Source organism: Parabacteroides gordonii MS-1 = DSM 23371, from assembly GCF_000969825.1.
GTDB lineage: Bacteria > Bacteroidota > Bacteroidia > Bacteroidales > Tannerellaceae > Parabacteroides > Parabacteroides gordonii.
This window is the reverse complement of the sequence record NZ_KQ033922.1, coordinates 1-57,671: the sequence shown is the minus strand read 5'-3', so window position 1 is coordinate 57,671 and position 57,671 is coordinate 1. Positions and strand designations below refer to the sequence as shown.

58 protein-coding genes, 2 tRNA genes and 1 pseudogene (1 of these 61 running past the window's edge) are annotated in these 57,671 nt (G+C 42.4%); 44 read left to right on the top strand and 17 right to left on the bottom strand.

Annotation, left to right across the window (positions count from 1 at the left end; all coding sequences use genetic code 11):
- From HMPREF1536_RS25735 to HMPREF1536_RS25685, 12 genes are all read left to right on the top strand, one after another.
- Positions 1-1,701: the 3' portion of a hypothetical protein gene (locus HMPREF1536_RS25735; RefSeq protein WP_028727431.1), read on the top strand. 159 nt of this gene lie to the left of the window's left edge; the window shows 1,701 of its 1,860 coding nt (coding positions 160-1,860); its start codon lies off the left edge, out of view; it ends in the stop codon at positions 1,699-1,701.
- Between the two features lie 649 nt (positions 1,702-2,350).
- Entirely contained in the window at positions 2,351-2,806 is a 456-nt protein-coding gene (locus HMPREF1536_RS25730; RefSeq protein WP_028727430.1) for a JAB domain-containing protein, read from the top strand.
- Between the two features lie 273 nt (positions 2,807-3,079).
- Positions 3,080-3,667: a tyrosine-type recombinase/integrase gene (locus HMPREF1536_RS25725; RefSeq protein ID WP_028727429.1), complete on the top strand. Its 588-nt coding sequence runs from the start codon at positions 3,080-3,082 to the stop codon at positions 3,665-3,667.
- Positions 3,668-4,043: 376 nt separating this feature from the next.
- On the top strand, positions 4,044-4,388 hold the full coding sequence (locus HMPREF1536_RS28030) for a hypothetical protein (protein WP_010802518.1): 345 nt from the start codon (positions 4,044-4,046) through the stop codon (positions 4,386-4,388).
- A gap of 12 nt (positions 4,389-4,400) precedes the next feature.
- Positions 4,401-5,315, top strand: coding sequence for a hypothetical protein (locus tag HMPREF1536_RS25715; protein ID WP_028727427.1), 915 nt, complete (start codon positions 4,401-4,403; stop codon positions 5,313-5,315).
- Between the two features lie 198 nt (positions 5,316-5,513).
- Positions 5,514-5,619, top strand: a tRNA-Gly gene (locus HMPREF1536_RS27780).
- 254 nt (positions 5,620-5,873) lie between these two features.
- Positions 5,874-7,304 carry a sodium:proton antiporter NhaD gene (gene nhaD / locus HMPREF1536_RS25710; protein ID WP_028727426.1) on the top strand — a complete coding sequence of 477 codons (1,431 nt, stop codon included), beginning with the start codon at positions 5,874-5,876 and terminating at the stop codon, positions 7,302-7,304.
- Positions 7,305-7,323: 19 nt separating this feature from the next.
- A complete protein-coding gene (locus HMPREF1536_RS25705) occupies positions 7,324-7,986 on the top strand; it encodes an MgtC/SapB family protein (protein WP_028727425.1) in 663 nt (220 codons plus the stop codon).
- A 64-nt stretch (positions 7,987-8,050) separates the two neighbouring features.
- Positions 8,051-8,686 (top strand): hypothetical protein, encoded by a 636-nt coding sequence (locus HMPREF1536_RS25700; RefSeq protein ID WP_028727424.1) that lies wholly within the window; start codon positions 8,051-8,053, stop codon positions 8,684-8,686.
- 12 nt (positions 8,687-8,698) lie between these two features.
- Positions 8,699-9,061 (top strand): arsenate reductase family protein, encoded by a 363-nt coding sequence (locus HMPREF1536_RS25695; RefSeq protein ID WP_028727423.1) that lies wholly within the window; start codon positions 8,699-8,701, stop codon positions 9,059-9,061.
- A 24-nt stretch (positions 9,062-9,085) separates the two neighbouring features.
- Positions 9,086-9,436 (top strand): DUF3795 domain-containing protein, encoded by a 351-nt coding sequence (locus HMPREF1536_RS25690; protein WP_044191978.1) that lies wholly within the window; start codon positions 9,086-9,088, stop codon positions 9,434-9,436.
- A 14-nt stretch (positions 9,437-9,450) separates the two neighbouring features.
- Positions 9,451-10,026, top strand: coding sequence for a uracil-DNA glycosylase family protein (locus HMPREF1536_RS25685; RefSeq protein WP_028727421.1), 576 nt, complete (start codon positions 9,451-9,453; stop codon positions 10,024-10,026).
- 37 nt (positions 10,027-10,063) lie between these two features.
- Here the strand turns inward: HMPREF1536_RS25685 and HMPREF1536_RS26835 are convergent, their stop codons facing one another.
- The 8 genes from HMPREF1536_RS26835 to HMPREF1536_RS25645 all read right to left on the bottom strand — a co-directional run bounded on the left by HMPREF1536_RS26835 (position 10,064) and on the right by HMPREF1536_RS25645 (position 23,016).
- Positions 10,064-11,653, bottom strand: a complete 1,590-nt coding sequence (locus HMPREF1536_RS26835) for an alpha-L-arabinofuranosidase C-terminal domain-containing protein (RefSeq protein ID WP_081693300.1) — start codon at positions 11,651-11,653, stop codon at positions 10,064-10,066.
- 15 nt (positions 11,654-11,668) lie between these two features.
- Entirely contained in the window at positions 11,669-12,952 is a 1,284-nt protein-coding gene (locus tag HMPREF1536_RS25675; RefSeq protein ID WP_028727419.1) for an MFS transporter, read from the bottom strand.
- A 9-nt stretch (positions 12,953-12,961) separates the two neighbouring features.
- The gene (locus HMPREF1536_RS25670) at positions 12,962-14,440 is read right to left on the bottom strand and encodes an FAD-dependent oxidoreductase (RefSeq protein WP_046148680.1); all 1,479 of its coding nucleotides are present in this window, start codon (positions 14,438-14,440) and stop codon (positions 12,962-12,964) included.
- Between the two features lie 93 nt (positions 14,441-14,533).
- Positions 14,534-16,192 (bottom strand): RagB/SusD family nutrient uptake outer membrane protein, encoded by a 1,659-nt coding sequence (locus HMPREF1536_RS25665; RefSeq protein WP_052349817.1) that lies wholly within the window; start codon positions 16,190-16,192, stop codon positions 14,534-14,536.
- A 20-nt stretch (positions 16,193-16,212) separates the two neighbouring features.
- Positions 16,213-19,521, bottom strand: a complete 3,309-nt coding sequence (locus HMPREF1536_RS25660) for a TonB-dependent receptor (protein ID WP_052349816.1) — start codon at positions 19,519-19,521, stop codon at positions 16,213-16,215.
- 214 nt (positions 19,522-19,735) lie between these two features.
- Entirely contained in the window at positions 19,736-20,719 is a 984-nt protein-coding gene (locus HMPREF1536_RS25655; RefSeq protein ID WP_081693298.1) for a FecR family protein, read from the bottom strand.
- Between the two features lie 103 nt (positions 20,720-20,822).
- Positions 20,823-21,419: an RNA polymerase sigma-70 factor gene (locus HMPREF1536_RS25650; RefSeq protein WP_028727416.1), complete on the bottom strand. Its 597-nt coding sequence runs from the start codon at positions 21,417-21,419 to the stop codon at positions 20,823-20,825.
- 94 nt (positions 21,420-21,513) lie between these two features.
- Positions 21,514-23,016: a glutamine synthetase family protein gene (locus HMPREF1536_RS25645; RefSeq protein ID WP_028727415.1), complete on the bottom strand. Its 1,503-nt coding sequence runs from the start codon at positions 23,014-23,016 to the stop codon at positions 21,514-21,516.
- Positions 23,017-23,196: 180 nt separating this feature from the next.
- Here HMPREF1536_RS25645 and HMPREF1536_RS25640 point away from each other — a divergent pair.
- Both HMPREF1536_RS25640 and HMPREF1536_RS25635 read left to right on the top strand, forming a co-directional pair.
- Positions 23,197-23,269, top strand: a tRNA-Trp gene (locus HMPREF1536_RS25640).
- 349 nt (positions 23,270-23,618) lie between these two features.
- The gene (locus HMPREF1536_RS25635; protein ID WP_052349815.1) at positions 23,619-23,945 is read left to right on the top strand and encodes a hypothetical protein; all 327 of its coding nucleotides are present in this window, start codon (positions 23,619-23,621) and stop codon (positions 23,943-23,945) included.
- A 141-nt stretch (positions 23,946-24,086) separates the two neighbouring features.
- On the opposite strand, the gene map is transcribed toward HMPREF1536_RS25635, so the two are convergent.
- The 5 genes from map to HMPREF1536_RS25610 form a co-directional block, all read right to left on the bottom strand.
- Positions 24,087-24,938, bottom strand: coding sequence for a type I methionyl aminopeptidase (gene map / locus HMPREF1536_RS25630; RefSeq protein ID WP_028727414.1), 852 nt, complete (start codon positions 24,936-24,938; stop codon positions 24,087-24,089).
- 80 nt (positions 24,939-25,018) lie between these two features.
- On the bottom strand, positions 25,019-25,549 hold the full coding sequence (locus HMPREF1536_RS25625) for a hypothetical protein (RefSeq protein WP_028727413.1): 531 nt from the start codon (positions 25,547-25,549) through the stop codon (positions 25,019-25,021).
- The gene (locus HMPREF1536_RS25620; protein WP_028727412.1) at positions 25,546-26,274 is read right to left on the bottom strand and encodes a T9SS type B sorting domain-containing protein; all 729 of its coding nucleotides are present in this window, start codon (positions 26,272-26,274) and stop codon (positions 25,546-25,548) included. Before HMPREF1536_RS25620 ends, HMPREF1536_RS25625 begins: the two co-directional genes overlap by 4 nt.
- Complete coding sequence (locus HMPREF1536_RS25615; RefSeq protein ID WP_028727411.1) at positions 26,267-26,893, bottom strand: TetR/AcrR family transcriptional regulator; 627 nt, start codon at positions 26,891-26,893, stop codon at positions 26,267-26,269. Before HMPREF1536_RS25615 ends, HMPREF1536_RS25620 begins: the two co-directional genes overlap by 8 nt.
- Positions 26,894-27,029: 136 nt before the next feature.
- On the bottom strand, positions 27,030-28,046 hold the full coding sequence (locus HMPREF1536_RS25610) for an AI-2E family transporter (RefSeq protein ID WP_028727410.1): 1,017 nt from the start codon (positions 28,044-28,046) through the stop codon (positions 27,030-27,032).
- A 255-nt stretch (positions 28,047-28,301) separates the two neighbouring features.
- On the opposite strand from HMPREF1536_RS25610, the gene HMPREF1536_RS25605 reads away from it, so the two are divergent.
- The gene (locus HMPREF1536_RS25605; protein WP_028727409.1) at positions 28,302-28,826 is read left to right on the top strand and encodes an HdeD family acid-resistance protein; all 525 of its coding nucleotides are present in this window, start codon (positions 28,302-28,304) and stop codon (positions 28,824-28,826) included.
- A 2-nt stretch (positions 28,827-28,828) separates the two neighbouring features.
- Here the strand turns inward: HMPREF1536_RS25605 and HMPREF1536_RS25600 are convergent, their stop codons facing one another.
- Positions 28,829-29,731, bottom strand: coding sequence for a helix-turn-helix domain-containing protein (locus HMPREF1536_RS25600; RefSeq protein ID WP_028727408.1), 903 nt, complete (start codon positions 29,729-29,731; stop codon positions 28,829-28,831).
- Between the two features lie 235 nt (positions 29,732-29,966).
- Between HMPREF1536_RS25600 and HMPREF1536_RS25595 the strand changes: the two genes are divergently transcribed.
- The 9 genes from HMPREF1536_RS25595 (at position 29,967) to HMPREF1536_RS28320 (ending at position 39,046) form a co-directional block, all read left to right on the top strand.
- Positions 29,967-30,572: a TetR/AcrR family transcriptional regulator gene (locus tag HMPREF1536_RS25595; protein WP_028727407.1), complete on the top strand. Its 606-nt coding sequence runs from the start codon at positions 29,967-29,969 to the stop codon at positions 30,570-30,572.
- Positions 30,573-30,617: 45 nt separating this feature from the next.
- Complete coding sequence (locus tag HMPREF1536_RS25590; RefSeq protein ID WP_028727406.1) at positions 30,618-32,000, top strand: TolC family protein; 1,383 nt, start codon at positions 30,618-30,620, stop codon at positions 31,998-32,000.
- A 44-nt stretch (positions 32,001-32,044) separates the two neighbouring features.
- Complete coding sequence (locus HMPREF1536_RS25585) at positions 32,045-33,067, top strand: efflux RND transporter periplasmic adaptor subunit (RefSeq protein WP_028727405.1); 1,023 nt, start codon at positions 32,045-32,047, stop codon at positions 33,065-33,067.
- A 13-nt stretch (positions 33,068-33,080) separates the two neighbouring features.
- On the top strand, positions 33,081-36,203 hold the full coding sequence (locus tag HMPREF1536_RS25580; RefSeq protein ID WP_028727404.1) for an efflux RND transporter permease subunit: 3,123 nt from the start codon (positions 33,081-33,083) through the stop codon (positions 36,201-36,203).
- 12 nt (positions 36,204-36,215) lie between these two features.
- Complete coding sequence (locus tag HMPREF1536_RS25575) at positions 36,216-36,509, top strand: PG0541 family transporter-associated protein (RefSeq protein WP_028727403.1); 294 nt, start codon at positions 36,216-36,218, stop codon at positions 36,507-36,509.
- Between the two features lie 6 nt (positions 36,510-36,515).
- Positions 36,516-37,073 carry an STM3941 family protein gene (locus HMPREF1536_RS25570; protein WP_028727402.1) on the top strand — a complete coding sequence of 186 codons (558 nt, stop codon included), beginning with the start codon at positions 36,516-36,518 and terminating at the stop codon, positions 37,071-37,073.
- Between the two features lie 15 nt (positions 37,074-37,088).
- A complete protein-coding gene (locus HMPREF1536_RS25565) occupies positions 37,089-37,781 on the top strand; it encodes a response regulator transcription factor (RefSeq protein WP_028727401.1) in 693 nt (230 codons plus the stop codon).
- A 2-nt stretch (positions 37,782-37,783) separates the two neighbouring features.
- A complete protein-coding gene (locus HMPREF1536_RS25560) occupies positions 37,784-38,545 on the top strand; it encodes a DUF1295 domain-containing protein (protein ID WP_028727400.1) in 762 nt (253 codons plus the stop codon).
- 69 nt (positions 38,546-38,614) lie between these two features.
- Positions 38,615-39,046 carry an HU family DNA-binding protein gene (locus tag HMPREF1536_RS28320; protein ID WP_225608119.1) on the top strand — a complete coding sequence of 144 codons (432 nt, stop codon included), beginning with the start codon at positions 38,615-38,617 and terminating at the stop codon, positions 39,044-39,046.
- Between the two features lie 35 nt (positions 39,047-39,081).
- On the opposite strand, the gene HMPREF1536_RS25550 is transcribed toward HMPREF1536_RS28320, so the two are convergent.
- From HMPREF1536_RS25550 to HMPREF1536_RS25540, 3 genes are all read right to left on the bottom strand, one after another.
- Positions 39,082-40,731: a Gfo/Idh/MocA family oxidoreductase gene (locus HMPREF1536_RS25550; protein WP_028727399.1), complete on the bottom strand. Its 1,650-nt coding sequence runs from the start codon at positions 40,729-40,731 to the stop codon at positions 39,082-39,084.
- 4 nt (positions 40,732-40,735) lie between these two features.
- On the bottom strand, positions 40,736-41,242 hold the full coding sequence (locus tag HMPREF1536_RS25545; protein WP_028727398.1) for a DoxX family membrane protein: 507 nt from the start codon (positions 41,240-41,242) through the stop codon (positions 40,736-40,738).
- 75 nt (positions 41,243-41,317) lie between these two features.
- On the bottom strand, positions 41,318-42,505 hold the full coding sequence (locus HMPREF1536_RS25540) for a THUMP-like domain-containing protein (protein ID WP_028727397.1): 1,188 nt from the start codon (positions 42,503-42,505) through the stop codon (positions 41,318-41,320).
- A 306-nt stretch (positions 42,506-42,811) separates the two neighbouring features.
- Between HMPREF1536_RS25540 and trpB the strand changes: the two genes are divergently transcribed.
- The 20 genes and pseudogenes from trpB to HMPREF1536_RS25440 all read left to right on the top strand — a co-directional run.
- The gene (gene trpB, locus HMPREF1536_RS25535) at positions 42,812-43,999 is read left to right on the top strand and encodes a tryptophan synthase subunit beta (RefSeq protein WP_028727396.1); all 1,188 of its coding nucleotides are present in this window, start codon (positions 42,812-42,814) and stop codon (positions 43,997-43,999) included.
- A gap of 3 nt (positions 44,000-44,002) precedes the next feature.
- On the top strand, positions 44,003-45,409 hold the full coding sequence (locus HMPREF1536_RS25530) for an anthranilate synthase component I family protein (protein WP_028727395.1): 1,407 nt from the start codon (positions 44,003-44,005) through the stop codon (positions 45,407-45,409).
- 4 nt (positions 45,410-45,413) lie between these two features.
- The gene (locus tag HMPREF1536_RS25525; RefSeq protein WP_028727394.1) at positions 45,414-45,983 is read left to right on the top strand and encodes an anthranilate synthase component II; all 570 of its coding nucleotides are present in this window, start codon (positions 45,414-45,416) and stop codon (positions 45,981-45,983) included.
- Positions 45,984-45,987: 4 nt separating this feature from the next.
- Positions 45,988-46,983, top strand: a complete 996-nt coding sequence (gene trpD, locus HMPREF1536_RS25520) for an anthranilate phosphoribosyltransferase (RefSeq protein WP_028727393.1) — start codon at positions 45,988-45,990, stop codon at positions 46,981-46,983.
- 2 nt (positions 46,984-46,985) lie between these two features.
- Entirely contained in the window at positions 46,986-47,798 is an 813-nt protein-coding gene (trpC, locus tag HMPREF1536_RS25515; protein ID WP_028727392.1) for an indole-3-glycerol phosphate synthase TrpC, read from the top strand.
- On the top strand, positions 47,792-48,421 hold the full coding sequence (locus HMPREF1536_RS25510; protein ID WP_028727391.1) for a phosphoribosylanthranilate isomerase: 630 nt from the start codon (positions 47,792-47,794) through the stop codon (positions 48,419-48,421). Before trpC ends, HMPREF1536_RS25510 begins: the two co-directional genes overlap by 7 nt.
- 15 nt (positions 48,422-48,436) lie before the next feature.
- Positions 48,437-49,210, top strand: a complete 774-nt coding sequence (gene trpA / locus HMPREF1536_RS25505) for a tryptophan synthase subunit alpha (protein ID WP_028727390.1) — start codon at positions 48,437-48,439, stop codon at positions 49,208-49,210.
- Positions 49,211-49,616: 406 nt separating this feature from the next.
- Positions 49,617-50,231, top strand: coding sequence for a TetR/AcrR family transcriptional regulator (locus tag HMPREF1536_RS25500; protein WP_007568835.1), 615 nt, complete (start codon positions 49,617-49,619; stop codon positions 50,229-50,231).
- A gap of 95 nt (positions 50,232-50,326) precedes the next feature.
- Positions 50,327-51,433, top strand: coding sequence for a tyrosine-type recombinase/integrase (locus tag HMPREF1536_RS25495; protein WP_007480249.1), 1,107 nt, complete (start codon positions 50,327-50,329; stop codon positions 51,431-51,433).
- 79 nt (positions 51,434-51,512) lie between these two features.
- Positions 51,513-51,956, top strand: a complete 444-nt coding sequence (locus HMPREF1536_RS25490; RefSeq protein ID WP_005787127.1) for an Imm12 family immunity protein — start codon at positions 51,513-51,515, stop codon at positions 51,954-51,956.
- A 72-nt stretch (positions 51,957-52,028) separates the two neighbouring features.
- A complete protein-coding gene (locus HMPREF1536_RS25485; RefSeq protein ID WP_007480240.1) occupies positions 52,029-52,730 on the top strand; it encodes a PoNe immunity protein domain-containing protein in 702 nt (233 codons plus the stop codon).
- Positions 52,731-52,739: 9 nt separating this feature from the next.
- Complete coding sequence (locus tag HMPREF1536_RS25480; protein WP_007480238.1) at positions 52,740-53,261, top strand: DUF7691 family protein; 522 nt, start codon at positions 52,740-52,742, stop codon at positions 53,259-53,261.
- Positions 53,262-53,364: 103 nt separating this feature from the next.
- Positions 53,365-53,919 (top strand): imm11 family protein, encoded by a 555-nt coding sequence (locus tag HMPREF1536_RS25475; protein ID WP_007480245.1) that lies wholly within the window; start codon positions 53,365-53,367, stop codon positions 53,917-53,919.
- A 73-nt stretch (positions 53,920-53,992) separates the two neighbouring features.
- Positions 53,993-54,742 (top strand): hypothetical protein, encoded by a 750-nt coding sequence (locus tag HMPREF1536_RS25470; protein WP_007482664.1) that lies wholly within the window; start codon positions 53,993-53,995, stop codon positions 54,740-54,742.
- A gap of 73 nt (positions 54,743-54,815) precedes the next feature.
- Complete coding sequence (locus HMPREF1536_RS28495; RefSeq protein ID WP_007482662.1) at positions 54,816-55,208, top strand: hypothetical protein; 393 nt, start codon at positions 54,816-54,818, stop codon at positions 55,206-55,208.
- A 72-nt stretch (positions 55,209-55,280) separates the two neighbouring features.
- Positions 55,281-55,874, top strand: a complete 594-nt coding sequence (locus HMPREF1536_RS25460; protein ID WP_007482659.1) for a hypothetical protein — start codon at positions 55,281-55,283, stop codon at positions 55,872-55,874.
- Between the two features lie 47 nt (positions 55,875-55,921).
- Positions 55,922-56,500: a hypothetical protein gene (locus tag HMPREF1536_RS25455; RefSeq protein WP_007482658.1), complete on the top strand. Its 579-nt coding sequence runs from the start codon at positions 55,922-55,924 to the stop codon at positions 56,498-56,500.
- A gap of 62 nt (positions 56,501-56,562) precedes the next feature.
- Positions 56,563-57,030 carry a hypothetical protein gene (locus HMPREF1536_RS25450; protein ID WP_007482656.1) on the top strand — a complete coding sequence of 156 codons (468 nt, stop codon included), beginning with the start codon at positions 56,563-56,565 and terminating at the stop codon, positions 57,028-57,030.
- Positions 57,031-57,052: 22 nt separating this feature from the next.
- Complete coding sequence (locus HMPREF1536_RS25445) at positions 57,053-57,511, top strand: hypothetical protein (RefSeq protein ID WP_007482655.1); 459 nt, start codon at positions 57,053-57,055, stop codon at positions 57,509-57,511.
- 28 nt (positions 57,512-57,539) lie between these two features.
- Positions 57,540-57,671, top strand: a pseudogene (locus tag HMPREF1536_RS25440) (helix-turn-helix domain-containing protein); the annotation flags it as partial.

Here is a 57,671-nt window from a genome sequence, read left to right as displayed (position 1 = left end):
ATAATAGAACCTAATGTTCCTGTTATACTTGATAAAGCAAAAGATAATTTGAAATGGCTTGCTGTATGGGAGAATTGTAAATCAAGAGACATTGAGAAATATTTGCAAAAACCATATAAAGAGAAAAAACTACTTTGTACTCCAGAGGGATTTTCTAAAATCAAAAAGGCTGCTAATAAAGTTGGTGTGAACATATATGAGGATTACTTCTGCTTAATGGATGAATGTGAGAAATTTATTCAAGATGTAGATTATAGAAAGCGAATAACACAACCTGTAAATGACTTTTTCCGATTTAAAAATAAAGCTATGGTTTCCGCAACACCCCTCGCAATGCGGCATCCAGAGTTAGAATTCCAAAACTTTCGTTTAGTGAAGTTTATTCCTGATTTTGATTACAAAGTTGATTTAAATTTGATTATTACAAACAACTATGATAAGATTGTTCGTGAACAGTTTGAACAATACCACAATAGTGAATGTGTATGTATATTTCTTAACTCAACTACAGGGATCAATCGTATTATCAATACATTAGGAATTGATGGAGAAACAAAGGTCTTTTGTTCTCAAAAGAGTGTAGCGAAACTTAATGATTGCGGTTTTTCTAATGTAAATGAGAATATGAGTTATCCGTTTGCCAAATATAATTTTTTCACCTGTCGCTTTTATTCAGCAGTTGATATACTCTTACCCGTAAAACCGGATATCTTATTACTAACAAACTTGGATGAAGCTAATTACACAATGATTGATCCATTAACAGAAGCAATCCAAATACAGGGACGTTTTCGGAATATCTTTGAAGATGGGTACAGATTTAATTCATTCACACATATCACTACTGTAGATGAAAATATAGAACCAATGGATGAAGAAACTATAAAAACTGTCTTAGAGCAACATGAAGAAACTTACAATTCTTTAAAACAGAGAGAAGAGCAAGCTATAAATAAATTTGTAAAGCAAGCTATTTCGAGAGATAAAAACGCAGTCAAATATGCAGAGTTATTAGATGAAGAAGGGAATGTCAATTATTTCTCTGTGGATAACTTTTATAATGAAGAAAGAGTAAAAAGATATTATCAATCTGTGGAATTACTGATACAAGCATATAATGACGCACAATTATTTAATGTCAATTATATATCAAGAATAGAAGCATTTAATCAGAAAGACCTATTATTTCTTAGACAATCTAAGAAAGAGATTGATAAGCGTCGTATGATTGTATCGCTATTAAATGATTTAGATAAGGCAAAACAAGAAAACCCCACATTAGACGATACTTCTATTATGGAATTAATCAATGAACAAGAAGATGCAGAATTAATGATACGCGCTTATCGTAAATTAGGAAAACAGAGACTTGATGAAATCGGCTATACAAAAAGTAGTATTGCAAAAGCTATTAAGCAATATGATGAAAGCTATTGTTTCAGTCTCCCTGTAGTTAGTACTATACGAACTGAATTTGATCCAATTCTTAATATTTCAATATCAAAGGGCATTATACGGGATAAACTTCAAGTTATCTACAACAAGTTTGATATTGGAATATCTGTAAAGCTAAATACAATTGAAAAATATTATAATGCAACACCGACAAACTCAACACAACCACCCAGATATACTCTAAAACAATTCCGTCCAGAGGTGGTACAAAATTGGATGTTGCCTATAATAGAACAAAAACAATAGAAAAAATACCACCATTGAATAAATTGCGTTAAAGATAGTCTCATTTACCAATAATGATATTTACAATTATTCAACGATACCATTTAAAGAAGAAATAGCCAACTTGATCCGGCGTGTTCTCTTTATATGGTCTGATCCCTTATATAAAAACAAAATGGATACCCTGATTTCTCAAAGCATCCATTACACACAATTATGAATAAGCCGAATCAATTCGGAATATATTTCATTTAAACATACACAAAGTTACCTATTCCAGAAGCCAAAAGAAAATAAATCCTCTTCAATCTGGATTATGAATGTAAAAGATACTTACAGCTTTAAAATTAGCCTCAACCCTTAACTCATATATGTTATACGCGCTAGAGTGCTGTATCAACTAAATCCCCCGTAACCCATCATTAGAAAAATGAAATTGTTTCGCACAGTGTAGCACACAAAAACGGTTTCTATCTCTCAGGTATCACCAGTGTTTATTGGTATTGATATTATCTTTTAGAAGAAAGAGATCTTTAACCTAATTCATTTTGATACAGTTAGCTATTTATCAGGCTTTCTTCATTTACATGGTTTGATACTTGGTATACAGGCTATATAAAATTGAAGAAACACACTTTCACGCAAATACAAATTCAAAAATTATACTACAATGGAAGAAAAATTAAAAGTCTGTGAGGTGAAACTTACTTACAAATCAAAGATTAAAGTCTCTGAAAGGGAACAAGTACAATCATCTGAAAAAGCATATAAACTACTATTATCAGTATTCGATACAGAAACAATACAGTACAGAGAGAGTTTAAAAATGCTTTTATTGAACAGAGCGAACAAGGTCTTAGGTATTTGTTCTATTTCAGAAGGTGGAACAAATGAAACATCTGCTGACTTACATCTTATTATGCAAGCTGCAATATTAGGAAACGCTTTTGGTATTATACTTGCTCATAATCATCCGTCTGGTCATTTAAAACCAAGTCTAGCAGATGACCAATTGACGCAAAGAGTGAAAGAAGTCACAAAACTTCTGGATATTCATCTACATGACCATCTTATCATAACAGATGAATCATATTACAGTTATGCAGATGAAGGACACATTATTTAGAAGGGAGGGTATATGTCAATGGTGTATCTTATTCTGATGGCATTAGGTATATACTTAGCTGCCGTTGTTTTTACTCCTTTAGTTCCAGTGTTCCTGATTCTATTGGTAATTTATGAATCCATGAAAAGATTTAGACACGATTAAGATCAAAAAGAATGTTCACTTATTATAGAAGTGAATGTTCTTTTGATTTTCAATCAGTTACCATTTAAAGAGAAAAACAAAGACGCAAAAACAATCACTTTTATTGATAATCAATTAAAACTGAATATTATGAGTTTGAAATATAGTTCTACAACTGCGGATTATATGCAATGGGATGAAATGACGAATCTGGTTAGACGATTGAGTAAAGACGGAGATTATAAGATGTCATTACTTATTGCTGTTGGTTGTTTCTGGGGTTTGAGGATTTCTGATATTTTATCGTTACACTGGGAGACTATTCTTTACATGGATGAATTTACCGTACTGGAAAAGAAAACAGGAAAGACGAGAACGATCCGTATTAATCCTCAACTTAAGAGACATATTGCAGAATGTTACGAACAAATAAAACCTGTCAGTGTCAAGTCTCCAATTTTGGTAAGCCAGAAAGGCACAACATTCTCTATACAGCGGATAAATGTACTGTTGAAAGAGATCAAAGCCAGATACAAGTTAAAGGTTCAGAATTTCAGTTGTCACAGTTTGCGAAAAACATTTGGCAGGCAGGTGCACAATCAAAATTCAGAAAATGCAGAGTTGGCTTTAGTTAAGTTGATGGAATTGTTTAATCATTCCAGTGTAGCGATCACAAAGCGGTATTTAGGATTGAGACAGGAAGAAATATTGCAGGCTTATGATAGTCTATCCTTTTAAATGGAAAATATTTCTCTCTCAACCATTAAAAAGCAAAATGCTTTTCGTACATTTGTGGCAATCTCATGCGCCTAAAGCGATAGGAAGGTATGAGAGGACATACGTTTAACGAAAGGTGTTATTGAAATTATCTTCTATTGACAAATTCTCGCAAAATTTGAAAGTAGTATGAAGATGATAGCAATAGCACCCGCATCATTTGTATTAAACTTACCTGTGAGGGTAACTTATATACGAAACTGGTGTGGGTTGCTGTTGCTTTATCCATACTACAGGCAATGCGAGAAGCCAGTCAATAGGATAAAGCAAATACAGTTCCCACACCTTTTATTTTTTAATCTTTCCAGAGGGAACAGGGAAGGTAAAATTATATGTTATGAATGCACAAACAAATGCTTTACTTAGTCAGATCGTAAGTATCTGTAACCGATTCAAAATTCCATATATGCCAATGGAAAGTAATGTAACAGATTGTAGTACATTGCCATTTACTTGTTCATATATGAAAATCTTTTATTTTCAAAACACACAATTAGGACATAAAGACTTACATTTCTACTTGGATAAAGAAACTGATTACAAACTTATTGCAGTTCGTATAGTCAAACCTACAACAAAAATGTTTGAAATGATGGAGAAATTAGGTCAATTCTATGGTATGTCTTACAAAAAGATTGAGAAAGATCCTTTAGAATACGATCATTATTTTATTTATTTCTAATACAATACTAAAATGAAGAAAATATTATTGTTTATGTGCATTCTATGCACTATGAGTAGTTGTGGAAGTGATGACCCTGTGATTGACGATCCGATTAATCCAGAGCAACCAGAAAATCCAAATGAACCAGACATTCAAATGAAACGAATTAAGTCAATGACTGTTTACTATCCTGGCGATGATTATCTAACAGAGCAAACATTATCTTATGATGATAAAGGTAGAATTAACAAGATTGAAACCTATATCAGTGATAGTTACAGTGATAATTTCATTACTTCTATCAGTTATGATAATAATCAGATAGTAAGTATTACTAAAAACAATTGTAAACATTCAAATCCAACAGATTGGAATTGTGATTATGGAGGACATTCTTGTTCTTATAATGTACAAAATACAATGAATAATCAGGGATTGATTTCTGAAGTTGCATATTTTTATAAGGACATAACGACTAATGAACAGGATCAAGTAGATGAAGGTTCTTTTAGTTATAAAAATGGATATTTAGATAGTTCTAATTTTGACGGAGATAACGTCAAGTATGTTTATGCAAATAATGATTTAATTAGTTTCATCTACAATTATTCAGATGGTTATAGCAGTACTAATTACATTTCATATACAAAATATGAAAATAAGCTAGGAATATCACCACTTCTTCTAACAGAAGATTATCGCTTCATAGATATGGATATAGAAGCTGATTATTATACGTTTGGAATTTTCTTTGGTTATTATAGTGGATGGTATGGAAAGGCATCTAAGTATTTAGAGAAAAAAGTAGGAAGTTGCCACTTTGAATATGAATTTGATAAAGATGATTATCCAGTAAAAATTGTAAGTAAAGATTTTGATGAGAATGGTCTATATGACGAAGATAGTGATGAGTCATTTACAGTCAATATTGTATATCAAGAATAACCCAGAAAGACACGGATTTGAATATAGCCATACAACTTATTTAAATTCGTGTCTTACTTTTCTTCTTTAAATGGTATAATATTATAATATAGACAATTAACTAATTTATTAATCAATCTTGACTTACAGAAGCATGTAAACCAACATGTAAACCAGAAAATAAAACAAGAAGAAAAGTTTCTTTCAAAGATAACGTAAGCGGTTGTAGCTCAGTTGGCAGCAGACGAAAGCGAAGCTTTTGGCTGTCGTGGAGAGCATTAGCTTCCCAAGCTAAGGGTCACGAGTTCGAGTCTCGCTTACCGCTCACTCTATTCAAGGTATTACCTGAAAAAGGTAATACCTTTATTTTTATCCCTCAAAAGAGAATTTTGTATTATATTATATGATACAATAGCCACATTATACATAAAACACCCACCCCCTGAAACTTATTTGTTCGCATCTATCGACGAATAGTCTTGATTGATGAAAACATTTCATTTAAAATGTGTGTTAATCCTATATTATTCCTACTTTTGCGAGTATTAACTAATATTAAAAAGAAAAAGAAGAATTACCATGTTGACAGTGATGATTTTTGTTTTTTTAGTCGGATATCTATGTATTGCTTTAGAGCATCCGCTGAAAGTAAACAAAGCCGGAACAGCCCTACTCACCGGGACAATACTTTGGGTGTTATACACATTCGCGGCTCCTGATCTTATCCCATCTGCTTCTGCCGAAGCTTTTAAAGAATTTCTGGACTCGCATCCGGCTATAGCCGCGTTGCCTTTCGTGGAACAATGTACCCGTTTTGTAGTCGAACATCAGGTACTGGACAGTATCGGAGAAATTGCAGAGACTTTGATCTTCCTGATCGGAGCAATGATCACCGTTGAACTGATCGATGCACACGGAGGGTTCATGTTCATTACCAATCGCATCAAAACCAACCAAAAGAAAAAGCTATTATTGTTAGTAGCCTGTATCACATTCTTCATGTCAGCCATACTCGATAACCTGACGACTTCAATCGTTATGGTTATGCTTATGCGGAAATTATTAGGTAATTACAAAGAACGTTGGGTATTTGGCAGTGTTATCATTATTGCAGCCAATAGCGGTGGTGCCTGGTCTCCTATCGGTGACGTTACTACTATCATGCTATGGGTAAGAGGAAATATATCCACTTCTTCGACTATACCTCATCTGATCCTACCGAGCTTGGTATCAGCAGCTGTTCCGGTATTGATTATGATGCGTTTTCTACATGGAAAGGTAACCCCTCCCGATGCATTTACTTACAATGATAATGATGAACTACTCAAAGAATTAAAGAATAAAGAAAAGCTATCCATCTTAATCCTTGGCGTATTCTGTCTTGTGTTTGTACCTATATTTAAAACAATCACTCACCTGCCTCCGTTTATGGGTATCTTAATGGGAGTCGGTATTTTGTGGGTATATACAGAATTAATGTATAAGCGGAATATCGTGAACGAAGATATAAAACTCCGTTTATCAAAGATAGTCCGCCGGATAGACGGGGCTACATTATTATTTTTCCTCGGGATATTACTGGCAGTCGATGCTTTGCGTTGCAGCGGTGTTTTAACAAGTTTTGCCCTCTGGCTGGATGACACTGTCGGTAACGTATATGCTGTAAACATGATTATCGGTACTTTATCATCCATCGTCGATAACGTACCTCTGGTAGCCGGAGCTATCGGTATGTATCCGGTGGCAACAGAAGCTATGATTGCAACAGCTGCCGACCCCGTTTATATGTCCCATTTCGTACAGGATGGCGTTTTCTGGCAATTCCTGGCTTACTGTGCCGGAGTAGGCGGCAGTATGCTGATCATCGGATCTGCTGCCGGAGTTGTCGTGATGGGACTGGAACGCATCAATTTCATTTGGTATCTCAAAAATATTTCGTTACTTGCACTCCTTGGATATCTGGCAGGGGCCGGAGTCTATATTATCCAGAATGTAGTACTGGGATTATAATCAAAAGGAGGATACAATTATGCTATGGGATTTCATACTTAGACTGTTTATTGCAGGTGTCCTGGGGGCCGTAGTCGGACTTGACCGGGAATACAGGGCTAAAGAAGCCGGTTACCGCACGCATTTCCTGGTTTCACTGGGTAGTGCGCTCATCATGATCGTGTCGCAGTATGGCTTCCAGCAGGTTATCCTGGAAAACAGTGTCTCACTCGACCCGAGCCGCGTTGCCGCACAGGTAGTAAGTGGCATCGGCTTCATCGGTGCAGGAACCATCATCATACAAAAACAGTTTGTACGAGGACTGACAACGGCTGCCGGGATTTGGGCTACTGCCGGAATCGGTTTGGCTATCGGAGCAGGGATGTATGGTATCGGAGTGGCGGCAACAATACTGACTCTGATCGGTCTGGAATTATTGAGCTTTATCTTTAAAAGCCTTGGAATGAAAAGTTCAATGATCGTATTTTCGACCGATGAAAAAGACATTATACAAAAGGTTACCCGGGAACTGAACGATAGAGGCTATATGCTCGTCTCCTATCAAATGGAAAAAGTCAGCCATTCGAACGCCGACACTTACGTTGTTACAATAGTTATAAAGGCAAAGAAAAGTACGGATGACAACAAATTACTCCTGTTTATGGAAGAATTTCCCGAAATAACAGTAGAGAGAATTGAATAGAATGACTGAAACGGGGACAAGTTTTACTATATTTGTCCCCGTAATTATTTTATAACAAATACACATGAACATAATTTCTAAACTTTTCAAGAAAGAGAAAGAAGAAACAGAAGCATCGTCAAAAGGCTCCGTTGAAGAATTCGTTTCTCTGATCCGCGTTTATTATCAGGCAGTCATGGCTGTACAACTAGGTATAACCAACATCAATATGCTGTCGGACATGGCGCTTTTCAAACGGATGTTGAAGATCCCTACACAAAATAACAAACCGGGTATTGCCGAGAAATCACGTGTCCGCAAGATATTGATGCAAGACTATGGCATGAAAGAAAGCTTCTTTAAAGAGATTGAAGCGTCAGTGAAAAAGAACTGCAAATCGCAGAACGATATCAAATCGTACTTCTTCCTGTTCCAGGGCTTCTGCAACGACCTGTTCTCTTTGCTGGATAATCTGATGCAGTGGAAGTTCCGCTTCTCCATGCTGGTAAAAAAGTTGTTATACAATCAGACCGCAAAAACAATCCATGAGATCGTAACACGTTCAGAGTGGAAAGAGGTAAGCGTACAAAAAACAGCATGGAGCATCCGTAAATATAAAGAAACACTCGGTTACTCGGAAGAATGGATGACTGATTTTGTTTATAATGTAGTCCTTCTTGCCAAGGAAGATGCAAAGAACCAACGCAAGAAAGATAAATAAAACACTGCCGACATGAAGTATCTTTTTCTAGAATATCCGAAATGCAGCACTTGCCGGAATGCCAAAAAGTGGCTGGATGAGCACAAGGTGGCTTATGACGACCGTCATATAATAGACCAGAATCCCTCGGCGGAAGAACTGGCTGAATGGATCGGACGAAGCAAACTTCCTCTGAAGAGCTTCTTTAATACAAGCGGTCTGGTTTATAAAGCAATGCAACTTAAAGACAAGCTTCCTTCAATGAGTGATAAGGAACAGATCGAGTTACTGGCTTCCGACGGTAAACTGATCAAACGTCCTTTATTGATCAGTGAAGATCAGGTGCTGGTTGGTTTTAAGGTCAGTGAATGGGAAGAATCGGTAAAAGACAAATAATCATCTTATTAATTCACTTTTCGAATGGAGAATCTGACATATCAACCAAGTGCGGAGCATGTTGCTGCCTGCGGACTCTATTGCGGAGCCTGCCGTAAGTTTGTAAAAGGCCAATGTCCGGGATGCAAAGCAAATACAAAAGCGGAATGGTGTAAAATACGGTCGTGTAATATCGAACATAATTATAAGAGTTGTGCAGACTGCACGATCAGTTCTATCGACGAATGCAAAAAGTTCAACAATTTCATAGGCAAAGTCTTTGCCGTCCTGTTCCGTTCGGATCGTCCGGCATGTATAAGAAGGATACAAGCAATCGGATATGATGCTTTTGCCGAAGAAATGCATAGTAAGAAACAACAGACAATTAAAAGATAAATAACAGAAAGCCAATGGTATCAGAATTACATCCGCTGGGATTCTTTCTCCCCGAACAGACTAAATTACTTATGTTGGGTAGTTTTCCCCCTCCTATGCAACGCTGGTCGATGAATTTCTATTACCCGAATATCCAGAACGATATGTGGCGTATCCTGGGATTGTTGTTCTATAATAACAAAGAATACTTTCTCGAAACCAAAAAGGCTTTTAGTGAAGAAAAAGCCAGAGCATTCTGCCGGGAGAAAGGGATCGGGATCGGAGATACGGCTGTCGAGATCATCCGTCTGAAGAATAATGCTTCCGATAATTTTCTGCAAGTAATCAAACCGATCAATACCGAAGAAGTTCTGTCGCAGATACCGGATTGTAAAGCGATTGTCGTAACCGGCCAGAAGGCGATGGACACACTTCTGTCTGTCCTCCCTCCTACCGAGGAACCCAAAGTCGGTTCATATTCAACCTTCACTCTATTAGACCGGACATTCAGATTATACCGTATGCCCTCCTCCTCCCGCGCCTATCCCAAACCGCTGGATGAGAAAGCGGCGGTTTACAGAGGGATGTTTGAAGGGTTGGGGATGTTATAAAATAAGTCCATCGGCTTATAGTCGATGGACTTATTTCTCATTTTACTTTTGAGTACTGTATCATAGAAAAACCACACGGAGAAAGAGTCAGATCCATCTGGCTCTTTTTAGAATTAATCTCCGTCTTTTTAGGGACAATCCGGTTTCTATCATTACTCACATTTGCTACATTGATATCATCTGCTTCAAGAGTCCAAACATTCTTCACAAAATATCCGTCAGGTACATTTACTTTTACCTTCTGTCCTTTTTCATGTGAACGGTTTATCAGAGTTATATTTATATTTCCTTCTTTTGTTAAAACTGCTGCTCCATCAATAAACTTTAATTCCTGCATTTCCTCATTTACATCGCGATTAATATCACCCTCAACTTTCAATTTACTTAAAGGTAAAGACAATCCGGAACCATTAATTTCCATATCTATCTTTTTCCCTATCATATAATGCCGGTATAATTCAAACACAAAATAAACAGGTGTTTTGTAAGCATCATCATCCCCGACAGTTTTAATTAAGCCATGACCATTTACAGGGAAGATATAATTTGCCATTCCAACCGCAGGACTTTGCCTGATGAATACATTCAACATTCCAGCCACTGTCGCTACATCAAACAACCGCCTGCTATCTTTTCTGGTAAAACCAAACTTCACACCATCATAAACGGCATGTCTGTTATTCCATTCATCAATACTGAATCGTATCGGACAGTCTGTTCTTCTTAGTCGTTGGTTTTCTTTTCCCAGACGCTCCGCACTTTTCTTTATATTGGCTTCAACCTTTGCCGGAGCAAATATAGTATATGCCGGGTCCATTAAAACATTCTCTTTTATTTGTGCCCCCATATAATAATGTAATGTAAGGAAATCGATCAATGCACCGTTTTTAGAGAGGACAGTATCATTCCAACCATATAAATGTCCTACTCCCAACAACTTCAAATCAGGATAAAGACTACGGATTGTTTTAGCCCACTGATACAATTTATCTGAATAAACTTCAGCTGTTTCCGCCTTATGTACCCCATAAGGGCCATAATTTTCATTACCTATACACCAATATTTCACATTATATGGTCGCTGATGCCCATTTTGCACCCGTTTCATTCCATAAGCCGTATTGGCTGAACCATTGACATATTCAAGCCAGTTCAACGCATCTCCAAGGGAACCTGCATATTTAGGATTATTACTCATATTGAAATTAATATATGGCACAGTTCCTATTCTTTTACACCATTGAAGGAATTCATCTGTTCCGAATATGTTTGTATCCTGTCCACCCCAACAAATACAATCAACTGTCGGTCGACTTTCTTTCGGACCGATCCCATTCTCCCAATTATACTCATGTATATAAGTACCGGCCGGCCAACGAACAATTGGCATATTAAGTGGTTTCAATAGATCATTTACAACAGGATGTTCAGTACCATCCCCTCTGATCAGTCCCCCATAAATCACACTATCGTTACAATCCTCCAGCATCTGCCCATAAATCATGGGATCAATATCATCCAGCTGATCCGGAATTGAAATACTAACTACACTCTGCCCTGATATAAAAGAGGTGAAACAGAATAACGACATACACAAAACAACAAATAAACTTCTTTTTACTTTCATATTTCTAATCTTAAACTATTCAACATTTTTAAATTGTCTGATCTCCCCCAGCCGACCAACCAGAAAAGAGACCAGGATATAACTCGTTAGATAAGCTGCACCGATATAAATAAAGATCGGTAAGTAGGAATAAACGCCAACGGTCACTCCTATTATTTTCTGAGACACAACACTTGTTATCCCCCCTAACGTTCCCCCTATCCCCGTGATAGTAGCCTGCACACTTTTAGGATATATTTCGGAAGGTATCGTTATATTTGCCCATAACCCATGAGCAAGCATTATTCCGGAAATCAAACCGACAGCAACAAACGGGGTAGCACCGGAAAACAAAAGATAGCATAACACCGGAATAATTAAAGAAGCTACAAGCATAACCGTCTTTCTGGCCTTATTTAATGACCAGTTATATTTATCAATCAGAAATTTGGGGAACATGCCCCCTAATATCGTTCCTATTCCCATCGCAGTATAAGGTAGCCACGCCGTTACACCTAACTCTGTTAAAGAAAAGCCTTGTACATCCTGCAAATATTTAGGAATCCAGAACAATAGGAAATAAGTCACCGGATCAATAAAAACACGTGCGGAAAAGCATCCCCAGGTTGCTTTTCTCGACAGCAATTGTTTCAGGCTAACCTTAGTTTGTGTATCAAATGTCGTAGATTCATCATTCGATAAAATCAACTCCTTCTCCTCTTTCGAGATATGAGGATGTTTCTGCGGCAAATGATAATATTTAAGCCAAAAGAACAACCAGATAAACCCTAGGAAACCTGTTGCCAGAAAAGAAATACGCCACCCGAAATGAAACGCCAAAAAAGAAACAATCGGTACAGCCAACGCAGCTCCAATAGCCGTTCCAGCATTAAACAATCCAATAGCCAACGCACGCTCCTTCAAAGGAAACCATTCACTACAGGCTTTAACTCCCGCTGGGAAATTAGCAGACTCAGTAATGCCCAACAAAAAACGAACGACCGCAAATTGAGTTATAGAACCGGCAAATGCATGCAACATACTGACCAACGACCATCCTCCGGCAAAAATAGCAAAGCCTTTCCGAGTGCCGATGCGATCGATTATCCGCCCACTACATGCATACATCAAAGTATAACTAAAGACAAATACTGCTGTGATATTTGCATAATCAGCATCCGTCCAATGAAGCTCTTTTTGTATGGTAGAAGCCAAAATCGCCAATGTATTTCTGTCCAGACAATTCAACCCGGAAACCAGACATAATAATAAAGCAATTCTCCAACGAACTGTTTTTGTTCCTATAATCGTATTTTCCATCTCTTTCTTCTATTTTTGGAATGGATTATAGTGACCTGCATTTTTCCCATCACTATTTACACGATTCAGGATCAAACCTTTATCCACTATATTTTCCTGATTTTCATTCAACAGAAACTGCTTTTGACTAACAAGTTCCCGTCTTAATTCTGCCGTATCAATTTCACGCGTAGTGATATTCCTTTTTGCAACTAAAGCCGCAGCAGTTCCGGCCCCTTGCCCCATAGCCATGCAGGTAGCCATTACCCTTATAGAACCAAATGCCGTATGAGTTACTGAAATACAACGACCTGCCACTAATAAATTATCAAGTCCGATCGGTAATAAGCAACGATATGGTATCTCATAAACCACTTTTCCGGAACCGGTAAAAATCTGCTGTTTGCCATGAGGGGGATGAATATCTATCGCAAAAGTGCCGCAAGCAATCCCATCACAGAAAGTAGAGCCATTCAATATATCAGTCTCCGATAAAGTATAGTCACCTTCTATATGGCGGGTTTCCCGAATACCGACTTGTATTCCCGAATCAATAATAAAAGAGTTGTTAAATCCTCCAATATGTTTTTTGAGGAAATGAAACACCTGAATAACTTGTTTACGAAGAACCACTTCTGCACGTGTTAAATCTTCCGTATCAGTGCCATCGATATTCTGTAATCGTGTAGTATTCACAGAAAATTGTCCATACGGCAACTCATACATCAAAATCCGGGGAGCGACTTCGTCATCCAGTTCTCCCGTATCCACAGCCATCTTTACAATCTCATTCAAACCTAAAAAGGCAATTGCCTTCTGGCTATCTATCTCTTCATCTGTCGGATCATCTTTCAATAAATTACGATTATCTTTCATCCACTGGCGCAATTCTACATTATTCACCCCTCCTATCCTGAAATAAAGGGTTACGGGCTGCATAGCTCCATCTTCTTTTCTACCGGCCACATAACCGGCACCGGCACTCACGGCTACATCTGCATCCGCCGAACAGTCAATAATATAACGAGGACAAATAGCCTGTCTGCCCGACTTACTTTCAATGATGACAGCATTAGCACTTCCTTCTTCCACCTGCGTATCAACAACCAGAGTATGCAAGAGGATACGAACTCCGGCCTCTTCCAACATTTTAAAAAGAAGGACTTTACAGCCTTCCGGATCAAAAGGAGTCATCGAAGCATTATCAAATGTCATATCCGTAACATGCCCCGCAGAAACACCCTCCTTAACCATACGGGCGGCAAACTCACCGGCAATCCCGTTAATAACTTGCCTACCGTTTATATCATGAAACGTAAACATCGGATTAACCATCGCTACAGTCATATTACCACCGACAAAACCGTATTTTTCTACCAACAAAGTATCAGCTCCCATTCGTGCCGAAGCAATAGCCGCCCCAATACCCGCGGGCCCTGAACCGACAACCAAAACATCCGGTGTAGCTATTACTTTTGTCTCTCTCTCTTTCTCTATTATTTGTTTCATTTTGCACATAGTTATTTTGTCCGGGCGACAGGGAAGGTATAATAACCTCCTTCTGCAGCCCGGGTCTAATGAATAAATACAAACTTTAATTAGTTAATATCCTGGATTTTGAATCAGATTCTTATTTGTCTGAATTTCATCAAAAGGTATAGGAGACAAATAATGTTTTGCCGGATCGAAGAAACGTACTCCCAGTTTAGTACCCAACTTATCCTTTTCCGGATAAGTGGAATAATCCGGATTACCATATTCATCTATTGAAGGAGCGACAGATGGATAACCTGTCGGTACACGTCCATAACACATTCCGTTCATAACCTTTTCTGCCATTTCCCAGCGACGTATATCGAATAAACGAAGACCTTCTCCTGCCAATTCATATTTGCGTTCTTTCCTTATAGCGGCCCTCAGTTCCTGCTGGCTTTTTCCATTGGAGACAGGTGGCATCCCGACTCTGGCCCTTATCTTATTTATAGACTCATAAACAGAATCATCTAATTGATTCAATTCAACTTTGGCTTCAGCATAAGTCAACAAGATCTCGGCATAACGGAACACGATCGCATTAATTGAAGAGGCACCGTCTGTACGATATTCGGCGGCATCCACATATTTCCTCCAGCAGTAACCGGAAAAACTGGCATAGGTATGTGTTGCATCCAAGTTATCAATCCGGGTAGCAGGAGTCACATTATAGTTCCAACATTTCACGCTATCCTTATTCGTTTCAAACTGATAACCCAGAAAAACCGTACCGGGCAACGCGACCGTATAGCCTAACCTCGGATCCCGATTCTCCCAGGGATGTTGAGGATCATAAAGAGAAGATTTATCTATTGAATACCCGTCGGTACATTCATAGGAATCGACCAAAGCCTGGATCGGCATTTTATTTGAATAACCACCACCTAAACGGGATAAATAACGCTTAGGCATCAACTGTGTTTTATCATCCTGATTAAACTGGACAGCCCAAATAATTTCTTTCGATGTTTTTCCGGCAATCTTTGTCAGATTCTCATAACTTTCATCAAGGATATATTCAGTACCTTCCAACTCCATTATATTCTTGCAAGCATTGACGGCCACTTCCCAACGGTTATTATACAACGCGGTACGTGCAACAATAGCCCAGGCAAACCCTTGGGTTATAGCCATCGTGTTCGGCTCATTCTTCCGGGAAAGGAAAGGTGTTGAAGCTTCACACTCTGAGAGAATAAAATCTACCACTTTTTCTTTCGCATCACGGGTGACATACGCCTCATCCATTGATTGCACATGTTCAATCAATGGAACATCACCGAACATCGAAACCAATACATGATAGTAATAGGCACGCATAGTCTTCACTTCCGCCTTATATTGATTCATCTTTTCTTCCGAAACTTTTCCTTCCGAACGATTAATATTATCCAAAATAAAATTACATCTTGAAATACCGTTATACATATATGTCCAAAGATCTTTCAATTGCCAGGCACTCGGGTTATGATATAATTGTTCCGGCTTCACATCTCTTTCCGCAGCAATATCCGAAGCATTGTCGAAATAGATCATAAAAGGGATCCAGTCGTACATCAGATAAAGCGGAGAATGCATCCCTACTATTGCCATTTTTATCTGGTCTTCATTTTCCAGAAATGTTTCAGTAGACGGCAGGTTCAACGGATATTTTTCTAAAACACCTTCACATGCCGTAAGTAAAGATACACCTAGTATGAATAAACTTATTATACTCTTCTTTGTCTTCATAATTGTAATGATCTAAATGATTAAAAACGAATGTCCACTCCAAAACCTATGCTTTTCACCTGGGGATAATATTGCCCCCCCTGAGCCGGAGAAACTTCCGGATCCCATCCATCCCAGAAATTCGTAAATGTCAACAGGTTTTCTCCTGAAACATAAAATCTCAGATACTCGATCAAAGCTTTTTTAGAAATAGCCTCCGGAATGCGATAGCCTAATTGTACATTCTTCAGTCTCAAATAAGCTGCACTTTTCTTATAAAAGTCTGAATTCAAATAATTATTTGAGTCATTGAAGTACAGACGCGGAAAGGCAGCTCCGGTATCCTGATTCTCCGTTGTCCAGCGATCTTTATGGATATCAAATGCAGTACCTCCCATATGGAACGGATACATTGCCGTCTGAGTAAGATAGCCGTCCACCTTACCAACTCCCTGTAATAGAAGATTCAAATCAAAGCCCTTATAACGTCCGGCAAAATTAATTCCATATGTATATCTCGGGATTGTAGAGCCCAATACCTGGCGATCATCGTCATTTACCAGATCATCGCCATTCCTGTTCTCATATCTCAAATCACCCGGAGCCAGGTCACGTATCTGACGCGTCCATTTATATGTGCCATCCGCTTCAAAGTCGCTGGCAGAAAGAATACCCAAAGACTTATACATATATAAAGAATTAATTGAATATCCTTCCCGGTTCGTTACAAGCCCGGTTCCGTTTATACCTTTTAAGTCCAAAATCTTATTCTTTACATCCGATAAATTAAAAGATAGATCGAAATCAAAATCTCCTACTTTGTCCGAATAAGTGACATTCAGGTCATACCCTTTATTTTCAACGGTACCGGCATTTTGATAAGTGGCCTGCAATCCCATAGTCCGGGGAATATCCAACTTCAGTAAAATATCTTTTGTCTTTTTATAGTACCAATCGAATGAAACACTGATCTTATCGATCAGATTAAAATCGATACCGATATTGGTCATCTGAGTCGTTTCCCAGGTAATATCCGGATTATTCATTGTCAGCACGGCGGCACCATCCATCAGCCTGTCTTCCGAAATATATTTCGTTGTCATATCGATATTGGATGAAAACGGGTAATTGTCGCTGATACTCTGGTTACCTAATGTACCCCACGAAGCTCTTACTTTAAAGTTCGAAACATATTCTTTCAGATTATTCCAAAACGCTTCTTCCGATAATCTCCAACCTGCAGAGAAAGAAGGGAAAGCCCCCCATTTATTGCCTTTACCAAACTTGGAAGATCCATCGTAACGGATATTAGCTTCAAATAAATACTTACTGTTAAAGTCGTAATTAACTCTACCGAACCATGACATCAGCACATTCTCTCCAGCCCAACCGTCATTTCTCATATTCTCAACAGAACCAGCCTGTAAAACAGTATATTCCGGGAATAAATAATCGTCCCTGAATGCATTAAAACCGGAGCTGTAATTCGATTCGTACTGGAAGCCGGCTAAAGCAGCGATCGTATGCTGTCTAATCGTCTTTTTGTAATTAGCCGTACTCCTGAACTGAAGATACCTGTTATAATCGGATTGCATTGTCAGATTCGATTTACTGGGTAGGGTAGAAAAGACACTGCCATCGGGATTATAAGTCGTCACCCGGTTAATAAATGCTTTCGATTGCGGATAAGAAATAGAAGGAGAAAAAGCGGCCTGCATCCAGAAATCGTCCATCGGTGTCCATTTGAAAGACAAATTACCCATCATCGGAGTAGACTTCTCATTGGTAAACCCTCCCTGATAGATACTGGCAACCGGATTCTCTCCATTCTGTCCTTCCGCATAATTTCCATTGGAATACTGACATGCCTGTACAGCCGGCAACTTATTCATCAAATAAAAGATATATCCTATACCAGATCCGTTCGACGACTCACTATCATACTTAGCCACAGAATTGCGGTTAGAGTTGTACAGATACACATCCAGGGAAGAAGAGAAGTGTTTTGAAAAAATGAAGTCGGTATTCAGACGCAACGAAATACGTTCATAATCCACATTTTTGATGATACCTCCCTGCCCCAGATAACCGATGGATGCCAATACTTTTAACTTATCATTCCCACCGGTCATCGTCAAGCTATGATTATGCTGAAGGCCATTACCCTGAAGTATCGCATCTTGCCAATCCGTATCCGGATAACGATCCCGATCAGAAGGCCCTTTTTCCCGCCAGTCCTTTATCTGCTCTTCTGTATAAACAGCTCCGGCTCCGGCATTCAACTTCGATTCATTCAACAACGTCATGTGATCTATGGCCCCCAGCTTCTTAGGCAGATTAGTGAGACTTTGTTTTGTTACATATCCGCTGTATGAGATATTGAATTTCCCTTCCGCCGCACGTTTGGTCGTCACCAGAATAACCCCGTTGGCAGCTTTCGACCCATAGATAGAAGCTGAAGCAGCATCTTTCAGGACAGAAATCGACTCAATAGTAGAAACGTCCAAGCTGTTCACTCCCATTTCTATGCCATCTACCAGGATCAAGGGATTTGCATTATTCAACGTTCCGATCCCCCGGATTTTAATATCCCCTTCATCCAGACCCGGTTGCCCCGAACGTTGCGTAATTGTTACTCCCGGGGCAGTGCCCTGCAAGGCTAACGACGCCTGTCCAACCTGACGTTTGTTTATCACCTCGCTACTGATCGATGTCACGGCTCCTGTCAGATTTACTTTTTTCTGTGTACCATATCCTACCACCACCACTTCATCCAATGTGCGGGTATCTTCCTGCAAGACAATTTTCAGAGTCGATTGGTTTCCTACCTTTATTTCCTGTTCTACGTAACCGATATAAGAAACCTGGATTACCGCATTCTCGGGAACATCCAAACTGAAATTACCGTCTATATCCGTTACCGTTCCGTTGTTATTGGAGTGTTTAACAAGAATATTGGCACCAATGACCGTTTCCCCTTTATGATCGACCACTTTACCTGTTATTCTTTTTATTTGTTGCAGGATTTCTCCCGGAACAGTATCCTCAGTCTTTTTATAAATGATAATATGCTTTTCGTCAATCATATAAGCCAATCCCTGACCTGCCAACAAGTTATCCAAAACAACATTGATATTCTGCTTATTCAACCGAACGGAAACCTTCTTATTCAAATTGATTTCCTTATCCCTGTACCAAAAAGAATATTCGCTCTGTTGCTTGACTTCATCCAATGCCTGTTTAAGAGTTACATTGCTCAGATCCAGAGATATCTCCGCCACCTGCGAATAACTAACATTGGCTGATGCACAAAAAATGGTTAACAAACATAATACTACGGATAATCTCATAATATTAAAGATTTTATTAAGGAGACAAACAGACATAGTTTGCCTTGACTTTGAAAATAAATTCATACTTTTGTATTGATTTTAGGTTTGTAATTGTGTTGCAATAATTCGACTTAAGTCTTCTAAAACGGAAAGTGTTGGTCGCATTTTCCGTTTTTCTTTTGTTCAGTTATTTCCCATAGGCATACCTTATTTTATTGTTAATACTACGCTGTCATTTTTCATATATATAGACCTGGTCGCCGTCTATCCTATATTTCATACGTTGATCAGCCGTCATTACCCGCATGATCTGTTCCAGATTCTCGCCACGAACAAAGTCACCGGTAATTACGATATTCTTCAATTTCTCCGAAGCGATATGAATATCCACATTGAAACTACGTTCCAGCTGACGGGCAATCGCTTCAAAGGACATACTGTTAAAGTAATACTTTCCTTCTTTCCAGGAAGTGTAATAGTCAATGTTCACTTCTCGTTTCTGCAAGTTCTTGTTCACTTTATCATAATAGACCTGCTGTCCCGGATACAGTTGTAACATCTTCGCCTGATCATCCAGCCTTACTCCTACTTTCCCTTCCGTCAAAGTTACCTCGACCCTACTTTCCTCTTCATACGCTTTCACATTAAACTTCGTACCAAACACCTGCACATTCAACTCGTCCGCCTTTACAATAAACGGACGATCCGGATCCGACACCACCTCGAAAAAGGCTTCACCGGCCACTTTCACGATCCTGTCTTTGCCAACGAATGCATTCGGATATTTCAAAACAGTTCCTGCATTCAATATCACTTTACTACCATCCGGTAAAGTCACTGTCGATTTCATCCCCAAGGGATTCGCTAGTTCCACCAGTTGGCTATTCAAGTGCTTATACCCCTGCTGATATGAGAAATAGCTAGTTATCCCGATCAGGATTGCAACAGATGCAGCCACAGAAGCAATCTTCAGCCAGACATCACGCCGGATAGCCTCATCGATCTTTTTATTCAACTGTGATAAAATACTTGCGCGCATCTCCTCACTCCGTGCTTTTACATGCGGAGATAATTCTATACTGTCAAGAAGCCCGAGAAACTTCTGGTTATCCGGATGCGATGCCGACCAATGCTCCAGGCATTTCTGATCTTCAGCCGACAAGTCGTTCATCAACTTATCATTAATACGATCTATGTTGTTCTTTAAATCTTCCATATTATCCTCTTATTACTCTGAGGAGGAAGAAAGGGATTGTTTCGTTTAAAAGAAAAGAGATTTTTTTTGAGATTTTTCTTACTTAAAACATAAAGTATTAATACTAAGTAATATACGTCAACAATAAAGTAAATGTAATATCAGGGAAATGAGGTTTTAGGTTCGTAACGATTTTATCGATAGCTATTTTCATTTGTACACGGACTGTACTTTCATTTATCGAAAGTCTCTCAGCTATTTCCTTCGGTTTCAACCCATCCTGTCTGGCTAACAGAAATATGAGGCGACACTTCTCCGGCAACTCATCTATTACACGGTTCAGTATCTTTTCCATTTCCTCGATTAATAAATTATCGTCCGGAGATTCATTTTCCCGAGCTGTAAACTGAAGCGATGTATCATCCAAAGAGACAAACTGAGACTTCGTTGTCCTGGTCAGATAACGTGTCGATTCATTACGGACTGTAACAAACAGATACGTCTCTATATTTTCAATGTCTTTCAATTTCAGGCGGGATTGCCATACAGAAAAGAAAGCCTCAGCCACAACCTCACGACAGGCCTCGGTATCTTTCAGGAAGTAATAAGCAAAGCGGAAGCTCTGATCATAATACAGATCATAGAACATAGTAAATGCCAGCCGGTTATCATCAGCCACCATTTCCAGAATTGCCTTTATGTCTATTGAATTTGTTTTCAAACCATCTCCTCTCTCTTGTGCAAACGTAACAAAAATATTTTAAGAGATGGCCTGAAAACAAATTTTTAATATAAAGATATGTACATCCAGCCTATTATCCGCAATGGAAATAAGTATTCACCAGCCGGATCATTCCTTCCGGATTATCCTTCAGGTCATCACGCAGGGTAAAATCGTTGTAAGACTTCAGCTTCTTGATGATACCGTCGATCATGCTCGGGCTGAATACCTTATACTTTTCATACACTTCACGTTGCTTCTGCAAACGTTCTGCCGATGCAGCACAACTATCCGGTAACTGATCCAATGTTTCCAGACGGTCTTTATTCTCCGCCTGATGGATATTGACGTTCACATACGTCTTTTCCGCAATCTCCAACGCATTCGCTATTTCAAAACCATGACGGCAGGCAACGGCTAATCCGGCCAGTAACTGATACAGGTCGGCCGAACCATCCGGCGAACGCATTTCGACTGTTTGCTTCTGCGTCGTATCATAATGGCTGTCCTGCTCCAACGGATTGGCAAGCGAACACATATCCTTCTTGGCAGCCCAACCCAGCGGAACACGAACCAATACGGAACGGTTACGGTCGCCCCAGCAAACATTGGTCGGCGCTTCCTGATGGGGAACCAGACGGAAGTAAGAAGTTGGATTCGTATTACCGAAAGCCGTAATTGAAGGAGCCAGCTGCATCATTCCGGCAATCGCCTTACGAGCCGTTTCCGACAGAACACCGTCTTTCAGCATCTGGTTTTTACCGTCTTTCATGATACGCATATGGATATGCAAACCTGATCCGGCTTTACCCACTGTGATCTTCGGGGCAAAAGTTATATCCAGTCCGTAATCGTAAGCCAGGTTACGGATAATCCATTTGGCTATGACAAGCTGGTCGGCAGCATCTTCCACTCTTGTCGGAAGGAACTCGATCTCGTTCTGTTCGTAGATCTTTCCGTTCAATGTAAAATTCCCCACTTCGGAATGGCCATACTTGATCTGTCCGCCGGCCTGCGAAATATATTGCATGCATTGTGTACGGAAATCATTGAACTTGGCAAAAGGCCCTGACTCGTGATAGCCACGCTGGTCGGTTGCCGGGAAAAGCTCTTCTTCCTCCGCAATAACATAATATTCCAGCTCGCCCATTGCTTCAAACTCCATTCCGGTCACTTCGGTAAAGGCTTTACTGGCCTTATGCAAGGTATATTCCGGTGAGCTTTCCAGCGGTTCCCCGTCCTTATTGAAGAAAGAACACAGCATACTTACCGTGGGTAGTTCGGCAAAAGGATCGACAAAAGCCGTCCGGAAACGGGGTATCACATACAGGTCGCTGCTACCCGCTTCAATGAAAGAGAACAGGCTCGAACCGTCCACCCGCTCGCCACAGGTGAGGATCGCATCCAGATAAGCAGCATTATTTATAACAAAATTCAGCGTTTTCAACCGGCCATCGCCTGCCGGATACATAAAGTTAACCATCTTGATCCCTTTTTCACGGATAAAAGAGATAATATCCGCTTTGGTAAATTGGGAAGAAGGTTTCTGTAGAAACTCAACCAGTAGGTTGGAGTTCATTTCTAATACGTTTTCCATGTTTGTCGATTGTTTTACAGTATAGATTTAACTATCAATTCTATTGTCTCCAAAGATAGAAAAAGATATTTCGAATGGTTTATTTTCCTTGAATTTTATCATACAGGAAATATATTATTTTCACTTTTTCTCAAAAAGCCTTGCATATTCAAAACAAAAGACTACCTTTGCACCCGCAATACGGAAGTAGCTCAGTTGGTAGAGCACTGGTCTCCAAAACCAGGTGTCGGGAGTTCGAGCCTCTCCTTCCGTGCATAAAGCAATACATTTATTTAATGTGTTGCTTTTTTTATGCTTCAACTTACATGTAAGATTATTCCATGATCCTACCATAGGACTATTAGAAACTCTTTCCACAGAATTATCCGGATCAACTCCTTCATACAAAAAACGTACTCCTTTTAGAAGAAGTGTTTCACCTATAGGAAACAGTTGTTTCTCCTAAGTGAAACACTTGTTTCATACTGATGAAACAAATGTTGATAAGGGGTGTAAAAGAACAGAAATAAAGAGCATTCTTTATTCAATCTATCAGGTAATAATCGTATATTGCGCATAGTTTATCACAAGCTCAAAATCAATAGATAAAAAACTAATGCTCTATGAATATAATTAAATATGTACTATTAGCAGGCCTTTCGGTCTGTCTGTTTACTTCCTGCGGAGCAACTCTTTCGAATGCTTTGGCGGCAGATAGCAATATCCAGAAACTAGAACTGGGAATGACTAAGCAGGAAATTGTAAGTATTATGGGGGATACCTATAAAAGACTGGAAGTTAAGCAAACATCCGAAGGCTATCGGGAAACTCTAGGATATCTTGATTATCAAGATGGCATTTACCGGTTCCGCCTGCTCAATAATAAACTTCAGGAATGGGACTATTTACAACCCAACAAGTGCAAGGACAATTGTTCAAATGACAAATGACAAAAGCCATTGCAAACACTTGTTTTGTTTGCAATGGCGTATATAACTGGATGATAATACCTTGATAGCAATTATTGCAAATGACAAATAAATTCACAAAAACATTTTGTGAGAGATGTTTTTATTAGGAATAACCGCTTATTAATCGGATAATATTTCCAATCCATCCTCCCTCATCACAAAGGTATGTTCCCATTGGGCAGAAGGAAGCTCATCGTCTGTTATTACCGTCCATCCGTCTTCTTCTGCGATGTAGACGCGATAAGTTCCCATGTTGATCATCGGCTCGATGGTGAAAACCATTCCAGGAACCAGGAGCATTCCGGTTCCTTTACGGCCGAAATGGGCAACTTCCGGTTCTTCGTGAAACTCTAATCCGACCCCATGACCACACAAATCACGGACAACAGAGAAGCCGTTCTTCTCGGCATGCTTCTGGACGGCATGGCCGATATCACCTACGTAACCGAACGGTTTGGCGGCTTTCATTCCAACTTCCAGACATTCCTTTGCCACGCGAACCAGTTTTTCCTTCTCCGGAGAGACATTCCCGATCATAAACATACGGGAAGCATCCGAAAAATAACCATCCAAGATGGTCGATACGTCTACATTAATAATATCACCTTCCCTCAGTATCTCCTTCTCACTCGGTATACCATGACAGACAACCTCATTGATAGAAGTACAAACGCTTTTAGGGAATCCCTCAAAATTCAACGGAGCCGGAATAGCGCCGTGGTCTGTCGTATAGTCATAAACCAGCTTATCGATCGCAGCCGTCGACATTCCCGCCTTGATCTCTTTCGCTACCAAGTCGAGAATACCCGAGTTTACAACTCCGCTTCTACGGATACCTTCGATCTGTTCTTCCGTTTTAATCAGTTTTCGGGAAGGTACCAAATGACCTTTATTCTGGAGATAGAGTATCTTTTTATCTAATTCGGTGAGTGGTTGGCCTTTGATGATTTGCCAATTATTTCTTCTTCTCATACATCTTTACCTTTATCGTTTAGAGTAAACAAAGGTACGTTTGTTTTCTTTCAAAGAGTAGAAAATCAGTTTAATAATGTTCAAAAAACAATTCCTACCTTTAAGGAAAGGCTATGAAGACTCAATGATTCCTGATAGGAAGAGACAAAAGAAGGGGTTGTATATTCTTTCAGGCGATCCAGTTCCTGCAATTCGTATCCCAAAGACAGCAGGACTGTATACTTTGAGAACAAAGAGGTTTCCACTCCTATAGCGGGGAAAAGGTAAAAACCTCCGTTCACCTCCTTCGAAGGAGCAAAAGAATATCCGACACCACAATTCAAAAAAGGAGTGAACCGAGCAGGCTTTACGATATTAAACCGTACATCGGCAAACAGCGGGATAAGTACTTCCTTGTCATAAAGAGAAAAGCCTGTTCCGGCTCCGGCCATCAGGCAGTTGCCGAAGGCATACAACACTTCGCCCTGCAAAACGAACGGGACTGTGGATGGAGTGCTCATAGGGATACCCGTACCTGCCGTTACCTGATAACGAATACCTTTGTTTATACCTTGTCCTTTCGGGAAAAAAGGAATTAACAACAGAAGAAAGATGAATATGGATTGCTTCATGGTTGTACTGTTATTGTTATCTGTTTAACAATCTGTAAGGCGGTGGTGAGAGAAGAGGTATCGGGATAAAGCGAACCATCGCTACCATCTACCGAACTGTGACCGATCAAGACTGCGGAAAAGTCTTTCCTACCGGATGTCAGGTCAATATCTGCCGCATAAACAACGGCAGGTTGTCCGCTTCCCTCCTTTCCTCCGGAATAACCAGCATCACCTTCTTTGGCCGACTTCGGGTAATTGTTGTTAAAGTCGGTAGAATGGTTTATCTCTATTTTGATCCTGAACTTCTTCAATCCGCTGTTCGGATGTATTTTCACATCAAAGCCGGATTGGGGAGTTGCACCGGTCAGACCATCCGTAAAAGGTGATTTATTTGTCGGCAGGTAAAGGCCGTCTTCATATTTTACTCCGCGGGAGTAGCACCAGTGCGGTAAGGCCTCCTTTCTTCTGTTCTTTCCTGCTGCCTGCCAGCTTTGCGTGGCTATTTTATGAGTGACATATACCGTGGAAAGATAAGCACCATCCATATCTTCCAGCCAGATTGCGATCTGCGGGGGATTCTTTTTGCTTATCCCTAAGAACAACGGGAAGTCGTGTAACCAGGAGTCCCCTTTCTCGACCGTTACTTTCAGATCGTTATTTTCATATTCCACCAAATCATTATTGCAGGAACAGCAGGTCAGTAAAATAATACCGAGTCCTGCCAGGATACTTGTTTTATTCATGGTTAGCAGCATTTACCCAGTTATCGACTATCTGATCCAGACTTTTCTCCAATTGCTCCCACCCTTCTTCGGATTGCAACTTGAAACCATTATATACCGGACAGTTCTCCCCCAGCAGCACCAGGTAACTGACAGATGCAGACAACATAGTCGCCATGACAGAGACTTCCTCTTTCGGCCTGTTTGTCAGCCGGCTGATAGCATCGATCAGCCATAAACCTTTGGCTTCCCTTCTTTCCTGCAATTCTTTTATCACTTTATTCCTGGCGGAAAGTTCCCAACGAAAAAGCCGCCTCAGGGTATAATTATCACGAAGTACCCTGATTTGGTTGTGGAAAAGCTCTTTTATGAAATCGCCCAGATGTTCTGCTTCCGGCAGTTCAGGTTCGAGGTTGATCCAGTAATCATGCTTCCGGATATAGGCTGCGATCAATCCGTCCAGTGAATCGAAATAACGATAGATCAGCATCTTTGCTACTCCGGCTTTAGCGGCTACTACATTCACGCCCAAATGTTCGAAACCGTCCTCTTCAATCAGTTCGTTTATTGCATTCAACAGGGCGAGTTCTGTCATCTCCCTATTCTTACTCGGTCTTACTAAAACTTCTTCTTTTTCCATGTTTCATTGTATTGTTACCAACTGGTCGCAAAACTAAGTTACCTAGCGGTAACATGGATAAAGAAATTCTCTTATTTCGCTTTCTTAACTAAAATTCCCCTGTCTATTATAAAAGGACTATCCCCAAGTTTTACTATTAAAGGTCACTTTTACTTTGCAGATATTCTTTCTTAAACATATTAAAGCAAAGCATAAATACCGAAATCAGAAGCGGCCCGAAGATTACGCCCATAAAGCCGAATAAGGACAACCCGATGATCACCCCGAAGATCGTTACCAGAGGATGTATATCCGCCATCTTTTTCTGCAACATAAAACGGATCAGGTTATCGACATTGGTAATCACGATCAATGCATAAGCAGCCAGTCCCAGCCCATTCACCCAATCACCGGTCAATGCCATGTACACGACCAGAGGAAGCCAGACAATAGCAGTACCAACAACCGGGATAATCGTTGCAAAACAAGTCAGGAACCCAAAGAGGAAAGGGCTTGGCGCATCAAATATCCAATAGCCCAGCATCGCGATCAATCCCTGGATAATCGCCAGAAGAGGAATACCTATTGCGTTGGAAGTTACGATCATATTGATCTCCTTCAGCACTTCTTTTTTATTTCTTTCGTTGAAAGGAAGTATCTCATAAATATACGTTTCCATCTGGCTTCCCCCGATCAGCATAAAGTAAAGGATCAGTACCAGCACGGCCACATTGATGGCAAAACCACTGATACCTCCCATCAATGCCTGTCCTATCTTGGGAAGAACAGAGACGATAGAGGCTATATTATCCTTATCCAGAATATTGTACCCGACTTTCTGCCGCACAATATCTGCCAGATGTTCAAAGCTGCTGACCAACACGGTCGGATCGAGATTGATCGTTTGCAGTTTATTGATAAACAACCAGACTGCCAGCGAGAGAGGGATCAGAAAACACAAAATAGTTTCAAGCAGCAGAAGTATAGCTACCAGGCTACGATTCAGATGTTTCTTTTCGGTAAGGTGCAACATCTGCTTCCGTAATAATATATAAATGGTAAATGCTCCGAGTATTCCTCCCAGGAAAGGGATAAATTCAAGAAAAAGTATTATTCCCATGACCAGGATAATAGTGATCAGGGAATATTTCCAGTACGATTCTTTCAAGTTCATATTCGTTTACAATAAAATGTTTAACCTCATTAATAACAACTGCTAACGACGGATGCTTCAGACCAATGCTCCCGCTCTTTCCAATAAAACAAAATAACTGACGCAGTTGTTAAGGTTATATCATTTAAATTATAATTTCACCCGGCATCAAGGATCAAATTATTTTTGTAACGAACAATATCAATCGTTCTATTAAACAAAGAAAATACCGTACCTTCGTTGTTATATATAAAAGAACTATTAAAACATATTCATATGAGAAAAATAAACAATTCAATTCTACGTAGTGCTTTCGCTATGATATTAGGGTTTGTACTGGTTTTATGGCCGGAAGCAGCAGTCACCTATCTGGTTATTGCTATCGGTATCTGTTTTATATTACCCGGGATATTTTCTTTGCTTAGTTACTTTACACGGGAGAAAATAGAAGGAGAGCCTTCGCCCATGTTTCCGATCGACGGAGCCGGAAGTATTTTATTCGGGGCATGGTTGGTGGTTATGCCGACATTCTTTGTGAATATCTTAATGTATATACTGGGAGCTTTACTGGTAATAGCCGGAGTTCAGCAGATCGTCATGCTGGTATCGGCACGCAAATGGAGTGTCGTACCATTTGGTTTTTACGTGATGCCGGCACTTATTCTATTGACCGGCATCATGATTATAGCTTATCCGTTCGGAGCTGCGGCAAATACCTTTGTCATCTTTGGGGTTGCCAGTATTTTCTATGGAGTCATAGAGTTACTGAACTGGTATAAATTCCGCCAAAGAACAGACTGAGGTCACGATTTACGGTATTCCATCGGAGAAATACCCATGTGCTTCTTAAAGAATTTACCAAATGTCGACTGATCGGAGAAATGCAGAATATCTGCGACTTGCTGCACTGTTGCCTGCGGAGCCTTCAATAAGATCTTCGCTTCAACAATCAAAGCATCGTCAATCCATTTATTGGCTGATTTCCCGGTCAGTTCTTTCAATATAAGAGACAGATACTGAGGAGTTATAAATAACTTTTCAGCATAGAAGGTCACCACATGCTGTTCCTTGCAATGCTCAAACAGCAGTTGCAGGAATTGCTCGAAAAGTTCCTCTTTACGTGAAAGGGCCGGAACCAGCATCCCGTCCTTCTTCCCCATCAGAATATTGGCAACTTCCAATAAAAAACCGACAAAAGCATTTTGCATCACCTCTTTCTGGAAGAAATGAGACCGGTTCTTTATCTTTTTCCTTAACAGTTCTATCTGGTCGTTTATTAATTCGGTTTCCTCCGGTTCAAATGTCGTACAGGGATTCTTCTTGAGTTGCATATAGTTTGCCATCGAAGGACTGCGCTTTGCCGGATTACACTCATCCAGAAAATATCTTGAAACCACCAGTAGTTTACCCTTGAAATCCTTACTGACTCTATTCAACTGTATCGTATGCGTAGGCATGATGATTACAAAACAGTTGGCATCTATAACATAAGGAACATAGTCCAGACTAATTTCCGCCGAGCCTTCCAAAGCCATAACCATCAGAAGCGCGTCCAGGCGCATTGGAGTTGTAAATTCATTTATTTCAGAATTATCCACTTCCCGGTTACCATCAATATCAGCTATTGAAAAAATGTCCTGAAAGCTGTCACGAATAACAATACCCTTATTTAGCTCAGCTAACTCTATCAAAGGAAGATTTTCCATAATTTTCTATATTTTACTCAATCGTAGTAGGTGCAAAGATAATCTTTTATTCACACCAACAACATCTTTTGTTTCATTTTTTACCAATCTAAGTACGAATTCGACCTAAAACGATTGATTAAAAAGGGCGATATTTCATTTCAAACCAATCATGTAACTAAATAAACCTTTTCAGTTTTCTAAATTAAGCAGACCTTTGCCACCGTACATTACTATCGAGAATACAATAATATATATGAATAAAGAACAAATTATGATGACTGCGCTTGACTTGTTCTCGCAACACGGAATAAAAAGTGTGAGCATGGACGATCTAGCCCGTAACATGGGCATATCAAAGCGCACGATTTATGAATTCTTCGAAGATAAGGAAACACTTCTGGCCGAAGGGATTAAGTACAACCATGACAAAATGAAGCAAGTGCTGAATGAGTTGGAGAAAGGCCCTTATTCCGTATTGGAAGTGATCATCCTGTTTTATGAAGAATACATGAAGCGCCCCCGGTGGTACAACCGGAAATTCTATGACGATCTTATACGTTATCCGAAAGCACTGGAAAAAAGTGAAAAGAGCAAAGCAGACTTTTCAAAGTTATGCATGAAACTTTTTACCAGGGGAGTAAAAGAAGGTGTCATCCAGAAAGACATTAATTTTGAAATTGTAACCCTGCTGGCAAAGGAACAGGTTAAAATGATTCGTCCCACAGGAGCATTCCTGAACCATTCTGTATCGGAAGTATTCAAGACAATCTTATTCACTTTCTTACGTGGGATATGTACAGAAAAGGGTCTTGCAATATTAGACAGATACGCATTCAAACAATCACATGATTTATTGTGAGGGAATTATAATAAGGTTTTATATTCAAAATCAAATCAAGTTTAAATGGAACGAGTATTAGTTAGGAGAAAGATGATGTGGGTAGTTTTGATGTTGCTACCATCTTTGGCCTTTACTTCAGCCAGAGCACAGGACGTCCTGAAGCTGAACCTGAGTAAAGCACTGGAGATTGCGCTGAGTGAAAACCCAACCGTAAAAGTCGCAGACAAAGAAATTGAAAAGAAAAAGTATGCACAAAAAGGTTCATACGCCGCCCTGTTCCCTCAGATTAGTTTTGCTGCCGACTACAACCGGACACTGAAAAAGCAGGTAATGTATATGGATGGCTTCGATATGGGAAGCACGGAAATGCCGGAAGGTACAGAAGCTGTCGATATGAGCAAAGGGATTGAAGTAGGACGCGATAACAACTGGAGCCTGGGATTTAACGCATCCATGCCACTGGTGAATGCATCTTTATGGAAAAGCCTGAGTATATCGGCCCTGGATGTCGAATTATCGGTCGAACAGGCACGTTCATCCAAGATATCCATGGTAAACCAGGTAAAGAAAAGTTTTTATAGCGTTTTGCTGGCAAACGATTCATACCGCGTATTCAAAGAAAGCTACGACAACGCAATGGAGAACTATCTGGATATCAAAAAGAAGTACGAACAGGGAACTGTAGCCGAATACGACCTGATCCGTGCTGATGTCACAGTGAAGAACAGCGAACCCAATATGTTGCAGGCATTAAACTCATTAACACTTGCCAAATGGCAACTGAAAGCGTTACTGGGTATGGATTTGGAAACAGAGATCGATTGTGAAGGCACCCTGGTTGATTTCGAGACAGAACTTTTTGCAGATTTCCTGTCAACCGATACGACACTGGCTGAAAATACAGATTTGAAACAGATCGACTTGCAGGCTGAACAGTTGAAAAAGACGCTGATGATGCAGAAGTTCGACTACCTGCCTACTCTGTCCCTGACAGGTCTTTACCAATGGACTTCAATGAACAATGATTTCAAGTTCAAAGACTATCAGTGGAACCCTTATTCCATGATCGGAGTATCGCTAAGCATACCTATCTTTTCAGGAGGAAGCAAATATCATAAGATCAAACAGACACAGGTTTCGATGCAACAAATGGATTTGCAGCGCGAAGACACGAAACGTAACCTGCAACTGGCTATCAAACAATATATGGATAATATGAATACCTGTATAAAGAAGTTTGACGCAGCACAGAAAGGGGTGGAACAGGCTAACCGCGGATACCTGATCGCCCAGAAACGTTATGATACCGGTGCCGGAACATTACTGGAAATGAACGATGCCGAGCTGGCACTCACTCAATCGAAACTGAATTTCAATCAATCCATATACGACTATATGGTGGCTAAATCAGACCTGGAGAAAGTACTGGGTCAGCAAAATTACTAAATACTACAATGAGAACAAGAATGAAAATAAAAACAGTTTACAATATGAAAACACGTGAAATGCTGAAAGTTATACCACTCGTAACATTAGCCCTGCTGATGTCCTGTTCGGGTGAAAAGAAAGACACAGCGACAGAAACCCATGATGAAAAAGTGAAGGTGAAGATAGAGCAGGTATCCGCCCAGGATGTAGACCAGATTGCAGATTTCACAGCAACCGTAGAGGCTAACATAAAAAACAATATAGCCCCTCAGTCGCCAGTCCGCATTGAGAAACTGTTCGCTGAAGTAGGCGACCATGTAAAAGAAGGTCAGCTGCTTGTCAAAATGGACGCAAACAACCTGAAGCAAGCAAAGGTTCAGCTGGAAAACCAGGAAGTAGAATTCAACCGTATCGACGAACTCTACAAAGTAGGAGGCGCTTCCAAATCAGCTTGGGACGCTCAGAAAACACAACTAGACATAAGCCGCGAAAGCTTTAAGAACCTGCAGGAAAACACCCAGTTAGTAAGCCCGATCAGCGGTATCATTACTGCCCGCAATTACGACAACGGCGACATGTACAGCGGTGGAGATCCGATCTTTACAGTTGAACAGATCCGCCCGGTCAAATTATTTGTAAACGTATCCGAAAGCTATTTCACACAGGTGAAGAAAGGAAACGAAGTAGATATCAAACTCGATGTATACGGCGACGAAGTATTCAAAGGAAAAGTAAGCCTGGTTTACCCGACCATCGACGCTGCCACCCGTACATTCCCTGTTGAAATCAAGATTGCCAACGCCGACGAACGCGTCCGTCCGGGAATGTTTGCCCGTGCAACCATGAACTTCGGTACACTCAACCACGTTGTTGCTCCGGATCAGGCTATCGTAAAACAATCCGGATCAGGCGACCGCTACATCTATGTGTACAAGAATGGAAAAGTATCCTACCAGAAGGTGGAATTAGGACGCCGCATGGGTAACAAATACGAGATCGTATCCGGCGTAGACAATGGTGACCAGGTGGTAATTACCGGTCAGAACCGTTTGACTAATGGAATGGAAGTTGAAATTGACAAGTAAGAAATAAAAATATATGAGTTTATATGCAACAGCGGTAAAAAAGCCGGTAACCACCGCCCTCGTGTTCGTGGCCGTGGTGATTATGGGTCTTTTTTCCTTAACCCGATTATCAGTCGACCTGCTCCCGGAGATTGAAACCAACATGATCATGGTCATGACGGCCTATCCCGGAGCCAGCGCCTCAGATATAGAAATGAACGTTTCCAAACCATTGGAAAACGTATTGAACAGTGTGAGTGATTTGAAACACATCACCTCACAATCCAGAGAAAATATCTCTATCGTAACCCTCGAATTCGAGTACGGTACGGATATCGATGTGGCAACCAACGACGTCAGGGATAAACTGGACATCGTCGAGTCGTCGTTGCCGGATGATGTGGAAAACCCGATCATCTTCAAGTTCGGTACCGACGATATCCCCATCCTGTTGCTTTCGGTAACGGCTGAGGAAAGTACCAACGCCCTTTACAAGATCCTGGACGACAAGGTATCAAACCCGTTGGCCCGTATCAGTGGCGTGGGTGCGGTATCTATCTCCGGTGCACCCATCCGCGAAGTACAGGTATATTGCGACCCTTACAAACTGGAAGCTTACGGCCTGACTATCGAAGGAATCTCCTCGATCATTGCACAGGAAAACCGGAACACGCCGGGCGGTAGCATCGACATCGGTTCCAATACCTATACACTGCGCGTACAGGGTGAATTTACCGATGCCAAGCAAATGCTCGACCTGGTAGTAGGCAGCATCAACGGTAAGAACGTTTATCTGCGCGATGTGGCAGAAGTAAAAGACTATATCGAAGAACGTGCCCAGGAAACCTTCAACAACGGAGGTAAGGGGGGTATGATCGTTATCCAGAAACAGTCGGGTGCCAACTCGGTGAACATTGCCAAGAAGGTACATGCCAAGTTACCGGAAATACAGGCTAGCTTACCCTCCGACGTACAGCTGGGTGTTATCATCGATACATCCACGAACATCCTGAATACGATCGACAGCTTGCAGGAAACGATCATGATCACCTTCATCGTCGTAATGCTGGTTGTATTTATCTTCCTCGGACGCTGGAGAGCTACGTTCATTATTATCCTGACCATCCCGATCTCGTTGATCGCCGCCTTCGCATATTTGCTGGCATCAGGAAACACGTTGAACATCATATCACTAAGTTCGTTGTCAATCGCCATCGGTATGGTGGTGGATGATGCCATCGTTGTATTGGAGAACGTGACGACACATATCGAGAGAGGCAGTAAGCCGAAACAGGCGGCGGTGCATGCAACCAATGAGGTAGCTATCTCCGTTATCGCATCTACGCTGACCATGTTGGCCGTGTTCCTGCCGTTGACGATGGTAACCGGTATGGCCGGTATCCTGTTCAAACAGCTGGGATGGATCGTTAGTATCATTATGATCGTATCGACAGTGGGTGCCTTGACGCTGACTCCGATGCTTTGTTCGCAGTTGCTGCGTCTCGACCCGAAGAAAGGCCGTTTATACGTATTGTTCTTTACTCCGATCGAGAAAGCCCTGAATGCGCTGGATGTAGCTTATGCCCGCTTCCTGAACTGGGCGGTACGCCACCGTAAAACAGTGATCCTCGGTGCAGCTCTGGTCTTTATAGGAAGTATATTCCTGATCCCGACTGTGAAAACGGAGTTCTTCCCGACACAGGATAATGCCCGTATCGGTATCACGATCGAATTACCGATCGGAACACGTCAGGAGATTACCCGCGACCTGGCATTGCGTGTCGACAAACAGTTCCGCGAAAAGTATCCGGAAATCCTGGTACTGAACTTCACCGAAGGACAGGCCGATACCGATAATACCTTCGCACAGCTGAGCGACAACGGTTCGCACATCATCGAAATGAATGTCAACCTGAGCAGTGTCGGCGACCGCGAACGCGGCCTTATCGAGATTTGCGACATGATGCGTAAAGACCTGTCGGAATATTCGGAGATCAAGGAATACAAGGTACTTGCCGGCGGTTCGTCGGAAATGGGTGGTGAAAACGCCGTCGATATCGAAATCTACGGTTTCGACTTCGCCAAGACGGATGCCGTGGCAGCCGAACTGGCACGCCGCCTGGAAACACTGAAAGGTTGTTCGCAGGTAAACATCAGCCGTAAAGACTATATCCCGGAATACCAGGTTGACTTCGACCGTGAGAAACTGGCGATGAACGGGCTGAACGTTGCTACCGCTTCCTTATATCTGCGTAACCGTATCAACGGTTCTACCGCTTCCAAATACCGTGAAGACGGCGACGAGTACGACATCAAGGTACGCTACGCCCCGGAATTCCGCCAGTCTATTGAAGACATCGAGAATATCATGATCTACAATAACGCCGGACAGGGAGTACGTATCCGCGACCTCGGTAAAGTGGTAGAGCGTATGACGCCTCCTACTATCGAACGTAAGAACCGTGAACGTATCATCACCGTTTCAGCCGTTGTAGGCCAGGGTGCCGCATTGAGCGACCTGGTTGCCGCAACCCGTGCCGAACTGAAGAAGATGGATATCCCGTCTGAAGTAAGCTGGCAGTTGGGCGGTACCTTCGAGGATCAACAGGATACGTTTACCGACCTGGGTATATTGATGGTATTGATCATCATCCTGGTATTCATCGTGATGGCAGCCCAGTTCGAGTCGCTGACCGACCCGTTCGTGATCATGTTCTCCATCCCGTTTGCCTTCACCGGGGTTATCCTGGGATTGTCGATCACGCAAACGCCGTTGGGTGTAATGGCATTGATCGGTGTGATCATGTTGATGGGTATCGTAGTTAAGAACGGTATCGTGCTGATCGACTACACCATCCTCTGCCGCGAACGTGGAATGAGTATTCTTACGGCTGCCGTAGCTGCCGGTAAGTCCCGTCTCCGCCCGGTATTGATGACCACGCTGACTACCGTGCTCGGTATGATCCCGATGGCTGTCGGAACAGGTGAAGGTGCCGAAATGTGGCGTTCGATGGGTATGACGGTTGCCTGGGGTCTTTCGGTATCTACTTTAATTACGCTGGTTATCGTACCGGTTGTCTATTGCGTATTTGCCGGAAACGGAGTGAAACGCCGCCGCCGTAAGATCGCCAAGTTGAATCAGTTGGAACAATTATAAAACAAAAGAACAATGAAAGCAATATTCATATCATTCAATCAGGCTTATTACGAAATGATCCTCAGTGTGATGGATCGCAATAATATACGCGGCTTCACCTACTGGGACGAAGTACAGGGGCGCGGAAGCAAAAACGGCGAGCCGCATTACGGCAGCCACGCCTGGCCAACACTCAATTCCGCCATACTCGCTATGGTGGAAGACGAGAAGGTAGACCACTTCCTCGACCTGTTGCATAAAATGGATATGCAGACAGAAGCACAAGGGTTGCGCGCCTTCGTATGGAACGTTGAAAAAACAATTTAAATGCTTATGAGTACACCTTATGTAACGACATTTAAATTAAGCAGGAAAAAGCAGAGAGGGTTGTTTCTTACAACCCTCTGCTCTGCCCTGATAGGTATCGGTTCCCTCGCAATCTCTCACGAACTGAAATTGGGCGAAGGACGCTTCCTTCTGCTCCTGATCGGTTTCTTCTCGCTGCTCACTACGGTATTCTGTTGCATAAGTTACTATTACCTCACCCGCGAAAAGTTTACGGCCATCTATATATCGGAAGAAGGGGTCAACGACATCTCCACCGGAAACAGAATCGGAACAATTTTATGGAAAGATGTTGTCAGTCTCAAAGTAATGGACGATATTAGCAACCTGAAACGCAAATATATTGTGTTAAAGGTCAAAAATCCGAACGAATATATTGACCGTGAGCCCACACGTAGTAAAAAACGTTCGATGGAGTTAAGGCTCCAATACTACGGATCACCTATTTGTATATCCAACCGTGCGCTGGATTGTACCTTTGAGGAATTAAAACAGGCTGTATTCGAAAAGTACAACCTTTATAAAGCTTCCCATAAAGAAGCATAGAATCTATATTACATTATGGACAAACAGATCAAAATCCTTATTTTTACCAAAGACGAGAACCTGGGAGCATTATTCAAGGAATGCCTGAGAACCGAAAAATACAGTACGGAGACATTCTCCCGGGAAGAAGAAGCCTACGATCATTTTTGCTCCGTAGGCGCCGACCTGTGTATCCTGGACGTATCCGCCGACAAAGAAGAGGTCAGGCTGGCTTATGCATTCAAATCCATGCAGATGGATGTTCGACTGATCTTCCTCTTTAACTCGCCCACCAAAGAGGATATAGCAGAAGTATTTCAATTCGGGGCAGACGACCTGATGCGAAAACCCATCAGCCTGGAAGTACTGCAAGCCCGTATCGACGCCATCATGAGGCGAACCTTTGTCGAGCAGGAAAAGCCGATTATTATATATAAGTTCGGCATTTTCTCCTTCAACACGCATACGCAAATCCTGACAATCGATGGCAATGAAAAAAAGCTGACCACCAAAGAGTCCGACCTGCTCCTGATCCTCTGCCAGAACCCGAACAAACTGGTAGACAGAGGACTGGCCTTACAAAGGATCTGGAAAAGCGACAGCTATTTCAATGCACGCAGCATGGATGTCTACATCACCAAGCTGCGCCACCTGCTAAAAGCCGACCCCAGCGTCCGGATCGACAATATACATGGAAAAGGATATAAACTGGTGACTCACGCAATATAGGTATGACAAACGAATATTTCAACCTGCTGCTGATACTGATGGCGGCCATCGCGGCCATTGTTTTCGTCACCCTTTATTTCGTCGAGGCCGGCTACGGCATGCTGTTCGACAAGAAATGGGGAAAGCCCATCCCCAACAAAATAGCCTGGATATGCATGGAAGCCCCGGTCTTTCTGGTGATGCTCCTGCTGTGGAGCCGGTCGGAACGGCAATTCGAAACGGTTCCCCTGCTTTTCTTCCTGTTCTTCGAGCTCCACTATTTCCAGCGGGCATTTATCTTCCCCCTGCTTATCAAAGGCAAAAGCAAGATGCCGGCCGGCATCATGGCAATGGGTATCGTGTTCAACCTGCTGAACGGCTATATACAGGGAACGTGGATATTCTACCTCGCCCCCGAAAACATGTACACCATCGAATGGCTGGCAACACCGCAGTTCATCATCGGGACACTCCTGTTCTTCGGCGGCATGTTCATCAACTGGCAATCCGACTATATCGTCCGCCATTTGCGCCAACCGGGCGACACGAAGCATTACCTGCCCAAAGGCGGCATGTTCAACTACGTCACCTCGGCCAACTATTTCGGCGAACTGGTGGAATGGTGCGGCTTCGCAATCCTGACCTGGAGTGCCAGCGGTGCCCTGTTTGCCTGGTGGACATTTGCCAATCTCGTTCCCCGTGCCAACACGATCTGGCACAAATACAAAACCATGTTCGGCAAGGAAGTGGGCAAACGGAAGAGGGTTATTCCGTTTATTTATTAACACTCTCCCCTTAAAACCGGCTTTCAACTCTTCCTGTCCTATCTTTGTTCCATCCTAAATTCGATTGTTATGGAACAGAATGTATGCATTTACATGGCATGCCTGGACGGGGAGATGCGGCAAGCCGGAAAAGACAGTAAAGCCGATCTCTTCCGGGCCATGAGCATCCCCTCACCCGCAACATCCGTCAGGAGTTCTCCATCGTTGTCACCATCGACGGCGACAACATATCCGTCCCCTTCGCCGGCGTCAGCGACAGGGAAGACGGAAAGCAAGGAGATTGTCTGCTGGCAAATGGTAGAGGCGATGATGGAAGCTATGGGGGAAGAACTGGATAAAAGGAAAGAGATCACCCTACAGGGCTTCGGTTCTTTCAGGCTCTGGCCGCAAAGCCCACGTATAGGACGGAATCCCCGAACCGGAGCGGCCTGTCCTATTGCCCCCCGTATAAGTGTCAGGTTCAAGGCCGGCAAGGACTTGTTGAAAAAGCTGAACAAATAACAAAAAGAGGCTGTCAAAAACAGCCTCTTTTTCATTTATCCTCTTACTATTTCTTCTTTATCCTTATCCCAGTACATCGTACGTCCTTCCAGATAAGCATGTGTTCCCATATGGGCGGTCATGGCCTCCTGGAATGCGGCATCGATGTTGCAACTCGGCTGTTTGTTCTGACGGATACATTCCAGCCATTCGCGGATATGCAGGTGGGTCGTATCGTAACGCTTACCGCTTACATAGGTATAGAGCAAACCGCGCTGTGCAAAATATAACTCGGTAGGCGACGTGATGGCGTCCACCGTGCTCTGTCCGGGAACATACGTATAGAACGGTTCGTTCGGTTTGATAATGCCCTTGTCGATCTTTTCCTTGTAGATCTCGGATGCAGGATCCGCTTTCAGGGTGATCGTATTGGACAATTCCATCTGTGCATCGTGCCCCATGATCACTTTACCGCGCGGACGGTTGCTGGCCAACGTGGCACTGTAGAGCATCGTCATATCCTTATCCGGAAACTCGAACGTCGTTTGCAGTACATCCGGCACCGTACGTCCGTCCTTGAAATAATACACTCCACCGGAAGAGGTAGCCGAATGGGGAATGCCGACATCAAATATCTGGTTGATCGCATCATATTCATGTGTCAGCAAGTCGCCGCTAAGTCCGGTACTGTAATCCCACCAGCAACGCCAGCGGAAGAAGCGTTCGAGACTGAATTTATCACGGGGATCAGGGCCGATATAACGTTGCAGGTTGTTGGAAGTCATATAGTCGGTATATTCCTTGATCCGTTCTTCCGGCCCCTCGAACTGTTTCCAGTCGATCGTCTCGGGAGAAGCGCCGTCGATCAGCGGATAGACCCAGGCACCGTTGGGGTCGTTGCGGTTGGTACACACCTCGATCAACGATACTTTACCGATCAGGCCTTTATCAATGATCTCCTTGGCACGGATATAACTGTCGGTCTGGCGTCCCTGGTGACCCAACTGGAATATGATACTGGTTTCTTTTATTACCTCGCGCACCTTATAAGTTTCAGGCACCGTCCACGACAGCGGTTTCTCTACATAGACATGTTTTCCGGCTTTGGCCGCTTCCATCGCCATCGTACTGTGCCAATGGTCGGGAGTGGCAATGATAACCGCATCGATATCGTCAGCTGCCAACAGTTCCTGATAAGTCCGGTACCGTTTCGGCGCTTTACCGAACGTACCGTTCGATCCTTCACGGTGGATATTGGAGGCGGCCAGTACGGCTGCTTCGCCATATACATCGAAGATATCGCATACGCCGGTCACTTCGATATTCAGGTCGTCCTGTTGCAGGAACTGTTCATAGCGCTTGTCTTTGCTATCATTCTTTGCCCCTTCGATCAGTCCGTCGATCCAGGAAGGTTCGGCGAAACCAGCCGCACGCATCAGCTGTTTGCCACGGATACCGAAACCGATCATCCCGATACGTATCTTTTTACCGTCCGGTTGTGCCGGGATCATGTAATGCTCCTTATTGAAATGGAAGGAGCTGCCGAGGCTTTTCGTCTTTTTATCGTATTGCTGTTTCCTGTAAACGCCAAAGCCCAGTGCACCCAGCACAGGAATTGTAGCAAGAGCCTTCAGGGCATTGCGCCGGCCTTCGGATTGGGGCGCCTGATTTTCTTTCGGGGTATTGTTATTATTTTCTGTTGACATGATATTACATTAGTTTGAGTTTAGACAATAAGGGGATCGCTTTCTTCAGGTAACGATCCAGCCCGATAATATGCGAGGTGGGGAAAGCGATAAGCACGGCCAGTGCCGCCATTTCCACCAGGTTCTTGTCTATCCACAGATAAGAGCCTTCGAACGGCATCATATACTGTGCGCCGATAAACGAAGGATGGGAAAGGTAATAAAACGCAAGCAATATCATTGCCCCGATAGAAGATAGTTTGCTGAAAGCACCTGTAATCAGTCCGAGACCGATCAACAACAGCGCCCATTCATTCAACGCATTCACCATGTTCATCATAGCCGGATCGCTAGCCAACCCGGAGAAAAAGTCAGACATAAACCCTTTGGAGTCCATCAGATAAGGTAAAGAAGTCCATTTCGGATTCAATATCTTTACCAGTCCCTCATAGGCAAAATGCCAGCCAATAAATAACCGCAGTACAACCATCGCGGTCAACTGCGCAGAAGTGTAAGAATCTTTCTGTTTCATTTCATGTATTTGATTTAACGGTCACAAATATAGAAATAAAATCCGTCGATCGAAGACTTTGAAATACATATGAGACTAAAACTTATGGCATTTAACCAATATTTTATCTCCGTTAACTAAGGTAGTTGCAAAAAGGTATACTTTTCCTCCGTCTGCTATCTTTGTGCGCTTACGTAGTTCTTCCACCGGCAGCGGAAAGTTCCGAACAGTTATATTGGCTTGCGGAATTGTTTTGACCAAACCTTTGCATAGCTTACCGGTAAAAGGATACACTTCTTCTACTACAAAACTTCTCCCCGGAAAAGTTTCAAGCTTTACATCAGACGTATAAAGATGGCTGCTTACATGCAGTTTCTTCAGAGCGAAAGCGGTAGCCACACTCTTAAAAGCACCGGCTTTCAACAAGGAAGCATTGGGCTCGTAAAGATAGTTTTTCACCTGTCCACCCAAGCGCAGGTCTTCATTGCGTTCATCCTGCAAAGAAAAGGTGAATGATTCTTCCTCTCCGGAACTAGTATAATTGATACAGTGGATAACCGGAGTTTCCACGTTTGCTTCCCGCCCTACCACAAAAAGCAGTTCTTTACATTCGTTCTTTACCGACAACACATGTACTTCGGTTGTTCCGGGTAACAGATCGAGTGTCAACCGAATATCGGCCATCGGCGACAGCTTGGCTATGACCTTGGGAGCATGACGGAACAGTTCCGGCAAAAGGGCAGGGAGATCCGGTTCGCAATCCGATAAGGCAAAAACACGCTTATTCCCTTCGCCACGCCGGGCCGGGTCGATATAAAAGGCATCGACCTCCGGTAATTGGGTAGCCAGTGACGTGCTATCCCCTTCTATAATAGTGATATTGTCGGCTCCGAGCACGGAGAAGTTGTTGCGAGCCGCTTCACAATAGGCCGGAAAACGTTCTATATAGGTGACATGGCGGGCTTTGCGGGAAAAGTAATAACTGTCGATCCCCAGGCCTCCGGTCAGGTCACATAAAGTGTCTCCTTCTTTTACCAACCGTTGTTTATATAAAGCGGTTTGTTCGGACGAACATTGTTCCGCCGATATCTTGGAGGGAAACAGCAGGGCATCATTCATATACCACAAAGGCAGCTTATCCCTGATCTGCCGCCGGGCAGCGATCTGCTCGACTGCAAAAGGAATATCAACCGATGGATAACGAGATGCACTCAACAGCAGACGCGTCAGATCATCGCCTGCATGTTCTTTCACAAATAGCCTGAATTCGTCTGTCTGTATCATGCGGCAAAGATAAGAAGAAATCGGCAGGGATTCCGGCCGAGTAATATTTTTCAAAAAAAAGTATCAAATCATTTGCAGTTTGTAAGAGAATATCTATATTTGCTGCCGTAATAATAAAAACAGTCATGAGAACATTTATAGTAAATACATTTTGGTGGTGGCGCTCTTTACTCCTCAAACGGTCGTAAGGAACGCAGTCCTGTGTATATACTAGTCAAGATATCATAGAAAGGCCTGTCGCACTTGCGACAGGCCTTTTTTCTTTTTCAAACAAACGGAATACAACTAAAATAATATAGCAAAAAGATGAAAACGTATCAAGTGGACAAAAATGGTTACTACGGTGAGTTCGGCGGGGCATACATCCCCGAGATCCTTCACCAGTGTGTGGAAAATTTACAGAACACGTATCTGGATGTACTGGAAAGTGAAAGCTTCAAACAGGAGTTCAACCAGTTATTGCGTGATTATGTAGGCCGCCCCTCTCCTCTTTACCTGGCAAAACGGTTAAGCGAAAAGTACGGATGCAAAATCTACCTGAAACGGGAAGACCTGAACCATACAGGAGCACATAAGATCAACAACACGATCGGACAGATCCTGCTGGCACGCCGCATGGGTAAAACACGTATCATCGCTGAAACAGGAGCCGGCCAGCACGGGGTAGCCACCGCTACCGTCTGCGCCCTGATGAATATGGAATGTATCGTCTATATGGGCAAGACCGATGTGGAACGCCAACACGCCAATGTACAGAAAATGGAGATGCTCGGCGCCACAGTCATCCCTGTCACCTCCGGTAATATGACACTGAAAGATGCGACGAACGAAGCTATCCGCGACTGGTGCTGTCATCCTTCCGATACCTATTATATCATCGGTTCTACCGTAGGCCCTCATCCTTATCCGGATATGGTTGCCCGCCTGCAATCGGTCATCAGCGAAGAGATAAAGAAGCAGCTTCTGGAACAGGAAGGACGCGAAAATCCGGACTATCTGATCGCCTGTGTAGGCGGTGGCAGCAATGCAGCCGGAACGATCTATCATTTCATCAACGACGAACGGGTGAAGCTTGTCCTGGCTGAAGCCGGAGGAAAAGGGATCTGCTCGGGTATGAGCGCCGCCACCATCCAACTGGGTAAGAAAGGGATCATCCACGGAGCCCGTACGCTGGTGATGCAGAGTGAAGACGGACAGATCGAAGAACCTTACTCGATCTCCGCCGGACTGGATTATCCGGGTATCGGCCCGATCCACGCCAACCTCTCCGTTTCCCACCGGGCCTCCATCCTGGCCGTCGATGATGACGAGGCACTGGAAGCCGCTTTCGAACTGACCCGCCTGGAAGGGATCATCCCGGCACTGGAAAGCGCACATGCGCTGGGAGCACTCGGCAAAGTGAACTTTAAACCGGAAGATGTGGTTGTACTGACCGTCTCCGGCCGTGGGGATAAAGATATGGATACCTATATTGAATATAAAAACAGAAAGTAACCGATGAAAAACTATCACTTCAAAACTATAAGCAAACAGGTTCTGGGCGACCTGCATACCCCCGTAAGTATTTACCTGAAAGTACGGGACATTTACCCCGAGTCAGCACTGCTGGAAAGTTCGGACTTCCACGGGAATGAGAACAGCCTTTCGTTTATCGCCCTCTGTCCGCTGGCCAGTATCGGCATCAATAACGGCGAATGTACGGCAACCTTCCCCGACGGGCAGAGCGAAGTAACTCCGTTGACCGAAAGTTATAACGTTGCCGATGCGATGAATGCTTTCCTGAGTCGTTACAGCATAGAAGGTGCCGACAAGAAAGTATGCGGCCTGTTCGGCTACACAGCTTTCGATGCCGTCCGTTACTTCGAGAACATTCCGGTTATGGAAGCCCACCACGAGGAGAACGATGCTCCCGATATGCTATACATATTATATAAGTATATCCTGGTATTCAATCATTTCAAGAACGAACTGACATTAGTCGAACTATTACAGGAAGGTGAAAGCAGCCACCTGCAAGAGATAGAGACACTGATCGAAAACCGCAACTATGCTTCCTATAACTTCCAGACAGCCGGCCCGGAAACTTCCCCTATCACCGGTGAAGAATATAAAGCGATGGTACGCGAAGGCATCAAACACTGCCTGCGTGGCGATGTTTTCCAGATCGTACTGAGCCGCCGCTTCGAGCAACCGTTCAAAGGAGACGACTTTAAAGTGTACCGTGCCTTAAGAAGCGTCAACCCTTCCCCCTATCTGTTCTACTTCGATTTCGGCGGCTTCCGGATCTTCGGATCTTCTCCGGAGACACACTGCAAAGTAGCGGAAGGCCACGCAAGTATCGACCCGATTGCCGGAACAGCATTCCGCACAGGAAATGTAGCACTGGACAAACAACGTACCGAAGCCTTGCTGGCCGACCCGAAAGAGAATGCCGAACACGTCATGCTGGTAGACCTTGCCCGCAACGACCTGAGCCGCAATGCCCACAACGTACAGGTCGACTTCTATAAGGAAGTACAATATTACAGCCATGTGATCCACCTCGTATCCCGTGTAAGCGGCGAGGTAAACAGCGATAGCAATCCTGTTAAGACTTATATCGATACATTCCCTGCCGGAACACTGAGCGGTGCCCCGAAAGTACGTGCCATGCAGTTGATCACCGACCTGGAGAAACATAACCGCGGAGCTTATGGCGGCTGTATCGGGTTTATCGGCCTGGACGGCGATCTGAATCAGGCGATCACCATCCGTACATTCGTAAGCCGCGGCAATGTACTATATTACCAGGCTGGTGCCGGTATCGTTGCCAAAAGCAATGACGAACGCGAACTTCAGGAAGTTAATAACAAGCTGGGAGCTTTAAAGAAAGCGATCGACCTGGCAGCAAAACTAAAGAATTAAGATTATGAGCAAGATATTATTATTCGACAATTACGACTCCTTCACCTATAATTTATTACACATCCTGAAGGAACTGGGCGCAGAGGTAGAAGTACACCGCAACGACAAAATATCACTGGAAGAAGTTGACCGCTTCGACAAAATATTGCTTTCCCCGGGCCCCGGTATTCCCGAAGAAGCAGGCATCCTGCTCCCCTTGATCCGCCGGTATGCCCCGACTAAAAGCATCCTGGGGGTCTGCCTGGGCGAGCAGGCGATAGGCGAAGCATTCGGAGCGACGCTGATTAACCTGACAGACGTTCATCACGGTGTATGTTCCGATATCCGGGTAACAGCGAAAGAACCTTTGTTTGCCGGACTTGAGGCAGGTTTCCGTGCCGGACGTTACCACTCATGGGCCGTGTCGCGCGAGAACTTCCCCGACTGCCTGGAAATAACAGCCGAAGACATGGAAGAAAAGCAGATCATGGCACTTCGTCACCGCACCTATGACGTCAGGGGTATTCAGTTCCACCCGGAATCGGTACTGACTCCGAAGGGAAAGATCATTATTGAAAACTGGTTAAAAGCATAACACAATGAAAGATATATTATATAGATTATTCGAACATCAGTATCTGGGACGGGATGAAGCCCGCCAGATACTTCAGCGGATGGCAGCCGGAGAATATAACGACTCGCAGATAGCCAGCCTGATCACGGTATTCCTGATGCGTAACATTTCCGTAGAAGAGTTATCCGGTTTCCGTGAAGCCCTGCTCGAAATGCGTGTACCGGTCGACCTGACCGATTATAAGCCGATCGACATTGTAGGAACAGGCGGTGACGGTAAAAACACCTTCAACATCAGTACCGCTTCCAGCTTCGTGGTAGCCGGTGCCGGTTATAATGTGGTAAAGCATGGTAACTACGGGGCTACTTCCGTAAGCGGTGCCAGCAATGTGATGGAACAGCACGGAGTAAAATTCACGAACAGTATCGATAAGCTGCGCGAGTCGATGGAAGCCTGCCATATCGCTTATCTTCATGCCCCTTTGTTCAATCCGGCACTGAAGGCAGTCGCTCCGGTACGTAAAAGTCTCGGGGTACGCAGCTTCTTCAATATGCTCGGCCCGTTGGTAAATCCGGTGATGCCGGCCTATCAGTTGCTAGGCGTATATAACCTGCCGTTACTCCGCCTGTACAGTTATACGTATCAGGAGAGCGGAACCCGCTTTGCGGTAGTCCACAGTCTGGACGGGTTCGATGAGATATCGCTGACTACCGAGTTTAAGGTAGCCATGTCGGAGAAAGAGAAGTTATACACACCGGAAATGCTGGGTTTCGCCCGTTGCACGGAAGCGGATCTCGACGGCGGACAGACCGTAGAAGATGCCGCCCGCATTTTCGACAGCGTTATGAAGAATACGGCAACCCCGGCACAGAAAAACTGCGTGATCGCCAATTCGGCTTTCGCCATCCAGGTGATCTGTCCGGAGAAAAAGATAGAAACCTGTATCGCCGAAGCACGCGAATCGCTGGAAAGCGGCAAGGCGCTGGCGACACTGAAAAAGTTCATTTCACTGAATAATTAAGTATGAAAGATATATTACAAGACATCATAGCCAACAAACGTATCGAAGTAGAACGGCAGAAACAAGCCGTCCGCCTTCAAACATTACTGGCATTGGGAGGTGAACGCCTAGAACGTACCACCTATTCGATGCGGGCCTCACTGGCGGCTTCTTCATCGGGAATCATCGCCGAGTTTAAACGCAAAAGCCCATCGAAAGGCTGGTTGCATCCGGATGCCGCCATTGCCGACGTGATACCGGCCTATGAGAAAGCCGGAGCTTCCGCCTGTTCCGTCCTGACCGACCCGCAGTTCTTCGGTGGTTCGCTGGGCGATCTTTGCCAGGCTCGTAAACAGGTGAGCCTGCCGTTGCTCCGTAAGGATTTTATCATCGATGAATACCAGCTTTACCAGGCCCGTGTGATGGGAGCCGATGCCGTGCTGCTGATTGCCGCCTGCCTGACTACCGACCAATGCCTGGCATTAGCTGAACTGGCTCATACCCTGCAATTGGAAACATTGCTGGAAGTCCATAGTGAAGAAGAGTTGGCCTATCTCAATCCGCATATCGATATGTTGGGAGTGAATAACCGAAATCTCGGTACCTTCCATACGGATGTGGCAAATTCGTTCCGCCTGGCAGAGAAGATGCAGGAGATATCCAAAGAAAAAGATCTTTCCCCGTTGTTGATCTCTGAAAGCGGCATCTCCGATCCTACCACGGTAAGTAGCCTTCGTGAAGCAGGTTTCCGAGGCTTCCTGATCGGAGAGACATTTATGAAAACGGAACAACCGGGTGAAACCTTATCCGGCTTTATAGGAGGACTATCATGCTGATCAAGGTATGCGGCATGCGCGAACCGGATAATATCCGCCGGGTGGCAGAAGCAGGGGCCGACTGGATGGGGTTTATCTTTTATGCCCGCTCCCCCCGTTTTGCGGGAAATCTTTCTCCGGATGAGATAAGCAAGGAAAGGGCGGTTCGCAGACCGCCCGTACGGGTCGGTGTTTTCGTGGATGCAACGCCTGAATATATGATGGAGATGGGAAATAAATATGCGCTGGGGTATTTGCAGTTGCATGGGAATGAATCGCCGGACACCTGCTATGCATTGCAGAAACGGGGCTATGCAATCATCAAAGCTTTTTCCATTGCAGATGAAGAGGATTTAAAGCTGACAGCCGACTACGAAGGCCGGGCCGACTATTTCCTGTTCGACACCAAATGCAACGGATACGGAGGTTCGGGCAAGCAGTTCGACTGGTCGGTACTCACCGCCTATAAAGGGCAAACTCCTTTCCTGCTAAGCGGCGGGATCAATCCGGACAGCGTAGAAGCCATCCGCAATTTCCATCATCCGAAACTGGCCGGGCTCGACCTCAACAGCGGATTTGAAACCGCTCCGGGCATGAAAGATGCAGAGAAACTAAAAACATTTATAGATAAGATTAAGAAATAAATAAAAGACAAGCATATGAATCGTATTACAAATCTATTCGAAACAAAGAAGAACGGCATCCTGTCCGTTTACTTCACAGCCGGTTATCCCGCGCTGAATGATACGGTAACCATCCTGAAAGAGCTGGAAGCCAAAGGTATCAATATGGTTGAAATAGGTATCCCCTTCTCCGACCCGATGGCCGACGGCCTTGTTATCCAGGAAGCTGCCACACAGGCACTGCACAACGGCATGTCGCTTCATCTCCTGTTCGACCAGCTGAAAGACATACGCCGGGAGGTACAGATCCCGCTCGTATTCATGGGGTACCTCAATCCGATCATGCAGTTCGGTTTTGAAGCCTTCTGTAAGAAATGTGTGGAAGTCGGCGTAGATGGCATGATCATCCCCGACCTGCCTTTCGCCGACTATATGGCCGATTACAAAGCCATCGCCGACCGTTATGACCTGAAAATGATCATGCTCATCACCCCGGAAACTTCCGAAGAACGCATCCGCCTGATCGACGAACATACTTCCGGCTTCATCTATATGGTATCGAGTGCAGCAACCACCGGAGCCCAACAGAGCTTCGACGAACAGAAACAGGCCTACTTCCGCCGCATCAACGCCATGAAACTGCGTAATCCCCGCCTGGTTGGTTTCGGTATATCCAATAAAGCGACCTTCGATGCGGCTGCTTCCAATTCATCAGGCGCCATCATCGGCAGCAAGTTTATCCAGTTGCTGAAAAGTGAAGCGACAGCCGCCCAGGCAATCGATAAACTGCTGGATGCACTCAAGAAATAATACCATTTAAGATAAAGTATGGATAAATAAAAAAGTCCTGCATGTAACTGCAGGACTTTTTTATTTATAATTCCGCGGAAAGACAGGGTTTTGAACCTACAACTCTAACCGCTTATATTTCAGCTACTTCGCTTTCAAAATTTCAAATAGGTAACGAAACAGTAACGATTTTCAGATGTTGGGCTTGTCCAACTTTGACCGCTGTTTGTCTGCCTAACTTTCGGGTTCAAAGATACGGCTTTCTTTTGAAACTCGCAAATATCTGATAATAAATATTTTTGGGTTAGTGCAAGGTGCAAGCTATATATATAAATATATACTTGCACCTTGCACTAAAAAAAAGCACTGGGGTACAAATGGTTAAAACAAAATCCGTATCTTCGTAACCGATTAAAAACAAACGTGTATGATAATAACTAACCGTGAAGAAGTAATAGATAAAGCGTTCGGCGTATTTGTCAGGATGAACTACGAGAAAGCAAGCATCATCACGCTTGCCAAAGCCTGCGGGGTGACAAAAACGGGTATCGTTTATTATTTTCCGCACAAGTTGGATTTATTCATGGCTGTGGCGGACAAATACGTGTTGCAAATGCACGAACCGGAAAACAAGTTTGCCGCTCCTGCCGATACGTTGACGGAGTTCATCGGGCAATACGTGGCGGGAGTAGCCGCTTCCATGAAAAGGATTGTTGAACTGATTGGCGATAATTGCAGCCCGCATGATTGTAGTCCTAACTTCTACTACTTTCATTTCCTGTCACAAGTGCGCATGTACTATCCGGGTATCAGGCAGAAAATTGAGAAAATCTACCGACAAGACTATGACCTATGGGAGAAAGTCATACAGAAGGCAAAAGAAAGCGGGGAAATCAGGAGCAACACGGACGTGAAGAAAACGGCTATCTTGTTCCGGCAAATGTTTTTAGGACTGTCATACGAACAAGCATTTCTGAACGGTCTGAACGTGGACGAACTGGCAGAAAATTTTCGCCATATCTATTCGCTGCTTAAAGCCTGATACTCTTTTGTTTTTTTAACCTCTATTATTTTTGAACAGATGTTCAAAAAGTGATATTTTTATCTTATCTTTGGAGCGAAGCAAAATTCAGCGACATGGATAAGGTTCAGAAACAGAGAGGAAGCATCGTTCTGTACAAGGAAGAAAGAAACGGTGCGGACTACATACGGATAGAGTATGTAAACAGTCAGGCTGTCGCCCTGCTGCTCGCCCAAGATACGGACGTGGAAAAGACAGGCAATAGTTCTGCCTACATACCTGCCACCGCTTTTAAACTGCCGGATTTCTATGACCGCTATTCGCCCCACGCCTATATTGATTACAGCCGGGTTTACGTGCGGCATCCCAAACCTAAAAGGGAATACATACTGCCGAGAGGCTACCTCGAACTGCTGGAACAGAAGCGGTACAGCCTTTCCACCATAAAAGCCTATAAAATCTATTTCAGCGACTTCATGGAATACCACAAGGGGCAAGACCTTGACCTGCTGACGGTCGAGGACATAAACAGCTATATGCTCCACATGGTAAAGGAAAAGCACATATCCGCCACCCAGCAGAACATGCGCATCAACGCTATCAAGTTCTATTACGAGAAAGTCCGGAAAGGCAAGCGGCAATATTATGGCGGGATAGCCCGTGCAAAAGAGTACAAGGCATTGCCCGAAGTATTAAGCCGGGAAGAAATGAAAAGCATCTTTGCACAGTTATCCAATCGGAAACACAGGTGCATGATTTCTCTTATTTACTCTGCCGGACTACGCCGAAGCGAACTTCTGAACCTGACACCCCAAGACATCATCAGCGAACGGATGCTAATCAGGATTGCCGGAAAAGGCAAGAAGTGCAGGTATTCCCTACTGTCGGAAAAGCTGCTCAACGAACTAAGGGCTTACTACCGGGAATACAGACCGCAAAAATGGCTTTTTGAGGGCGAACAGGCAGGCGAACAATACTCGCCCAGCGCATTGGTTAAGATATTGAAAGAAGCGGCAAGGAAAGCCGGAATAAAGCATCGGGTACACCTGCACATGCTCCGGCACACGTTCGCCACCCACCTGCTGGAACAAGGGACAGACCTAAGAACCATACAGGAACTTATGGGACATACCGATATAAAAACAACGGCAATTTATCTGCACGTATCGAACGCCTATAAAGCAAAAATCCCCAATCCGCTGGATTGTTTGGATGATGATTAGACAATGATTTAATAGTGAATAGGAACTACACCATAAGGTGCGTTTATCGAAAAATTATTGCTAACTTAATTAAGGAAGTATGGAATTTACATTAAATATAGTATATGGTGGAGAACTTAATGCATCTAAAGCCTTAAGTCCCTTTGTGCGCAATATGAGGAAAATTATAAAAGATACATTTACTTCATTTGAAAATGAAGCTGTTACCATGTTTAAGGTAACATTGTTTTTTGATGGTGATATTTCATCCTATTATAACGGAACAGGAATATATCAACCAAGATATTACAATGTTAAAAAAGAATATGTGGTTAGTTTTTGCATTGACAGGACACAATGGACTGGGAATAAGGAAAAAGATTTAAACTATTTCATTTTTACAATAACAAGTTTGATGATTAAAAATGGAGATTTGATTTTGAATAAATTGGCTAAATATAAGTACGCATTTGATATTAATTCATACAAGCATTGTGTTGATATTTGCAGCAAAAAGATGAATGATATAGTGAATGAAATATAGCAATAACAAGCACCTGTTCCGCCTAACGGCGGCAAGCTGCAACCCATTAACATCAAAAAGCAGTGTACCATAATGGAAACAAGAGATAAACTTTTTACAGAAGAACAGTATTTGAAGCAACTGAAAATGTATGATGAAGATATTAGTTATTATGAACAAATGCATCTTTCAGGAAAACATATAGGTTACGATTCTTTGTTCAATTATAGGCTTCGTTATTTATTAGTACAGTATTCTATGGGACAGGATATTGATAAGCTGAAAAACAATTATGTGAAAGCCCTCAAAACAATGCCGAGATTTTGGACGGACAACGGATTTTATATTGAAATGTTGTGGCTTCTGTCAATAGGCATTATGTTGGATTACGAAGACGACCTTATACATGGTCTGGTGCAACTGATAAAAGACAGAGAAGCTAAAGACTATATTTATGATACATTGATTAGATACAGATTTCCTGATTGGGAAAGGACAACAAACCAAGTATTATATCCGTCACCCTATCGAATTGCTATCACTGTTACAGAGTTGGCTGAACAAGACAAAGCAGAAGCGGTGAAACGATTGGAAAAATACCTCAAAAAAGAATGGTATCGAGGACATTCTGATTTATCTTGGCATGACGACCATAAATATGGTATCAACCATGACGGTTATTGGTGTTTTGAAAGCGGTGCATTGGTCAAGGTCTTGGGGCTGGATGATAGCAGCCTGAAAGGGTTGCCCTACTATCCATACGACATGGTACACTGGAATGACAATATTAAATGAAGAAAAGGTATGAGTTACTCTGTTTGTGCATATTTGACAGAAGCCGATAAGGTAAAGTCTGTTTATGGAACTTGTGATAATCAGCTTATAAACCAATTAAAGGTTGCGTTGAAGCAGGAACTTGACACTCTGAACGATTATTTCAGCGATAGCCTGAACACGGATAAAGATGCTTATGCAGCGTTGGCAGATATAGTGAACGGAGAAATCCGTTATCCCGAAATTGCTTTCATGTACGGGTATGTATATGAAAAGATTTGCAACCATTATGGAACGCAAATCTACTGTGCGGAAAACCTTTGGCAATTGGATAGCCAAAGTACATTCATCCCTATTCCATTGAGCAGTGATTTTCCCTATATCATCAGCATACCCGTTTCAGATTTGGAGAGCAAGCGGACGGAATACACCTCACTACAAGAGGGTAACGGTATCGGAGATTATGATTACGAGCAGGAAATGGACGACTTGAATTTCATTTTCGATGAAGCCGTTGAAGCGCAAAAAGACCTTGTTATTATGGTGTATTGATATGGTACACTGGAATGAGAATAAAATATGATGTTAACGAAGCAGGATAACGGACAAGCCGTTCCCTGCTAAACCATTATCAGTAATTAAATAGTGTAACATTATGAATATATATGAAATTGGACAAGACTTTGATAATTACAAGTTCTTTGTATTCAAGGAAGAAGATAAATCAAATAAAGATGTTTGGGATTATAATGGTCAATCACTTGTTAATGAGTGGAAAGGGCTTAGCTTAGAATTGTTTAAAGATAAAAGAAAAAAGAAAGACAAACGAAGTGAGGACTTTGATGCTTCTTGTTATTTTTCTGGTTGTCTGATAGTAAATAAAAGAACATCTTTATTGCTCGCTGAAAAGCTGAAAGGACAAATAGAAGTTTTACCTGTCAATGTAGACGGTAATACTTCAAACTATTATTTTATAAATGTATTGAATACAGTCGATGCCTTAAATATAGAGTCCAAGAGCAATGAAGAAATTTTGAAGATGATGAGAGATAATAATGGTATTTTCAATAAAGGAAATATCGGTTCATATATCATATTTCGGGATAGTCTGTTTAATAACAATTATTATTGCACAGATGAATTTGTAGATTTTGTGAAGCAATATTCAATCACAGGATTAAAATTTACATGTGCAGGTATCGCAAAATAAATCACTGATAACAAGCCAAGTTAGCTGCTAAACGCAGCTCCTTGTCAAGCCATTATAAACAGTAATGCAAAATATGAAACAGAAAATATACCATATCATTATCTTTTTACTCTTTTGGTTTTGTGGAGTAGCCTATTCACAAAATCCCAAAGCAGATATTTTGCAGCAAGACCTTTCGGGCTTGTTTGACAATTTAAGCATGATTGGCATATTAGGAGAAGATTGTAGCCGAATTGATATTCATATTACCGAAGTTCGGAAAATGGATAGTAGAGAATATGAGATAAAGGGTATCAGTCGTACCCGATTATCCGTAATCTGTCCGTTTAAGGGAAAGGTTTGTGTAGATAGCATTTCTTCCTGTTCCCAAATGATAAAAAGTGAATATACGGAATTGGACGGTTTCATATACGGGTATTACTCGTTTGCGGAATACGGAGATAAACGATATAGCGGTACATTCTCCGGTTCTTTCAAGCAGGGGTATCGGATGAGCGGACAGCAAATAGAGAAAGGACGGAATGAAATAGCAGAACTGAAATTGAACTTATCTGAATATCGGGGTAAGTGGAAATCCGCAAAGGGACTGACAAAAGTCTGTTCTTGGGCAGATGAGATTATACCCGATACTCCTGCAAACTTCTGCCTGTTTAATGATGCAGGCGAATGGATTGTATCACCGAAATATCGTAAGAATGGTTGGGAAAATCTATATAATGCCTATCACAATGAAAATCTGACAACGGACGAGATACAAAAGGCTCGTGAGGTGGAAGAACAGGAATGGTGGGTAAATAAAAGCCAATCATGCAAAGTAATTTGAGTTTATAACAAAGCGTGATAACGCCTAACAGCGTTCCCCGCTTAGCCATTACTAACAATACGAATAACTCTTTATGATAAAATTCATTTTAGATGCGATGTATTATCAGATATTCATATTTAATAGGGATAAATTTATATTGGAAAATCCACATGAGCGGACGATACAGATAATATGTGGAATATTATTTCTTCCTGTTATAGTATTGGCATATCTACTGATAGAGGAGAATTTCAATTATAAAACCCCTTTTGTGTTTTTCATCATAATCTATGTTTTATTATACAAGACATTCTGTTCGTATTATATCAAAAGGAAAAAAGGTATGGAAATTATAAGGAGTAAACCTCTGATATTTAATAGCCAAAAGGTTTCTTCCTTCATATCATGGATGATTTATCCCATTTTGGTTGTATTACTTTATTTTATAATAACACATCGTCATTGGCTAAAAATTATACAATAAAGATTTAATAAGTTAGTAACAACGAAAGATAGCATCTGACGATGCTCCTTTCTAATCATTAGATATAAAGACATGAGAATATTTGTATTGTATTGTTTGTTCCTTTTCCCACTTAGCTATGTTATAGCGAAAAACGGCTATGTGGAACAAAATTCAGTAAAGTATCATTTTTTGACTGAACAAGATACCCTTTATATAGAAACAGAAAAAACAGAATTTGAAACTCTATATAGGCTGTGTTTTAATCAGCACGATGAAAAGAAGGTCATTTTTGAGTTGAAAGCGGTAGATGATAGCAATATTGACTTCGTGCAAAGCTATACAATCAATGGAGTGAGAAAGTTTGATTGCTTTGCTGTGTATGATAATGTGGCAGACGGAAACCGTTTCCTGTTCTTTGATTATGAAAATCAAGCAGCTTACATAACGCCTACTTGTTTTTCCGGTTTCTATCCGATATGCAGTTCTGTGGACTTTTCAAAAACGGAAGTTTTATTACAAAATGAGCACTCCCATTTGAAACAGCTAAACGACACATTAAGTATTGATAGTAAAGTGGCTTATGTACCATTTAACTGTAATAATCGAATTATAAAGGCAACTTTAGTTCCATATCCTCAAGCGAGAAAGGGCAATAGATATCTAATAACGAAAGATAGCATCTAACGATGCTCCTTTCTAAGCATTCAAGGCATTAGCTGTAATTATATGACATGAAAATCTATGAGAATAAAATATTGAGAATACTTGGATTTATTTTTATTTGGATTTATGTATTCGGTGTGGGCATTTGTTTTGCCGGAAGGTGGTATGCCATTGGAATACCGGGAGTGGTTTTATTGCTTGTATGGTTAAATCACAATCTTATAGGTGCTGCTATTCGTAGATATAGAGCAAGGCAGGCAATCAAACAGATAAAAAAGCATGGAACACGATTATCGGTTGATTTAAGCCAATGTAAAGTCAGTGCGCAGAAATGGAGTAGCAAGAAGTCAAGGATGCAAGAGCCAGTCTTTAAGGTATTCAATTCATGGGAAACCCAGTTTTGGAATGGTGTTAGCGGCTCTTTGTTTCCTGACATTTATCATAGTGAACAAGTAGTGTCCACTGCAATATGCACCGTGACGTACACCACCCCATACAAAGGAAAGACAAAAACATTTCGCAGTGATGCAATTTTGAAGGAAAAAGTTTCATTGGAAATGCTATTGCAATATTATGGAGTGGCAACGATTTACATAAATCCGAAGAATGACAATCAATATTATTTTGATTTGGATTTTCTAAAATAGATACAGCTAACAACGCAGGATAACGGACAAGCCGTTCCCTGCTAACCATTAACAATAGTGCGATGAATAAAACTGTTCAATCCATAATAGCATTGACAGCTTTCAGTGCTTTGCTGATAGCCATAACATTATTTTGTGGTGGCTTAGGCTTTGGTCGTCTGTTCGGAATATATGGCATTATGGAATATTGTCTTTTGGGTATGCTTGTAATAATAGATATACTGGTAATCTACAAGGTCTATAAACTATATGCAATGCAGCCTAAAACCATAATGTTATTGTTGGGTTTGGAATGTTGCTCTATCCTTTTGTGGCTTGCCTTTATCTGTATAGACCAAAGTTTATTGGATTGGCAAATTACAAACTTCATATTGCAAGCTGTTTGTTTAGACGGCTTCACGGGAGATGAACGAGGATTGAATATGCTTGCAGTCTTATGTGGCATTGTTTATCCCCTTATTGGGATTGGGTGTTTATTCACCGGATTGGGATTTGTAAATAAGTTAGTAACAACGAAAGATAGCATCTGACGGCGTTCCTTTCCAAGCCATTATGAATAAAGGAATAAAAAATACAGATAACTATTTTGAACGAGTGAAGCAACGTGCAAACCGGACGAATTACAGATACTATTTTTTTGACTACCTATATTTCAAGGGAGAGGTTTGGGGCAAGAAGATAGGGCGGATGTCAGGTTTTATACTGCTGTTTTGGTATTGGTGGTGGGTAGTAGTTCTGCCCGGCAACTTTCTCCTGATTAACAGTGTACCGGAATGGTCGTCCTTACATCTTGGCTATTTAGGTGCAATGTTTTTGCTTATTTGTGTATTTATTCTTGCACGATACAGGAAAGCCCGTGTACAGGCATTGTTGAACCGCTACCGCCGCTCTAAGCATATCAGCGCAGTACAGGCATATTTTCTGTTCCTGCTGCCCTTTGTACTTTTCTTCTTAGAAACATGGCTGTTCGATGAATGGGGTTGGACGGATTGCGTGAAGTGGAACAAATGATATGTCATTCATATATAAAACATCAGATATGGAACAACGGATTACATCATTATTGCTTCCCGCTCCCGAAGCGGAGTTGGAAGCGTCCTGCAAGGAACTGGACGAAAAGGTAACATGGCTGCTGCACAACAGCCGGAAAATGGACAACTACTTGGAACTT

What these genes read in the sequence shown, in the direction of transcription:
- HMPREF1536_RS25730 (WP_028727430.1), top strand. Translation starts at nt 2,351, where the DNA reads ATGGAAGAAAAATTAAAAGTCTGTGAGGTGAAACTTACTTACAAATCA.
- HMPREF1536_RS25725 (WP_028727429.1), top strand. Translation starts at nt 3,080, where the DNA reads ATGAGTTTGAAATATAGTTCTACAACTGCGGATTATATGCAATGGGAT.
- HMPREF1536_RS28030 (WP_010802518.1), top strand. Translation starts at nt 4,044, where the DNA reads ATGAATGCACAAACAAATGCTTTACTTAGTCAGATCGTAAGTATCTGT.
- HMPREF1536_RS25715 (WP_028727427.1), top strand. Translation starts at nt 4,401, where the DNA reads ATGAAGAAAATATTATTGTTTATGTGCATTCTATGCACTATGAGTAGT.
- nhaD (WP_028727426.1), top strand. Translation starts at nt 5,874, where the DNA reads ATGTTGACAGTGATGATTTTTGTTTTTTTAGTCGGATATCTATGTATT.
- HMPREF1536_RS25705 (WP_028727425.1), top strand. Translation starts at nt 7,324, where the DNA reads ATGCTATGGGATTTCATACTTAGACTGTTTATTGCAGGTGTCCTGGGG.
- HMPREF1536_RS25700 (WP_028727424.1), top strand. Translation starts at nt 8,051, where the DNA reads ATGAACATAATTTCTAAACTTTTCAAGAAAGAGAAAGAAGAAACAGAA.
- HMPREF1536_RS25695 (WP_028727423.1), top strand. Translation starts at nt 8,699, where the DNA reads ATGAAGTATCTTTTTCTAGAATATCCGAAATGCAGCACTTGCCGGAAT.
- HMPREF1536_RS25690 (WP_044191978.1), top strand. Translation starts at nt 9,086, where the DNA reads ATGGAGAATCTGACATATCAACCAAGTGCGGAGCATGTTGCTGCCTGC.
- HMPREF1536_RS25685 (WP_028727421.1), top strand. Translation starts at nt 9,451, where the DNA reads ATGGTATCAGAATTACATCCGCTGGGATTCTTTCTCCCCGAACAGACT.
- HMPREF1536_RS26835 (WP_081693300.1), bottom strand. Translation starts at nt 11,653, where the DNA reads ATGAAAGTAAAAAGAAGTTTATTTGTTGTTTTGTGTATGTCGTTATTC.
- HMPREF1536_RS25675 (WP_028727419.1), bottom strand. Translation starts at nt 12,952, where the DNA reads ATGGAAAATACGATTATAGGAACAAAAACAGTTCGTTGGAGAATTGCT.
- HMPREF1536_RS25670 (WP_046148680.1), bottom strand. Translation starts at nt 14,440, where the DNA reads ATGAAACAAATAATAGAGAAAGAGAGAGAGACAAAAGTAATAGCTACA.
- HMPREF1536_RS25665 (WP_052349817.1), bottom strand. Translation starts at nt 16,192, where the DNA reads ATGAAGACAAAGAAGAGTATAATAAGTTTATTCATACTAGGTGTATCT.
- HMPREF1536_RS25660 (WP_052349816.1), bottom strand. Translation starts at nt 19,521, where the DNA reads ATGAGATTATCCGTAGTATTATGTTTGTTAACCATTTTTTGTGCATCA.
- HMPREF1536_RS25655 (WP_081693298.1), bottom strand. Translation starts at nt 20,719, where the DNA reads ATGGAAGATTTAAAGAACAACATAGATCGTATTAATGATAAGTTGATG.
- HMPREF1536_RS25645 (WP_028727415.1), bottom strand. Translation starts at nt 23,016, where the DNA reads ATGGAAAACGTATTAGAAATGAACTCCAACCTACTGGTTGAGTTTCTA.
- HMPREF1536_RS25635 (WP_052349815.1), top strand. Translation starts at nt 23,619, where the DNA reads ATGAATATAATTAAATATGTACTATTAGCAGGCCTTTCGGTCTGTCTG.
- map (WP_028727414.1), bottom strand. Translation starts at nt 24,938, where the DNA reads ATGAGAAGAAGAAATAATTGGCAAATCATCAAAGGCCAACCACTCACC.
- HMPREF1536_RS25625 (WP_028727413.1), bottom strand. Translation starts at nt 25,549, where the DNA reads ATGAAGCAATCCATATTCATCTTTCTTCTGTTGTTAATTCCTTTTTTC.
- HMPREF1536_RS25620 (WP_028727412.1), bottom strand. Translation starts at nt 26,274, where the DNA reads ATGAATAAAACAAGTATCCTGGCAGGACTCGGTATTATTTTACTGACC.
- HMPREF1536_RS25615 (WP_028727411.1), bottom strand. Translation starts at nt 26,893, where the DNA reads ATGGAAAAAGAAGAAGTTTTAGTAAGACCGAGTAAGAATAGGGAGATG.
- HMPREF1536_RS25610 (WP_028727410.1), bottom strand. Translation starts at nt 28,046, where the DNA reads ATGAACTTGAAAGAATCGTACTGGAAATATTCCCTGATCACTATTATC.
- HMPREF1536_RS25605 (WP_028727409.1), top strand. Translation starts at nt 28,302, where the DNA reads ATGAGAAAAATAAACAATTCAATTCTACGTAGTGCTTTCGCTATGATA.
- HMPREF1536_RS25600 (WP_028727408.1), bottom strand. Translation starts at nt 29,731, where the DNA reads ATGGAAAATCTTCCTTTGATAGAGTTAGCTGAGCTAAATAAGGGTATT.
- HMPREF1536_RS25595 (WP_028727407.1), top strand. Translation starts at nt 29,967, where the DNA reads ATGAATAAAGAACAAATTATGATGACTGCGCTTGACTTGTTCTCGCAA.
- HMPREF1536_RS25590 (WP_028727406.1), top strand. Translation starts at nt 30,618, where the DNA reads ATGGAACGAGTATTAGTTAGGAGAAAGATGATGTGGGTAGTTTTGATG.
- HMPREF1536_RS25585 (WP_028727405.1), top strand. Translation starts at nt 32,045, where the DNA reads ATGAAAACACGTGAAATGCTGAAAGTTATACCACTCGTAACATTAGCC.
- HMPREF1536_RS25580 (WP_028727404.1), top strand. Translation starts at nt 33,081, where the DNA reads ATGAGTTTATATGCAACAGCGGTAAAAAAGCCGGTAACCACCGCCCTC.
- HMPREF1536_RS25575 (WP_028727403.1), top strand. Translation starts at nt 36,216, where the DNA reads ATGAAAGCAATATTCATATCATTCAATCAGGCTTATTACGAAATGATC.
- HMPREF1536_RS25570 (WP_028727402.1), top strand. Translation starts at nt 36,516, where the DNA reads ATGAGTACACCTTATGTAACGACATTTAAATTAAGCAGGAAAAAGCAG.
- HMPREF1536_RS25565 (WP_028727401.1), top strand. Translation starts at nt 37,089, where the DNA reads ATGGACAAACAGATCAAAATCCTTATTTTTACCAAAGACGAGAACCTG.
- HMPREF1536_RS25560 (WP_028727400.1), top strand. Translation starts at nt 37,784, where the DNA reads ATGACAAACGAATATTTCAACCTGCTGCTGATACTGATGGCGGCCATC.
- HMPREF1536_RS28320 (WP_225608119.1), top strand. Translation starts at nt 38,615, where the DNA reads ATGGAACAGAATGTATGCATTTACATGGCATGCCTGGACGGGGAGATG.
- HMPREF1536_RS25550 (WP_028727399.1), bottom strand. Translation starts at nt 40,731, where the DNA reads ATGTCAACAGAAAATAATAACAATACCCCGAAAGAAAATCAGGCGCCC.
- HMPREF1536_RS25545 (WP_028727398.1), bottom strand. Translation starts at nt 41,242, where the DNA reads ATGAAACAGAAAGATTCTTACACTTCTGCGCAGTTGACCGCGATGGTT.
- HMPREF1536_RS25540 (WP_028727397.1), bottom strand. Translation starts at nt 42,505, where the DNA reads ATGATACAGACAGACGAATTCAGGCTATTTGTGAAAGAACATGCAGGC.
- trpB (WP_028727396.1), top strand. Translation starts at nt 42,812, where the DNA reads ATGAAAACGTATCAAGTGGACAAAAATGGTTACTACGGTGAGTTCGGC.
- HMPREF1536_RS25530 (WP_028727395.1), top strand. Translation starts at nt 44,003, where the DNA reads ATGAAAAACTATCACTTCAAAACTATAAGCAAACAGGTTCTGGGCGAC.
- HMPREF1536_RS25525 (WP_028727394.1), top strand. Translation starts at nt 45,414, where the DNA reads ATGAGCAAGATATTATTATTCGACAATTACGACTCCTTCACCTATAAT.
- trpD (WP_028727393.1), top strand. Translation starts at nt 45,988, where the DNA reads ATGAAAGATATATTATATAGATTATTCGAACATCAGTATCTGGGACGG.
- trpC (WP_028727392.1), top strand. Translation starts at nt 46,986, where the DNA reads ATGAAAGATATATTACAAGACATCATAGCCAACAAACGTATCGAAGTA.
- HMPREF1536_RS25510 (WP_028727391.1), top strand. Translation starts at nt 47,792, where the DNA reads ATGCTGATCAAGGTATGCGGCATGCGCGAACCGGATAATATCCGCCGG.
- trpA (WP_028727390.1), top strand. Translation starts at nt 48,437, where the DNA reads ATGAATCGTATTACAAATCTATTCGAAACAAAGAAGAACGGCATCCTG.
- HMPREF1536_RS25500 (WP_007568835.1), top strand. Translation starts at nt 49,617, where the DNA reads ATGATAATAACTAACCGTGAAGAAGTAATAGATAAAGCGTTCGGCGTA.
- HMPREF1536_RS25495 (WP_007480249.1), top strand. Translation starts at nt 50,327, where the DNA reads ATGGATAAGGTTCAGAAACAGAGAGGAAGCATCGTTCTGTACAAGGAA.
- HMPREF1536_RS25490 (WP_005787127.1), top strand. Translation starts at nt 51,513, where the DNA reads ATGGAATTTACATTAAATATAGTATATGGTGGAGAACTTAATGCATCT.
- HMPREF1536_RS25485 (WP_007480240.1), top strand. Translation starts at nt 52,029, where the DNA reads ATGGAAACAAGAGATAAACTTTTTACAGAAGAACAGTATTTGAAGCAA.
- HMPREF1536_RS25480 (WP_007480238.1), top strand. Translation starts at nt 52,740, where the DNA reads ATGAGTTACTCTGTTTGTGCATATTTGACAGAAGCCGATAAGGTAAAG.
- HMPREF1536_RS25475 (WP_007480245.1), top strand. Translation starts at nt 53,365, where the DNA reads ATGAATATATATGAAATTGGACAAGACTTTGATAATTACAAGTTCTTT.
- HMPREF1536_RS25470 (WP_007482664.1), top strand. Translation starts at nt 53,993, where the DNA reads ATGAAACAGAAAATATACCATATCATTATCTTTTTACTCTTTTGGTTT.
- HMPREF1536_RS28495 (WP_007482662.1), top strand. Translation starts at nt 54,816, where the DNA reads ATGATAAAATTCATTTTAGATGCGATGTATTATCAGATATTCATATTT.
- HMPREF1536_RS25460 (WP_007482659.1), top strand. Translation starts at nt 55,281, where the DNA reads ATGAGAATATTTGTATTGTATTGTTTGTTCCTTTTCCCACTTAGCTAT.
- HMPREF1536_RS25455 (WP_007482658.1), top strand. Translation starts at nt 55,922, where the DNA reads ATGAAAATCTATGAGAATAAAATATTGAGAATACTTGGATTTATTTTT.
- HMPREF1536_RS25450 (WP_007482656.1), top strand. Translation starts at nt 56,563, where the DNA reads ATGAATAAAACTGTTCAATCCATAATAGCATTGACAGCTTTCAGTGCT.
- HMPREF1536_RS25445 (WP_007482655.1), top strand. Translation starts at nt 57,053, where the DNA reads ATGAATAAAGGAATAAAAAATACAGATAACTATTTTGAACGAGTGAAG.